Origin of the sequence: uncultured Oscillibacter sp. (genome assembly GCF_910579365.1) — a bacterium.
Taxonomy (GTDB): Bacteria; Bacillota; Clostridia; order Oscillospirales; family Oscillospiraceae; genus Oscillibacter.
The window spans coordinates 1-57,302 of record NZ_CAJTUX010000007.1 but is presented as its reverse complement, the minus strand read 5'-3'; the positions used below and the strand labels follow the sequence as shown (position 1 = coordinate 57,302).

Genomic DNA, 57,302 nt, shown 5'->3' with positions numbered 1-57,302 from the left:
CTCGTCCAGGGTGACGGGCTTTTTCTCCGTGGAGGAGTAGAACAGCAGCAGGTCCTGAAGCAGGTCCTTGTGGCGGCCGTACTCGTTCACCACGCCGTACTTCAGCTGGCGGCCGAAGTTCTTCCAGAAGGTCTGATAACCCTCCCGGTCCTCCGCCAGGAATTTTGTGAGGTCCGCCTTGATCTTCTTCTCCAGATTGGAGGCAATGACCTTCAGCTGCCGGTCATGCTGCAAAAGCTCCCGGGAGATGTTCAGGCTCAGGTCCGGGGAGTCCGCCACGCCCCGGACGAAGCGGAAGTGCTCCGGCAGGAGGTCGGCGCATTTGTCCATGATGAGCACGCCGTTGGAGTAGAGCTGGAGGCCCTTCTCAAACTCCTTGGTGTAATAGTCGAAGGGCGTGGCCCCGGGGACGAAGAGCAGGGCCTTGTAAGTGACGCTGCCCTCCACGGAGACGGGGATGCAGCGCTGGGGGTCGGCGTAGTCGTGGAACTTGTCCCGGTAGAACTTGTGGTACTCCTCCTCCGTCACCTCGGACTTGGCCCGCTGCCAGATGGGGACCATGGAGTTCAGCGTCTCCACCTCGGTATAGGTCTCATACTCCGGCTTGTCCTCCGGGGAGTCCTCCTTCTTCCGGGTCTTGGAGACCTCCATGCGGATGGGGAAGCGGATATAGTCGGAGTACTTCCGCACCAGCTCCTGGAGCTTCCAGCTCTCCAGGAACTCGCCGTACTTCTCGTCATCGGTGTCGGCCTTGATGTGCATGATGATGTCGGTGCCCACGGTCTCCTTTTCGCACGCGGTAATCGTGTACCCGTCGGCCCCGGAGGACTGCCACATAAAGGCGCTCTCCGCCCCGTACTTCCGGGTCACCACCGTGATATGGTCGGAGACCATAAAGGCGGAGTAAAAGCCCACGCCGAACTGGCCGATGACGTCGGTGTCTCCGGCGTCGTCTCCCAGCTCCTGTTTGAACTTATAGGAACCGGAGGAGGCGATGACGCCCAGGTTGTTCTCCAAGTCCTCCTTATCCATGCCAATGCCGTTGTCGGAGACCGTCAGCAGCCGCTGCTCCCGGTCTGCGGAGACTTCGATTTTAAAATCTCCCCGGTCCATGCCCACGCCGCCGTCCGTCAGCGCCTGGTAGCAGAGCTTGTCACAGGCGTCGCTGGCGTTGGAGATTATCTCCCGCAGGAAAATCTCCTTGTGGGTGTAAATGGAGTTGATCATCAGGTCCAGCAGCCGCTTGGACTCCGCCTTGAACTGCCTTTTTGCCATAATCTGTATGCACTTCCTTTTCTTTATTTTATAACAACTTTAAAATATAGCACAGCCTCTATGGAAAATAAATGACCATTTTGTAAATTTCCGCCCAAACCAGTTGTTTGTCCGCCCGGTTGCGAGTAGAATAGAGAAAAACAATACCGGACCGGCAAAGGAGTTCAGACACATGGGCTTTTTTCAGAGAATCGGCGGCGCGATGGCCCGCTTCATGTACGGACGCAACGGATGGGACCAGCTGAATCAGGCGCTCTTCCGGGGGTATCTCGTCTTGTGGGCGGCGGAGCTCGTGCTCTTCTTCCTGAAGCGGGGGATGGCCGTCCGGGTTCTGGAGAGCGTGCTGTTCTTTTTGATGATCGTGATTTTGTTCCGCTCGTTTTCCAAAAACCTCTCCCGCCGGCGGACGGAAAACCAGAAGTGGGTGAACTGGTACTGCGGCCTGAAGAACCGCAGCGCCGGGGCCCGGGCCCGCCACGCCGACAAGGAGCACAAGTATTTTACCTGCAAAGACTGCAAAACCATCTGCCGCGTCCCGGTGGGCAAGGGGAAGATCGTCATCACCTGCCCAAAATGCGGCGCGCAGATTCAGGCAAGGACGTGATTCGAGGCGGCGGAGCTTTGCTCCGCCGCCTTTTCCCGCCTAGCCCAGAGCCACGTCCAGCACCATCATAATCAGGAACCCGCCGACAAAGCCGCAGGTCCCCGCCCGGCTGTGGGCCTGGGGCACCAGCTCCTCCACCACCACATACAGCATCGCTCCGGCGGCGAAGCTCAAAAGCCAGGGCATCACAGGATGGGCCCAGGCGGCGATCAGCACCACCAGAATGCCGAACACCGGCTCCACCGCCCCGGAGAGCATCCCGCCGGTGAAGGCTTTCAGCCGCCCCCGGCCCTCCTGCCGCAGGGGAAGGGCCACCGCCGCCCCCTCGGGGAAATTCTGAATGCCGATGCCCAGGGCCAGCGCCATGGCTCCCGCCGCCCCCTCGCCGCTGGCCGCCAGGGCGAAGGCCAGGCCCACCGCCATGCCCTCCGGCACGTTATGTAGGGTGATGGCCGTCATCAGCAGCGTGTTCTGCCTCCAGGCGGCGTTGGTCTCTCTCTCCCGCCGCAGGCAGGGCAGCAGCGCGTCCAGCGCCGCCAGGAACACCACGCCCAGCAGCATCCCCGCGGCGGCGGGCAGCCAGCCGGGAACGCGGCCCTCCTCCGCCGCCTGGTCGATGGCGGGAAGCAGCAGGCTCCACACGGAAGCCGCCGTCATGACCCCGGCGGCAAAGCCCAGCATCGCCTTTTGAAACCGGGGCTTCGGCTCCCCGGAGAGGAAAAATACCATGGCGGCCCCCAGGGTGGTCATCAGGAAGGTGAAACCCGTGCCCAGGGCGGCCCAGCCAATAGACCGCAGCATATACATCAACGCCTTATTTTTGATTCAGGCAGTCCGGAGACCCGGTCCGCCCGTATGCCAGTATAAGCCGGGAGGACAGAAGTGGTGCTTGATTTTTCCTACAGGCCGTGGTATAGTGTAGCTGACTCGATACAAGCGTTGAAAGGACCTCATATAAGTCCGCTGAAGTGCGCGGGCGTTTCTACGAAGCCGCCGAAGGCTTCTCTATGGGTGTCTGTACGGAGCAGGGATTTCCCTGGCCGCACAGGCGTCCTTTTTCTTTTGTATCGGCAGATTTGAAAAGGGGTTGTTTCTATGGCAGTCACCATCTTGAAAGGCAGCGTTGTCTCCGCCCCGGCCCTGGGGCGGCTGGAGATTACGGAGGGCGGCTATCTGGTCGCTGAGGAGGGAAAAATCGCCGGCGTCTTTCCCGTTCTGCCGGAGCGGTACGCCGGGGCGGCGGTGGAGGATTACGGGGACGCGCTGATCGTGCAGTCCTTCGCGGACCTCCACCTCCACGCCCCCCAGTACCCGATGCTGGGCATGGGCATGGACCTGCCCCTCCTGGACTGGCTGAACGCCTACACCTTCCCCACTGAGGCCCGCTTCGCCGACCCGGACTACGCCCGGGAGGTTTACCGCAGGCTGGCCCGGGAGCTTATGGAGCACGGCACCACCCGGGTCTGCATGTTCTCCTCTCTCCACCGGGAGGCGACGCTGATTTTGATGGAGGAGCTGGAGAGGGCCGGCGTCACAGGATACGTGGGCAAGGTGAACATGGACCGCAACGGCATTCCCGCCCTCCAGGAGGAGACGGAGGATTCCAAGCGGGAAACCCTCCGCTGGCTGGAGGAGTGCCGGGATTTCCGGTACGTGAAGCCCATCCTCACCCCCCGCTTCACCCCCTCCTGCACGGACGGTCTCATGGACTTTCTGGGAAAGCTGGCGGCGGAACGGGGCCTGCCCGTCCAATCCCACCTGTCGGAGAACCGCGGGGAAATACAGTGGGTAAAGGAACTACATCCTGATTGCGAACAGTATTGGGAAACCTACGCGAAATATGGTCTTTGGAACGACCGGACCCTGATGGCCCACTGCGTCTGGTCCGACGCGCGGGAGCGGCAGGCTATGAAGGACGCCGGCGTCACGGTGGTGCACTGTGCGGATTCCAACCAGAATCTCTGCTCCGGCACGGCCCCCGTCCGAGTGATGCTGAACGAGGGGCTGAAGGTGGCCCTGGGCAGCGACATCGCCGGAGGCGACCATCTCAGCATGTTTGAGGTGGTGGCCGCCTCCATCCGGGCCTCCAAGGCCCGGCGGATTCTGGACGGCTGGGAGACGGACTTCCTCACCGTGGCGGAGGGCTGGTATCTGGGGACCTCCGCCGGGGCGGCGTTTTTCGGGGAGAAGCCGGGCTTTGCCCCGGGAAACAGCCTTCACGCCATGGTACTGGACGACGGGGACCTCCCCCAGCCCCATCCCCTGACCGTTCAGGAGCGTCTGGAGCGCTGCGTCTACCGCCGGCAGAAGGACGCCGTCCAGGCCGTCTGGAGCGAGGGCCGCCTTACTTTTTCTCGAGAGAAAAAGTAAACAAAAAGAGCTTTCGCGCCCTTCAAAGACCCGGTGTTGCACCGGGCTGAAGCGGAAACCATCCGCCGGCTTCCGGCTCTCCTTCTGCTCACCACAGGTTAGCAAACCCATAAAAACAGCCCGGTCCCCAAGGGACCAGGCTGTTTTTACTCCTCTTCCGTCTGAAAGGCAGCCCCGCCCAGGCCGAAGTCCTGCTCCGCGCTGCCGGTGTCCCGGCGAAGCATGTGCTCCATGACCCGGATGTCCGAGTCCACATCCATGGCCTCCGCCTGATAGAGCTCGTCCAGCTGGTGCTCGAAGCCCTTGACTATGGAGTCCATGGTGTTCTCAATCCGCTGCTTGGCCTGGCGGAGGTTCTCCCCCTCCACTCCGGCGGCCTCAAACTGGGCGTAGGAGTTCAGCAGCTTCTGGGTGGTGGGCAGGTAGTAGTTCAGGAAGGTGCCGATGCGGTCCGCCTTCTTCGGGTCCTCCTCCACGGCCTTGAAGATTTTCGCCGTGATCTCCTCCAGGCGGGAGATTTGCGCGGAGAGAACGGGGTCCGCGATCTGGTCGTTGGCCCGGCGGATGTTCCGGAGGATGCCGGAATACCCCTCCTCCGCCTCCTTGGGGGCGGCCTGCGGGGGCGTTTTGGGCTCCGCCTCCGCAGCCTCCTGAACCTCCTGGAAGCGCTGGCGGAAGCCCGCCTCCGCCCCGCTGCCCCGGAAGAGGTAGCCCAGCTCCGCGTTCAGATACGCCTTCCCGCCGAAGTACCCCTTGTCGATCATCTTCTCCAGGTCCTTTTCCACCCGCCGCTCAGAGTAGCCCAGGGTCCGGGCCAGCTCGTCAATGGGCATGGCCTCCCGGTCTCCCAGAACCAGGAGGTATTTGGAATAGCGCTTGAGCTGGCGTTCCATAGAGAAGCCGCTGTACAGCATGGCTCCGCCTCCGGCAGCCAGGGCCAGCCCGCTGAACAGATCCTCCAGCCACCAGAGGGAGGTCCAGTCGTTCTGCATGGCCCACAGGGTGCTGCTCACCCCATCTATCGCGGCATTCATGCCGAAGAACAGCACAATCAGGCCGATGATTTTCAGCCACCACGCATTGGCTTTCTTTGCCTTGGGGGACTTGGTGACCTTCTTCACCGCCTTGGCGGCCTTTGTCTGCCGGTGGGGCGCGGAGGTCCCGGTCCCGGAAGCTCCGGCCTGTCCCGGGGAGCCGGTCCCCTGGAGGGGCGGGGCCTTCTGAGCGGGTTTCTTCTCGTCCTCGGCAAAGAGCTTGCCGAACAGCAGCACCAGCCCCACGGGCCAGAAAAACCAGAAGGCCAGGATAATCAGGGGCCAGCTCCAGTCCCCGACGCCGGAGTTCTTTTTCTTGTTCTCCGCCATGATTCAGCCCTCTTTCTGTTTCAGCTTCCGCCTGCGCCCCTGTTCGTCTACAAGATAGGTGTGGTCCAGCTGGCCCTTCAGGTTCCCCAGCACGGAGTCGATATAGGCCCGGCGGAGGACGGCCTGCTCCGCCTGCTCCGCCTCCGTCAGCCCCTCTGGGGTCTTGGCCTTGCGGGCCAGCTCGTTGATGCGGTCAATCTGCTCCTGCTTCACGCTTGTCCCCCCTGTTCCCGCTCGAAGATCAGCTCAACAGATTCAATAAACCCGCCGGCCCTCTGTTTCTTTGGCACAAAGCCGGCGTACCGCCAGCCCTCCGCCGCCCTGCGGAGGATGATTTCCCGGTGTCCGTCTGTCTCCAGTCCGATGCCGCCAAAGAGGCTGTACCCGCTTCCATAATCGCATTGGACGATTTCAAACTCATACTCCAGCATTCCAAACTCCTCCCCTATTTCATACGGCCTTCCGGCCCGCCATTCTTCAAATTGGTACCGGATTTTTTCCCGCCTCAAACGTAGACCTGCAAGACGATGGAGATTCTCCCCTTCCGGGTCAGGCCCCCTACCTCGCTGAGCTCAAATTTTCCAAACCCCCGGGCGGACACCACGTCCCCTGCCTCCAGCGGCTTGTCCGGCTTCACGCACTCCCGCCAGTTCAGCTGGACCTTTCCGCTTTCGATGAGGGCGGCGGCCTTGCCCCGGGCCAGCCGGAAGCCGCTTGCCGCCACGGCGTCCAGCCGCAGGGAGGACACCGTGTCCCGGACCTCTTTCCGCTGTATCGCCGGAATGTGGAGATTTTCCGGCGCAATGGCCGTCACGCGGAGCTTCGTCCTCCCGGCGGAGGTCCAGCTTTGCAGGAGGAAATCCGCCACGCTGTCCAATACCAGCAAATCCGCGCTGTCCGGACCCACCAGGATGTCCCCCACCTTCTCCCGCACGATGCCCAGGCCCATGAGGCTGCCCAGGAAATCCCGGTGATCCGGTTTTTCCTCCTCCCGAAACGAGGCCCGGAGGCAGCGAATGGGGCTTTCAGCGTTCTCCGGCTCCAGCCAGTCCGGCAGGAAGAGGATCATCTGCCGTTCCGCCCCCTCATAGCCGCCCTGAAGGACATAGGCGGTCTCCGGAATTCCCGCCAGACGCAGACAGTCCTGTGCCCAGGCCCGCTGCTGGGGGCTGAGGAAGTCCGTGGCGGCGGGGATGTTCCGGCTCTCCGCCTGCCCCGCCTTGTCCAGGACCTTTGCCAGGGCCAGCCGGTCCTCTCCGGTCAGGCCCAGTCGGTCCAGCAGCGCGCCCTTATCCATGGCGCAGCTCCTGGGTGTGGACCAGGGCGGCGTAGGCTCCGTCCTTGGCCATCAGCTCCTCGTGGCTTCCCAGCTCCACCATTTTCCCGTCCTCAATGACGGCGATGCGGTCGGCGTTGCGGACGGTGGAGAGCCGGTGGGCGATGATGATGGTGGTCCTGCCCTTGGAAAGCTTGTCGAACGCCTCCTGGAGCTTGGCCTCCGTCACGCTGTCCAGGGCGGACGTGGCCTCGTCCAGAATCAGCACCGGCGGGTCTTTCAGAAAGATGCGGGCAATGGAAATCCGCTGCTTCTGCCCGCCGGAGAGCAGCACGCCCCGCTCGCCCACGTAGGTGTTGAACCCGTCGGGCATGGCGACGATGTCGTCGTAAATCTCCGCCAGGCGGGCGGCCCGGGCCACCTCCTCCTCCGTGGCCCCAGGGCGGCCATAGCGGATGTTCTCCAGAATGCTGGCGGCGAAGAGGAACACGTCCTGCTGCACCACGCCCACATTCCGCCGGAGGGACTCCTGGGTCACTTGCCGCACGTCCGTGCCGTCCAGCCGGACGGCTCCCTCGGTCACGTCGTAGAACCGGGGGATAAGCTGGCACAGGGTGGACTTTCCCCCGCCAGAGGGGCCCACCACCGCCAGCGTCTCGCCGGGGCGGATGTGAAGGTCCACGTCCCGCAGCACCGCCAGGTCCTCCTGATAGGCGAAGCTGATGTGATCCACGTCAATCTTTCCCTCCACCCGGTCCAGGACCTTGGCGTCCGGGGCGTCCTTCAGGGCGGGCTCCTCCCGCATAAGCTCGATGAAGCGGCCCAGGCCCGCCGTGCCGTTGGCGAAGAGCTCCGCGAAGTTGGAGAGTTTCCGCACCGGGGTGACGAAGGTGGTGATGTAAAGACTGAAGGTGGTGAGGTCGATGACGTTCAGCTCCCCCCGCATGATGAGCAGTCCTCCGGCGGCGATGACGGCGGCGGAGAGGATGCAGAGGAAGAACTCCATGGTGGCGTTGAACCGTCCCATGGCCTTGTGGAAAGCCCGCTTGGAGGTTTTGAAGGTGGCGTTGGAGCTGTCAAACTTCTGAAGCTCCGCCCCCTCGTTGGCAAAGGCTTTGGCCGTGCGGATACCGGAGAGGCCGGACTCAATGTCGGAATTGATGACGGCGGTCTTCTGCTTCACGGCGGCGGAGGCGGCGCTCATGGACTTCCGGCAGGACCAGACCACGGCGAAGAACACGGGCACGATGCAGGTGATCACCAGGGCCAGCCGCCACTGAATGGTGAACATGATAATCAGGGAGCCCACGATGGTGACGCCGGAGATGAAAATGTCCTCCGGCCCGTGGTGCGCCAGCTCCGTGATGTCGAAGAGGTCCGCCGTCAGGCGGCTCATGAGCTGGCCAGTGCGGTTTTTGTCGTAATAGTTGAAGCTCAGCTCCTGCATGTGGCGAAACAGGTCGTGGCGGATGTCCGCCTCCACCAGGATGCCGAAGGTGTGCCCCCAATAGCAGATCACATAGGTCAGCAGCGCCCGGAGAACGAAAGCGGCAAACACCACTCCCATCACGGCGAAAAAGGTCTTGTAGGCGCTCTGGGGCAGCAATTCATACATGCACCAGCGGGACACGGCAGGGAAGGCCAGGTCGATGAGGGAAATCAGCAGCGCACAGCTGAGGTCCATCAAAAACAGCCGCCGGTGAGGCCGGAAGTAGGAGAGGAAAATCCGCAGGGCGGATTTTTGCTGGAAATCCTGGGTGGTCATGTTTGGTATTCCTCCATTGTCAACACATGATGATACAGTTTAGCATTATAACATGGTTTTCCCGGTCATGCAAGAAAACATCCCCGGACTTAGGTCCGGGGATGTTGGGGGCTTCTCAGGAATTCGACAGGAACTCGCCCTTCATATAGCCGCTGGTGGTCACGCCGCCTACAGCGGTGAAGGTGATCTCGTACCAGTCGTTCCCCGCGCTGGAGACCACCTGGACGGAACCGCCGTTGGGAATGGTGGCCAGAATCTCGTAATTCGTGCCGGGGCCGGAGCGCACCCGGACGCCGTTGCCGCCGTTGATGACCGTGGCCCTCCCCGTCCGCAGGGAGCCGGACGGCGCGGCGGACCCGCCGCCGGAGGAAGTGCCGCCGGAAGAGGTACCGCCGGAGGAAGTGCCGCCGGAGGAAGTACCGCCGGAGGAGGCACTGCCGGAGACCCGGACAATGCAGATCGCCTTCTTGGACCCGTCCGTAACCACCACGTTGGTGGTGCCAGAGGCCACCGGGGTGACGGTGCCGTCGCTGGACACCTTGGCGATGGAGGGGTTCTCGCTGATCCAGGTATAAGTCCCGGTGCCGCCGGAGACCTTCAGCTGCCAGTCTCCCTCGGAGACCTTCCGGCTGAAGTCCGTCCGGCTGAGGGTCAGCCCGCCGGGCAGCGCCGCCGCGGAGGCGTAGCTCATGCCGCTTGTCCCGCTGGTTCCACCGGAATTCGTCCCACCGGAACTCGTCCCACCGGAACTCGTCCCACCGGAACTCGTCCCACCGGAATTCGTTCCGCCGGCATTGCCGCCCTCGGGCATGGAGCCGTCGTCCGGCGTTTCCGTTTCGCCGGGCTCACTGGAGGCATCGGGGTCGGGGTCATCAGGGTCCGTAACGGCGGGGTCCCCGGCGGGAGTATTCCCCGGCGTGGGATTGACGTCAGGCTCCTTGGGCGCGGAAATGCCGGGCTTGCTGTCTCCGCCGTCCTTGCCGGAGAACTTGTCCGCGATCTTGTCGCCATAGAGCAGATAGACCAGCAGCGCAGCCATCAGCACAATCAGCACAATCAAAACAGGCGTCACGACGCTGTACGCGCTCCGCCCGGAGGGGCTTCTGGTTCCCTCCCGAAGAATGGGGCGGCGGCGGGGCTCCTCCTCCTCCCAATACTCCTCCTCTTCACAGAAGGGGCAGTTCTTATAGGTGTCGGAGTATCGCTCTCCGCAGACTGGGCAGCGCTTCATTGCCATGATCGGTCCTCCCGCGTCGTAATATTTTGTCGTTCATCCGTCTTTATTGTTTCACCGTCCGGAGACAGCTTGTAACCGTATTTTATATCATATCCGCTTTCTCCGCCGCCGTCAAGTGCGAGTCCGGCGAAATTTGTGAATTTTCTCGGTTCTCCTTGCTTTTTCGCCGTCAAGCCATATAATGGATGTGGGACTACGAAATGAAACCGTGGGAGGTACGCGTATGAGCGCCATCATCATCGGCATCGCCGGAGGCAGCGGCTCCGGCAAAACCACCCTGACCCGGCACTTGAAAGACCACTTCGGCGGCAACGTCACCGTCATCGGACACGACAGCTACTACCGGCGGCAGGAGGGCAAGACCTACGAGGAGCGGGCCCTTCAGAATTACGACCATCCCGACGCCTTTGAGACGGACCTTCTGATCCGGCACCTGCGGGAGCTGCGGGAGGGCCGGTCCATCCAATGCCCGGTGTACTCCTATGTGGATCACAACCGGACGGACCAGACGGCGGAGGTTTTCCCCACCAAGGTGCTGATTGTGGAGGGCATCCTGATCTTTCAGGACCCGGCCCTCCGGGAGCTGTTCGACATCAAGATTTTCGTAGAGACCGACGCGGACGAGCGCATCCTCCGCCGGGCCCTCCGGGACGTGGAGGAGCGGGGGCGGACCCTGCGGTCCGTGGTGACGCAGTATCTGACCACGGTGAAGCCCATGCACGAGCAGTATGTGGAACCCTCCCGAAAGTACGCGGACATCATCGTTCTGGAGGGCGGACACAATTTGGTGGCTCTGGAGATGATTATGCAGCGGATTCAAAACCATATCGACCGGGAGTGAACCGGAAGCGCCGCAGGCGGGAACCTCTGCCGCGCCCGGTCCGCAGCACAAGAAGCCCCCGGCGGGAAGTCGCAGCGCGCTTCCCGCCGGGGACGTTTTTTCGACTGCCGCGGCCCTCCCGGTCCGGGGAGGCCGCATGCTCCGCCGCGGACCTTCGCCCTTACTTCCGCCGGACCCACTTGCCGAAGAGGGTCTTCTTGTAATGCAGCAGCTCCTCCTTGGCCTTGTCGAAGTTTCCGGCCTTCTGGAGATAGGCCACGCCCTTGGGAATGTCCTCCGTCACGCCCAGGCCCCGGGCGTAGATGGCGCCCCGCATATAGTCCGCCTCCTGATTCTGCCAGGTCACCTCGTCCAAGAGCCGGAGGGTCCGGCCATAGTCCTGAGGCGTGCCCCAGCCGTTGAAGCAGCACTTGGCCAGGTAGAACGCCCCCCACTTGCTGCCCAGCTTGTCGTGGGCGATGGAGAGGTGGTGAACGGCCTTCGCGTAGTCCTGGGGCACGCCCTGGCCCAGGAAATAGGCCCGGCCCAGATGGTTGTTGGCCCCCATGTGCTCGGGGTCCAGGGCCAGCTCCTTTTCATAGCAGGAGACCGCGTAGGCCGGGTCCTTCTCCACGCCCTTGCCGTCGAAATAGAACCAGCCCACGGAGAACCAGCTGTCCGCGTTGTTGGCCTCGGCGGATTTCTTGTACCAGTGAAGAGCCTCCTGGAACCGCTCCTCCTTCCGCAGCTCCTCGGCGTAGATGAACTGGTGTGTGGGATAGCCCAGCTCCGCGCCGGTCTTCCAGAGGTCCTTCGCCTTTTCCGGCCGGGGCGCGATGATGTCCTCGTCCCCCTGGGTGTAATAGCGGTTCAAGTTGTTGGCGGCGAAGTGGACGCCGCCCCGGAAGGCCTTCCAGAACCAGTCCTCGCACTTGGAAATCTGCTCTTTCAAATATGTTTTGAACTCCGCCTGGCTGGGGAAGGAGTCCTTGCCCTTGTTCTGGATGCGGAGGAAATCCCACCAGAAATAGCTGTTGCCCACGACATACTGGCAGAACGCGTCCCCCTCCTTCGCCAGAGCCTCCACCTGGTCAAAGGCCTCCTGGAGATTGGCGAAGGGCATCTTCTTCTGGACGGAGGGCGTCAGCTCTCCGCTCCGCAGAGCCACCAGCACCCCCAGGGCGCTGCCCTGCTCCACGGACTTGTGGAGCAGGGCCGTGGCCTTATCGTCGTCCTCCGGGAAGCCGTGTCCGCCCCAGACATATTGATAGCCGCAGTAGCACCGGGCCAGCACGCAGGTGGCGTCCCCGTCTCCGGCGGCGGAGGCCTTCTCCAGCAGGGCGAACGCCTCCTTGCCCCGGCCCGTCCGCACATTGTAGTAGATGTCCTGGAGGGCCTGCTTTACTTCCTTGCTCAAAACCGCTGCCATGATGATTCTCCTTTTTTACTTTGGTTTTTTAATTTTCTTCCAGTCCCTGCCCTCCGGCAGGAGCCGGGGATAATCCGTCAGCCATGCCGCCGCCTCTCTGGGCGGCATTTTCGTTATGTAAAAACCCAGTTCCGCCCCGTCGGGCCGGGTGGCCTCCACGGTGCAGCGGCCATCCAGCTTGTCTCCGGCGGTGACGCGAATCCACAGATAGCCCACAGGGTGCGTCAAGTCCACCAGCTGGTAGGTTCCGTCCACAATCCCCTCCGCCGCAGCCTGAACGTCCTCCGCCGTAAAGGTGGTGTGGTTCTCGGCGGCGCCGCTGGCGTATACCAGAGACAGCCGGGCCTGGGATTTTTTAGAGGACGGGGCGGTCTTGGGCGCGTCCTCATAGACCCGCCGCAGGTCCCAGCCCGCAAGATTCGGAACCTCCCGCCGCAGCCAGCCCGCCAGAATCTCCCGGGCTTCCCGGCCGTCCGCGGACCGGGAAAGGCCCAGCCTCTCCCCGCCGGAGGCCGCCGCCAGCTCCAGCACCAGCACAACGGCATCCCCCCGAACCGCCGTCCGCAGGGCGCGGAGCGTCCGCTCCCCCGCCTCTACAGGCCGGGTGGGCGTCAGGGTAAAGCCGCCCTCCTCTCCGGCAAGGCAGCGGCGCAGATGTTCCTCCACCAGAGTCTCCGTCACGCGGGAGGTCACCTCCCCGCCGGCCTCCAGAATCATGTCCTGGGGCCCGCCGCCTGTCTGTTTCCGCTGCAACTCCTCCGACGCGCGGAGGCTTTGCCTCTGGCGGAACTCCCGCTCAAACTCCTCCCGCTGGCTCTCGTCCATGTTCCAAAAGCCGCTCCACTGGCTGTTTTCCCCCCGCCGGGCCTCGGGAACCCGAAGCGCCAGACAGTCCGCCGCCGCCCGCAGCTCCTGGGGCTTTTTGAAATCGGTGATATTCGTCTGCCAGCGGTCGTCCACCAGCACCAGCTGTATGACGCGGCTGGTGTTGGTGCGGTTTCCGGCGCGGCGGCGCCGGATCTCGTCCACCGTGAAGATGCCCCGGATGCGGTCGATGCGGCTGGCCTTCTCCCCCAGGACCCACTCCCGGCCGATGCCCACCGCGTCAAACCACTGTCCGTTTTCCTCCAGGTCCTTGTCCACCATGGCAAAGAGCTCTTCCACCGGCGGGGCCTCGTCCGGATAGGGCAGCTGGCTGCGGATAGACTTGGCCAGGGTGCTTTTTGCCGGGAAAAAACTGTCCCGGATGGCCACATACGCCAGATAAAGCCCGCCCAGAAGGAAGAGCAGCCCGCCCACGCCGCAGAAGGCCAAGGTCACGTAATCCATCGTCTCAAAATAGGCCCGATCCTGTTTCAGCCCCACGCTGAGCATCACCAGCATCACCCCGGCCAGGGCCAGCACCAGCAGCGCCCAGATCAGCCAGGCAAGCCGCTTCCGCGTCCGGCTGAGGCAATAGCCCTCCGCCGCGCCGTTGGGGTTGTTCTTTCGCTGGATAGCCATCAAAATCAGAATGATGGGGATGGCGAAGATGCGCAGCACAAGAAACAGCGCCACGTACACCGCCACATTCCAGGGCCAGCGGAGAAAGCCCCCGCCTTTCTTTTCTTTCATCGTTTCCTGGTACCTCCTTGCGCCCCCTGGAGCGGGGGCCGATTCCTACCGTCGATTTTACCAGTTAGTCCCGGCTTTGTCCAGACCCTGCCGCCCTCTTTCTTCGCCGGAACGTCCTTGACTTTTTGCTGGGAGCACGCTATATTTTTCATTGCGAACTTATGTGAAAGGAAGCGTTTTTTGGATGTTCAAACTATTTGGAAAAAAAGAACCCTCCTCTCCGGAGGACCGTCTGGCGGAGTGCCGGAAAAAGCGGGACTGGGCGGGACTTGCCAAAGCGTACTATGATCTGGGCGCGGCCGCCATGGACCGGGGGGAGCTGAACCGGGCCCAGCTGTGGCTCCACCGGGCGGACACGATTTACAGCGCCCGGGACGACGTCTATGAAAAAGTGGGGGAGGCGCTGGCGGACGACTGCTCCGACCGCATCGGCCGGCTGGAGGAGGAGCACCTTTTGTACAACGACGTCCCCGCCCAGGTGGAGGAAAAGGCCGCCGGACTTGGAAACGCCAGAGTCCGGGTCTGGGGCCTGCTCTCTCTCGCCCGTCTGGTCAAACTGGGGGAGCGGCTGTCCGCCCTTCCCGGCTGCGAGGCGCTGGGCCGCCTGGGCTGGGCGGTGGACATGGTGCTGAAAAGCTTTCAGAACCCCCCCGCGGAGGAGGAGCTTAACAGGCTGGAGGCCCTCAGCAGCGCCCTCTACGCCCTGGGGGACGACCCGGCCTTCTGGGGAGCGGGGAGCGAGACCGCCGTCCCCAGCGGCGCGCCCTTCCAGGTCTTTGACCTCAACGGCCTCATGGGAGCCCATCTGGAGGCCGAGGCCTATCTCAGCGGGCACCTGGAGATGATCGCCGCCCTCAGTCAGGGGCAGGAGCCCCCCGAACCGGAGACGGGAATCATCGCCCAGGCGCTGCTGCCGGATTACTATGTCCGCACCGGCGCGGGGCGGCCGGAGGAGGCTCCCCAGGTCCAGGCGGAGCTGGGGCGAATCTGGAGCGATTACGACTTTATTTGCTCCTCCCCCTCCTGGGAGACTGTGGCGGAACGAATCGCCCAATACAAGGAGCTGGACATCCTGGCGTGAACACAGGGCGGAGGACCTGCCCCTCCGCCCTGCGTCCGGCCCCCGCAGGCAGGCGCAGAAGCGGCCCTCCCAGCGCCTTTCGACACGAAAGAGGCATATTCATTGACAGGCAGAATATGGTTGTGGTATCATTTAACAACTACAGCTCCGGGAGGCGCTTCTATGAACATGTTTGAACTGTTTCTCATCGCCGTCGGCCTTTCCATGGACGCCTTTGCCGTTTCCGTCTGCAAGGGCCTGTCCGTTCAGCGCCTGAGCCCCCGGCACTACCTGCTCACCGGCGCGTGGTTCGGCGGGTTCCAGGCCCTGATGCCCACCGCCGGCTTCCTGCTGGGTTCCACCTTCGAGCAGTACATCGTCTCCTTCGATCACTGGGTCGCCTTCCTCCTCCTGGCCTTTATCGGCGGGAACATGGTCAAGGAGAGCTCCTCCCAGGACGAGGAACACCACGACGGCTCCTTCTCCGTCCGGACCATGTTCCTCCTGGCCGTGGCCACCAGCATCGACGCGCTGGCGGTGGGCGTCACCTTCGCCCTGCTGCCGGACGTCCATATCGCCTCCGCCGTGTCCCTGATCGGCGTCACCACCTTCCTGCTCTCCGCCCTGGGGCTGAAGGTGGGCAACGTCTTCGGCCTGCGGTACAAGGCCCGGGCGGAGCTGGCGGGAGGCGTCATTCTGATTCTCATCGGCCTGAAAATCCTGCTGGAGCACCTGGGGATTCTCACGCTCTGACAAAACGCCCGCGCCAGAGACGGCGCGGGCGTCCTGCTGGGGGTCAGCGGTCCATCAGAATCAGGTTCTGGATGTTGTTTCGTCCGCTGCCGCTCTGGAGGAGATAGACGCTGTAAATGGCGTTGCTGGTCACGTCCAGATACAGCGAACCAAAGGTCTCCTGGGGCGGGTAAACACCCAGCCACGCGGAGTCCAGAGTCTCGATGTCCAGCCCCGCGGGCATGGGCGTCAGGTTCGTGTCGGCGTAGAAGAACTGGTAGGTGCCGGGCATGATGCGCTTGAAGGAGGCGACCTCCTTGAACCGCAAATCCGCCCAGACCACCCGGCCGTCGCTCATGATCACGTCCAGGGGCCCGCTGTTATAGGCCAGATTGCCGATGCGGAAGCTGGAGTACCCGTTGGTGGGCGGGCAGCAGCTGTCGGTGATCTGCATCAGGTCCAGGCCGCCGGCGGTGTTGACGATGGCGATGGTGGTAATGCCGTTGGCCTGGAAGGGCATGGTCTTCTGGATGTAGATATAGCCGTTTGTGCCGGTGACGGTCACCGTCTGATAGCCGGCGCTGACCTGACCGTAGGTCGTGGCGGAGGCGTAATTCAAAAGGTTCACAAAGCGGCGGTTCCCGACAAAAATGCGGAAGGCGGCATAGCCATAGCCCGCGTTCAGAAAGCGCACCTTGGCCGCCCCGGGCCACACCCCGCCCACAACGCCGGGCAGAACGATGATGCCGCCGCAGTTCCCGCTGGGGCAGGTCCAGATCTGGTTGCCGCCGCCGCCGACGGTATTGCCGGGGTAGACAGGGCCGCCCTCGCCGGGGTTGGGCAGGGGAATGACGGGCTCCGCCGCGTCGCCGCCGCCGGTGTTGCCGGGATAGACGGGGCCGCCCTCGCCGGGATTGGGCAGAGGAATCACCGGCACCTGGCCGGAATCGGCCGCGCCGTCGTTCATGTTGCCGGGATAGACGGGACCGCCCTCGCCCGGGTTGGGCAGGGGAATAACGGGCTCCGCAGCGGTCCGGGCGGAGCCGACGGCAAATTGCCGCATAACATTCTGTTCCATATAAGCAGCCGGAAGCAAACTTCCGGCGTCCTCCTTTCAGATGGGACTACACCAGCTTATGCCGGAGGGGTCCCCGCCGTTCATGATGCAAGAATGATGGAAGGATGATGCAGACTATAGCCTGCACAGTTGAAAAGAATCCAATGGATTCTTTTCAACGAAGCGCTGCTATGCAGCGCTTCGGGCCGCGCATGCGGCCTTTTGCGCCAGACTTCATAGGAAACGCATACGCGCCTTACGCGCCGGCGGACCTTTGGTCCGCCGGTTGAAAAGGAGCTTTGCTCCTTTTCAACTGCGTTGACTATATAGCCACAGGCATCCTGAGAAAAGGAGGAATCTCCGTGAACAACATTCTCATTGCCGAGGACGAGGCCCCCATCGCCCACCTCATCCAGACCGCCCTGGAGGGGGCGGGCTACCGCTGCGTCTGGGCCCCCGACGGCGCGGACGCGGCGGACAAGCTGGAGTCCCGTCCCTTCGACCTGGCGCTGCTGGACATCATGCTCCCCAAGGCCGACGGCTACGAGGTCCTGGAGTACTGCAAAAGTCTGGAGGTGCCGGTCATTTTCCTCACCGCCAAGGGCCAGCTGGAGGACCGGGTGAAGGGCCTCCGCCTGGGGGCGGAGGATTACATCGTCAAGCCCTTCGAACTGATGGAGCTTCTGGCCCGGGTGGAGACGGTTCTGCGCCGCTGCGGGAAGACGGGACGGGTCCTCTCCCTGCCGCCGGACATCGAGATCGACACCGCCAGCCGCGTGGTGCGGCGGGCCGGGCAGCCCGTGGCGCTGACCGCCAAGGAGTACGACCTGCTGCTTTTGTTCATGCAGAACAAGAACATCGCCCTCTACCGGGACCGCATTTACGAGAAGGTCTGGGGGGAGGAATTTTTAGGAGACAGCCGCACCGTGGACCTCCACATTCAAAGGATGCGGAAGAAGCTGGGGCTGGAAAACCGCCTGGTGGCCGTGTACAAGGTGGGCTACCGGCTGGAGATGTAGGGGCGGCCCCGCGCAGTCTCCGCCCCGCTCCACAGGACATATCCGGACCGAAGGCGGGGGTCGGGACGGAGCCCCGCCCCCGCGCAGGCAAAGGAGGAATGGTCTTGAAATTGTTTTGGAAGCTCTTTTGCAGCATGGTCCTCATCACGGCTCTGGCCTGCTCCGCCGGGGGCTACGCCCTCATTGGCGCGCAGTTCCGCTCCTCCCTGGAGAGGGAAGTGGACGCCCTGTATGAGGAAAACGACCTTCTCCGCTTCGCCCTGGCCCAGGAGCTGGCCTTCAACCCTCTCTACAGCCGCCAGGAGCTGGCCCAGGCCGCCGGCGGCATCACCATCACCACCGGCCGGGGAACCGTCTCCTTCCGCCTCAGCGACGAGACCGGGAAAGCCCTGGGCGGCAGCGGCGCGCTGCCGGTGGAGGCCGCGGCCCTCACCGCCGCCCTGCCCGAGGGACAGCGGGGCTGGGTCATGGCGGCCCTGGGGGACGGCCCGATTTACCTCCACGCCGCCAGTCCCCTGGCCCTGGAGGACGGCATTTTGTACCTGGAGAACTGCCGGGAGGTCAGCGAGCTCTTCCAGACCCGGTCCCAGCAGTACCAGAGCTTTTTTTCCCTGATGCTGGTTCTCACCGGGGCGGTGGGCGTCCTGTCCCTGGCCGTGGCCGCCATGCTGGTCCGGCCTCTGGCCCGCCTCTCCGCCGCCGCCCGCCGGATGGCGGAGGGAGACCTGGACCAGCGGGTCCGGGTGAACGGGGACGACGAGATCGCCCAGCTCTCGGCGGACTTCAACGTCATGGCCCACCGCATTCAGCGGCAGATGGCGGAGCTGCGGGCCGCCTCCCGGCGGCAGGAGGACTTTATCGGCAGCTTTGCCCACGAGATCAAAACGCCCCTGACCTCCATCATCGGCTACGCCGACCTCCTCCGCTCCCGGCCCGTCACGGCGGAACAGGTCCGGGAGAGCGCCGGGTATATTTTCGGCGAGGGCCGCCGGCTGGAGGCCCTGAGCCGGAAGCTGCTGGACCTCATCGTGCTGGAGCGGCAGGACTTTCCCCTCCGCCCGGTCCCTCTGGACGCCTTTTTGCGCCGGGTGGCCGGGGCCATGGAGCCGCCGCTTTCCCAGGCGGGAATCCGCCTGCGTGTCCAGGCGCAGGCGGTTCTGGCGCTGATGGAGCCGGACCTGATGGAGACCGTCTGCGTAAACCTTCTGGACAACGCCCGGAAGGCCATGGAGCACGGCGGCGAGGTCCTGCTGGAGGGCTTCTCCCAGGGGGAGGACTGCTGCATCCAGGTGACGGACCAGGGCAAGGGCATCCCGGCGGAGGAGCTGGGGCGGGTGACGGAGGCGTTCTATATGGTGGACAAGTCCCGGGCCAGGGCCCAGGGGGGCGCGGGTCTGGGGCTGGCCCTGTGCCTCCGGATCGCGGAGCTCCACGGCGGGACGCTGGAAATCGAAAGCGAGCCGGACAGGGGCGCCTGCGTCCGGGTCCGTTTAAAGAAAGGAGACGCGCCGTGCGAAACTGGAAAAACGGACTCTTCCCCGTCCTGACAGCCCTGACGGTGGCGGCCCTGGCCCTGCTGCCCCTGCGCCTTTCCACGCTGGAGGACGTGGAGCTCGCCGGCACCGTCCACGCCGAGCCCCTGACGGCGGACAACAACTTTCCCTTCAAGCCCCCGGAGCTGCCGGGCCGGGTGTGGCTGCTGGTCCAGTATCACTCCATGCCGGAGTTTCTGACCATCGTGCAGCAGGAGCCGGAGGCGGAAAAGCAGAAGGAGCTGTCCGCTCAGGCCCGGACGGAGCTGCAAAAGCTGGCGGAGCTGGGCATCCTGCCGGAAACTTCCGGCGTCTATAACGCGGATTTTTCCGCCAGCCTTCTCTATCTCCGGGACCAGCGGGACCTGTCCAGCGCGTCCTTCGCCATGCTGGATGCCTACGACCAAAAGGCCGGAAAAATCCTCTCTCTGTACCTGGACCAGGAATCCGGGCATATCCTGGCCCTGGAGCTGTTCTCCAAACAGCTCCGGGACTTTCCCGCCGCGGCGGAGACCATCGGCAGGACCTTCCTGGAGGACCTGGGGCTGGAGTACGAACTGCTGGAGGCTCACGAAGACAGCAGCGCCGGCTTCCGCCTGGCGGACAGCCGGGCTCTCTGCTGGGTCCAGCGGTATAGGGACTTTATGGGCATCATCCTGCAAATCGATTTGGAGACGGTGGACAGCGACACCCTGACCGCCATGGGCCTTCCTACTGACTCCGGCTTCTATAATGATGCCGTTTCGATACAAAAACGGTGAGACTTTGATGCAGGAATGTTTCGGTTTCGACGGGGACAGGCTTTAAGATAGAGACAGTTCAAAGGCAAAGGAGCTGTTTTCTATGTCCTTCTCTCATTCCTGCGTAATCCATGAATTTCCGCTCCCGGACCGGGAGTATTACGCCGCCTCGCCTATGCAGTGGGACGAGCCCACGGTCTCCAGGTCCCGCCGTCCGGCGCCCTCCCGGGCCCGGCGGAGAAAACGGTCCCCCTTGCTTTTGCCCGTTCTTCTGGGGCTGGCGCTGTTCGCCGGGGGCTTTCTGCTGGGGAGGGCCGGAGCTGTCGGGGACGTACCCTTTCCCCCGGCGGCCGCCTCCTCCCAGACCTCCGCCCCTCTCCCGGAGGAGCCGGGGACCGGGGACGCCCAGGCCATCCGCATCCGGACCGTCCCCGGCGCGGTGATCTCCAGCGGAGAGACGAAAACCGCCTCCCCTCAGGACGGCTGGAACCTGATCCTGGTCAACGGGGACCATCCCCTGCCGGAGGGCTTCTCCATTCCGGAGTTCACCCAATTGGTCAACGGGCACTCCATCGACAAGCGGGTCTATCCGGACCTCCAGCGGATGATGGATGCCTGCCGGGCGGAGGGGCTGGAGCCGATGATCTGCTCCTCGTACCGGACTCAGGAAAAGCAGGAGGCGCTTTTTGAACAAAAGGTTCGATCCTGCCTCTCTCAGGCCGGGAGCCGGGAGGAGGCGGAGGCCCTGGCCGCCCGGTGGGTGTCCCGCCCCGGAACCAGCGAGCACCAGGCGGGGCTGGCGGTGGACATTGTGGACAAGTCCTACCAGCTTCTGGACGAGGGGCAGGAGAAGACGGAGGTCCAGAAGTGGCTGATGGCGCACTGCGCGGACTACGGCTTCATCCTCCGCTATCCCACGGAGAAAAGCGCCCTCACCGGCGTGGGCTACGAGCCCTGGCACTACCGCTATGTGGGGCGGGAGGCCGCTCGGGAGATCACGGAGCAGGGCCTCTGCCTGGAGGAGTACCTAAGCGTCGGATAACGGAAAACGCGGACCGCAATGCGGTCCGCGTTTCATTTGCCGCAGCGGCGAATCAGCCCCGGAACACATTCATCACGTCCGCACAGGCGCTGATCTGACCGTCAAGGTCCAGCCCTTCCTCTCCCTGCCCGGCTGGCGCTCCGCCCCAGGACCTTCTTTCATAACCGTCAAAATGACGGTTTACACCTCCGATTTTGGGGACTATAATCAAAAGCCGCAGAGAAATTGAAAAGCGAGGTGTCCCCCTATGCGTCAAGATCTGAATCGGGATTTGACTGTGGGAAGACCGGAAACCGTCCTTTGGCGGTTCTGTCTTCCTCTGTTTGGAAGCATTCTCTTCCAGCAGCTCTACAACATCGCCGACAGCTTCGTTGCCGGAAAATTCATCGGTGAAACCGCCCTGGCCTCCGTGGGCAACAGCTACGAGGTGACGCTGATCTTTCTGGCCTTTGCCTTCGGCTGCAACATGGGCTGCTCCGTCGTCGTCTCCCAGCTCTTCGGAGCCAGGGAATACGGGACAATGAAGACGGCGGTCTCCACCGCCAGCATTGCAAGCGCCGTCCTCTGCGCCGCGCTGATGGTAACCGGCGTCCTGGGCTGCGGCGAGCTGCTCCGGCTCATCAACACCCCGGAGGAGGCTTTCTCCGCGTCCAAGCTGTATCTGGATATCTACATCTGGGGGCTCCCCTTCGTCTTTTTCTACAACATCGCCACCGGCGTCTTCTCCGCCCTGGGGGACTCCCGGACGCCCTTTCTCTTCCTGGCGGCCTCCTCCACGTCCAACATCGCGGTGGACATTCTCTTTGTCACCGTTTTCGACATGGGCGTCGCCGGCGTGGCCTGGGCCACCTTCCTCTGCCAGGGCGTCAGCTGCGTGCTGGCGGTGGGGGCGGTTTTTCTGCGCCTGCGAAGCATCGAAACCCAGGAGCCGCACCCGCTCTTCTCCCTCTTCCTCCTGCGGAAAATTGCCCTCATCGCCATCCCCAGCATCCTTCAGCAGAGCTTTATCTCCGTGGGCAACATCTTCATCCAGGGGGTCATCAACGGCTTCGGCACCGGCGTTATGGCGGGTTACTCCGCGGCGGTAAAGCTGAACAATCTGGTCATCACCTCCTTCACCACCCTGGGAAACGGCGTTTCCAATTACACGGCGCAGAACGTCGGCGCGAAAAAGCTCTCCCGGGTTCGGTCCGGCTTCCGGGCCGGGGTAAAGCTGGTGTGGCTGCTGAGCCTGCCGCTGTTTTTGCTGTACTTTTTTGCCGGGCGGCATGTCCTTCGCCTCTTCCTGGACCAGCCCACGGAGACGGCCCTGCAAACCGGCGTGTATTTTCTGCGCATCCTCTCCCCCTTCTACTTCCTGGTCTCCGTCAAGCTGGTGGCCGACGGCATCCTCCGGGGCTCCGGAAGAATGCTGCACTTCATGACCTCCACCTTCACCGATCTGGTTCTGCGGGTGGCGCTGGCGGCGGCGCTGGCGGAAACGGCCCTGGGTTCCACAGGCATCTGGTGCGCCTGGCCCATCGGCTGGACCATCGCCTCCGTCATGTCCATTCTCTTCTACCGCGCCGGGCCCTGGCGAAACGCCGGGGACCCGGAGGAATCCGGCATATAAAGCAGCGGGCGGGACCTTTGGTCCCGCCCGCTTTTTTGTGTTCTCCGCTTATTTTTTCAAATAGTCCGCCAGCCGCTTGAGCATTGTGCACAGCTGCTGCCGGGTCACCGGATCCTTCAATTTCAGGTCCCCCTGCGCGTCTCCGGTGAGAATGCCGTTTTTCACGGCCCACTCCACGCCCTCTTTATGGGCGGGGCTTGCTGTGTTGTCCATGTTGGTCTCCTCCTTCTCATATCTGGGGCGCAGCGCGCCCACGATCTGACGGTTGGGCCGGGTTCTCCGGCACACCTCCCCACCGTTGGACTGGCTGCCGGCCTCGCTGGTGTTGCCCTCGATGGCTACCACGCCGGAGGCTGTCACCCGTTCCACAATTCCCGTGTGGTCGGTGCTGCCGCCGCCGGAAAAGTCGTAAATCACCACGTCTCCCGGGCGGAAGTTCCGCTCCACCCACTGTCCCGCCGTCCTCGCCGCCCGCATCAGCGCCCCGCAGGAGGCCGTCCGCACCGGCAGAAGACGGGACGCCTCCGCCTGGTGGAACACCCACTGCAAGAATACCATGCACCAGGGATACGCGGGGCCGGAGACCTCCCGGCCATAATACCAGGTGTTGTACTTGACCTGGTTGGAGTTCGCCGGACGCTCCTTCGTCCCCAGCTCACCCTGGGCAATGCGCAGAACCTTTTCAGCCGTTGCCATATCCGCTTCCCTCCAGCACATCCTGCACCTTCTGGCTCTGGGTCCCAAAGTAGAAGGCAATGACCACGGCGTACACCGTCATAAAGTCCTGAGAAATCCCCTTTCCCAGAGCCATGACGGAAAACACCGCCGTCAGCGCCAGCGTCACCAGACTCTTCACGCTGAGGAGCGTCCCCAGCCGCTTCCCTATGTTTTTATCCATTCGTTTCCTCCTTCTCTCCGCACCGGTTTCCGGCGGCGACCTTGCTGATCTTGATGCCCGCCAGCAGCAGCGCCTCCACGCCTCCCGCACCCAGGGTGTACTGGATCAGGGTCGCCGGCTCCGAGCCCTTGACGCAGAAAATGACAGTCATCGCCGTGATGAACGCCAGCAGAAACAGCCCCAGCAGCGCCAGAACCCAAGTCGACGTTTTCCTGCTCCTTCCCCCGGCGGCGTTCGCCGCTCCGCCGCAGGACCGGGAACGGTTCTCGTCCATAAGCCTTCTCCTCTCCTTCTTCATTTTAGTATCCGGACGCAGGCCGCAGAACGCCCCGCCTCCGCCTGGGGCGGCTTTTCTTTTCCGGCTCTTGTCCAAACCCACAAGGTGTTTCTCTTCCCGGGCAGTTGCACCTGGCTGTGCAACCGTTTTGCAAAAATTTCCCTCCCATTTGTCAAGCCCCTGTTTTCCAGAAACCTTACTTTCGTTTTTCTACCCCCAGCAGCTCCGCCGGGGAAACTTGATCGCCCTTGGACGCGCGGCATCCCTTGCCGTGCGCTTTTTCTTTTTCCCGGAAATTTCGCAATTCCGGCCCTCAAAGGCCCACCCCAAGGTTGACACCAGGTCTTTCAGCCGTTAAAATGTAGAATAGAGTAAAGTGGCGGGCTGTTTGCCCTTCCGTCCGCCGTTAACGCGCAAACCATATGGAGGAGAACGCATATGTATCATTGCCGCATGCAGCTCTATCTGATGGGTCCCAAGAGAGAGCTGTTTGACCCCATTCGGGAATCCGAACCCCTCGGCCAGTTTACTCACACGTTTTTGGAGAGCGTTCAGCCGGACCCGAACCTCGCCGCCAAGGCCGATGTGATTATCGCCGATCTCCGGGAAACGGACGCTGGCAAAACCGTCCAGACGCTGGCAGCCGCCGGGGCGGAGCTCATTCTTTTGGCGGAGCGGGAACAGCTGTCCGCCCTCGCCGGGCGGCTCTCCGCCGTTTCCGACGTCTGGACCCTCCCCATGTCCGGCGAAGAACTGCGCTTCCATTTTCAGCGCTGGCAGCAGTCCTGCAAGCTCCGCAGGGACTTCTGGGAGACCAGCCAATACCTGGAGGCCGCCATCAACAGCGTCCCCAATCTGGTCTGGTACAAAACCAAGGACGGCGTTCACGAGAAGGTGAACGACAGTTTCTGCACAACCGTTGGAAAAACCAAAGAACAGGTTGAGGGCCAGCGGCACGCTTACATATGGGATGTGGAAGAGGACGATCCCGCCTGCATCGAGTCGGAGCGCGTCGTCATGGAGACGGAGAAGACCTGCGTTTCAGAGGAGTCTATCCAAACCGGAGGAGGCGCCCGTCTTCTGACCACCTACAAGTCCCCGCTGTACGACTTGGACGGCAGCGTTATGGGCACGGTGGGCGTGGCCATTGATGTGACGAAGGAGCGCGCCTACGAGGAAGAGCTGCGCCGGGAAAACAAGGCGCTGGAGACGCTGTTCACCACCATGGACTGCGGCGTGCTGTGCCACAGTCTGGACGGGGTCCGGATTCTCAGCGTCAACCGCGCCGCCCTGGAAATTCTGGGCTATCAAACCGAGGAGGACTTGACCCGGGCCGGCTTCGACACCATCGCCACCTCTGTCGTTGAGGAGGACCGGGAGAAGCTTCTGGGCTGCATCAAGTCCCTGAAAAACCCGGGGGACAGCGTCAGTGTGGAGTACCGCGTTCTTCACAGCAACGGAGAGGTCATTCACGTAATGGGCAACGTGAAGCTGATGGAGGAAAACGGCGAGCTGTTCTACCAGCGCTTCCTTCTGGACTGCACCGCGCAAAAGCTGCGGGAACAGGAAGAGCTGCTGCAAAAGGAGCGCCGCCAGCAGGCGCTGATTCAGGCCCTGAGCATCGACTACAATCTGGTCTGCTTCTTCGACCTGGACACCCGCAAAGGGAACGCTCTGCGGACCCACCACTGTGCTTATGGCATTTTGGACCAGCTCTTTTCCGGGGAGCTGGAAATGCAGGAGAGTATGGAGCGTTATATTCAAACCTGCGTATACGTGGACGACCAGGACCTTCTGCGCGACATCTTCGCCGGGGACCATCTGGAGCAGGAGCTGCAGATCAGGAGGGTCTATTATCTCAATTACCGGGCCGTCTGCGGCGGAGAAATCCGCTATTTCCAGATGAAGGCCGTACCCATCGGGGACTGGGACAACAGCCGGGGCGTGGTCATCGGCTTTCGCAGTGTGGATGAGGAAACCCGGGAGGAGATGGAGAAGAAGACCCTGCTGGAGGACGCCCTCTCCCAGGCCAACCGGGCCAGCAAGGCCAAGAGCGTGTTCCTCTCCAACATGTCTCACGACATCCGAACGCCCATGAACGCTATCATCGGTTTCACCGCTCTGGCCACCACCCATATCGACAACCGGGAACAGGTGGAGAGCTATCTGAAGAAGATCATGACCTCCGGCAATCATCTCCTCAGCCTGATCAACGACGTGCTGGATATGAGCCGCATTGAAAGCGGCAAAATGTACCTGGATGAGAAGCCCTGCTCCCTGCCGGATATCCTCCACGGCCTTCGAAGCATCGTCCAGGCGGATGTCCACGCCAAACAGCTGGAGCTGTACATGGACGCCGTGGATGTGATCCACGAGGACATCTTCTGCGACCGGCTGCGGCTGAATCAGATTCTTTTAAACCTCTTGAGCAACTCCGTGAAATACACTCCTGCCGGCGGCATCGTCAGCATCCGGGTGACGGAGAAGCCGGCCGCCCCGGCCGGCCACGCCTCCTATGAATTCAGCGTCCGGGACACCGGCGTTGGCATGAGCGAGGAATTTGTCGCCCACATCTTCGAGCCCTTCGAGCGGGAACGGAACTCCACCACCAGCGGCATCCAGGGCACCGGCCTGGGCATGGCCATCACCCGGAATATCGTGGAGATGATGAACGGCTCCATCTCGGTTAAGAGCCGCCAGGGCGCGGGGACGGAATTCACCGTCTCGCTCACCTTCCGGCTCTGCTCCGAGGGCAAGGAGCCCACCACCATCCCGGAGCTGGCCGGTTGCCGGGCCCTGGTAGTGGATGATGATTTCAACACCTGCGACAGCGTCAGCTGCATGCTTCAGCAGATTGGCTTGCGGGCGGAGTGGACCCTCTCCGGCAAGGAGGCGGTGCTCCGCACCCGTCAGGCCATGATGCGCCAGGACCACTATTCCATCTACATCATCGACTGGCTGCTGCCGGACATGAATGGCATCGAGGTGGCGCGGAGAATCCGCAAGGAGTGCGGCGAGAACGTGCCCATCATCGTTCTCACCGCGTACGACTGGGCCGATATCGAGGACGAGGCCCTGGAGGCCGGCGTCACCGCCTTCTGCGGCAAACCCCTGTTCCTCTCCGAGCTGCGGGACTGCCTGCTTTCCATTGTCAGCACGGAGGAAGAGCCGGAGGAGGACGAACCGGAGAAAGCGTTCTCCCACAATCTGGGCCGCATCCTGCTGGCGGAGGACAACGAGCTGAACCAGGAGATCGCCCAAGTCATCCTGGAGGAGGCGGGCTTCACCGTGGAAATCGCGGAGAACGGGCAGATCGCCCTGGACCTGCTGCGCCAGTCTCAGCCGGGGCATTACCAGCTGGTGCTGATGGACGTGCAGATGCCCGTCATGAACGGCTATGAGGCCACCCGGGCCATCCGGTCGCTGGAGAACCCGAAACTGGCCTCCATTCCCATTCTGGCCATGACGGCCAACGCTTTTGAGGAGGACAAACAGGCCGCCCTCAAAAGCGGAATGGACGGCCACATTTCCAAGCCCATCGACATCGAGAAGCTGTTGAAGACGCTGGAGAATCTGCTGAAACACAGCCGCTCCTCCTCCAGGCACTGAGCCATAAGAAAACCGGGAGAGAGACGAATCCGTCTCCCTCCCGGTTTTTATCCGCGCTTCAGTCCGCAGTCAGCACGCCGCCAAGGTCCAGGGGCTTCCCGTCGGACCACAGGCGCTCCAGGTCATAGAACTCCCGGGCCTCCTGAGAGAAGACATGGACCGCCAGGCATCCGTAGTCCAGCAGCACCCAGGTGCCGTCCCGGTGCCCCTCCCGGTGGAGGGGCGCTTCGCCCGCCTGCTCCTTCAGGGCCTTTTCCACCGCGTCGCACAGGGCGTTGATCTGGGTGTTGGAGCCGCCGGTGGCGATGACAAAATAGTCCGCCAGGGTGGTCAGGTCCGTGATTTCAATGGCGCTGATCTCCTTGCCCTTCTTTTCGTCCAGGGCCTTGGCGGCAATGATGGCCAGCTCTTTCGGTGTCATAGACATTCCTCTCTTTCCTGATCGTATGTGAATGGTATGGTTACGCGGCGGGGTCCGGTTCGATGAGGGTGAAGCCCGGGTCCGCCGGGGGCTGGGGATCTGCGGAAACCTCCGGCGCGGGGGCGGGCTCTGCGGAGTCCGCCGGGGGTGTCTGGGGAACCGGGTCCGTTGGAACGGGGTCCACAGCGTCCGGAGGCGCGGGTTCCGGCGTCTCCGGAGCGGGCGCCGTGCCGGCGTCCGGCTGCTGGCCGGGCTCCGCCGGGCCGCCGGAGGCCGGGGCTCCGTTGGCGTCCGCCCCGCCGCTTCCGCTCTCCCCCGCTCCCGGGTCCGCGGCAATGGGCCCGCCGGTCTCCGGGTCCAGGGGCAGGCCTGTCTCCGGGTCGATGGGATTGCCGTTTTCGTCCACAGCGGGCGGGTCCTCTTCCTCCTCCGGTTCCGGTCTGGGAGGCGGCAGGGCCGCCCGTTTGTCTTCCACATAGCCGGTGGAGGAGCTGAGGCTGCCGTCGGCGTTGACGGACATGATGTCCAGGTCCGACAGGGTGAAAACCTCCTTGAAGGGGCTGAGCTCGTTGTTCACCAGGTCCAGCAGCTTCCTGGCGTTGGGCATCACATATCCCTGCGTCCCATAGGTCCGGCTGTAAACGTCATCCTTGAGGTAGTGCGGCATGGTGACGAAGTTCACATTTTCCATCTTCAATCCCCCAAGCACCGCAGACTTGCCGAACCAGAGGATGTTCTGGAAACTCATGTCCGTCTCCACGTTGTTGTTGAATGCCTCCATCAGCGGCCCGACCTTGGTCATGTTCTTCGGCTGCAAAACCTGCTCCGCCATGGCCTTCAAAAACGCCTGCTGGGTCTTGATGCGGCCCACGTCGCCTTCGGTATATCCCAGCGTGACGCCGTTTTTCCGGTTGTCGTGGCGGTAGCGGAGGACCTGCATGGCGTCATCCCCGCTTAGAAGGCGGTAGCCTTTTTCCTGGTGGATGTGGAGGTCCTGATAGGGGTCGTCGTAGTTCATGTCCCGGGGCACGTCGAAGTACACGCCGCCGATGGCGTCCACAATCTCGCCCACGGCCTCCCACTCCACCACGACCTGAAAGTCCGGCTCAAAGCCCACCAGCTGGGCGATCTCCTTATAGAGGTGCTGCATGCCCTTCTCGCCGCCGCCGTAGCCGTTGTAGACGCTGTTGAGCTTTTTCACGTCCCAAGGGACGTTGACCATGGTGTCCCGGGGGATGGACATGACGGTGGCCTTCTGGTTGGTGACATCATAGCTGGCCAGCAGCATGGTGTCCGTCAGCCCGCCGCCGCCGGTGTCCCGGCCCAGGATCAAAACGGTCCAATAGTCCTCGCTTTTCCGCTCGCCGTCGCCGCCCCGGGGACGGATGCCGTCGCCGTAGTCGATCTCCTCCGGCCCGTCCGGCTGGCCGTCCCCGTCCAGGTCCTGGGTCTTCTGGGGGTCGTTCCGCACCGGCAGCTCCGGCCGGATGAAGAGGCTCCGGACCGCCAGCGCCGCCGCCAGCGCCACGGCCAGCACGGCAACCACCACAATCAGCAGAATCTGCCGGCGGGTCAGCTTCCCCTTCCTTGGGGGCTTGGGTCCCTGCCCGCCCGCCACTCGCTTTCCAACATTGCTCATGCTTCTATCTCTGTCCTTTCAGCGCGTCCCTGGCCTCCAGGGTCTTGGGATGAATGGGGGCGTCCCCCATCTCCCGGATGGTCATCTCCAGCCCCAGCAGCAGCCCGGCGTCCAGGTCCTCGTAACAGGTCCGCCGCAGCTCCTCCACGCCGGGGAAATCCCGGTTGGGCTCGATGTAGTCCGCGAGATAAATGACCTTCTCCAAAAGCGTCATGCCGCCCCGTCCGGTGGTGTGCCAGCGGATGGCGCCGGTGATCTCCCCGTCCGTGCCGAAGACGGTTTCGGCAATGGCCGCGCCGGTCTTGGCGTGAAGCAGTTTGATCTCCCGCCGCTCCAGCTCGTCCAGGGGAACGCGGAACCGCTCCGCCAGGGCCAGCTGCTCGGGAAGGTTCAGCTTTTTCGTGCAGTCGTGGAGAAGGGCGGCCCGCCGGGCCTTTTCCGCGTCCGCCCCCCAGCGCTCCGCCAGGCGGACGGCTTCCTCCTCCGTGCCCAGGACGTGGGGAATGCGCCGGTGGGCAAGGCAGCTCAGGGCCACGGGCCGGAGCTGCTCCAACGGGAGGTTTTTCAGGTCCGCCGCCGTGCCGTAGAGCTTCTCCCGCAGGATATAGCCGTACACCGCCGGGGCCAGGAGCCCGCCGTCCGTCCCCTTCGCCAGCCGCTCCCGCAGTCCGGTGGAGCTGACGTCCACCACGCCGGGAATGACCAGCGTGAAAATCCGCGCCTGGGGATACGTCCGGCAGAGGAACTCCCGCTGGACGGAGAACAGCTCCTCCGTATCCGCCTCGCTGCGGCCGAAGGCGGCGATGCCCGCCAGGGAGAGGATGCGCTCCGGGTCCCGCCAGTTTTGAAGCGTCAGGAACATGTCCGTCCCCATCAGCAGCCACAGCTCGTCCTGGGGATACTGTTCCCGCAGCCGCTCCAACGTGTCGGCGGTATAACTGTTCCCCTCCCGCCAAAGCTCCATGTCCAGCACCTCGGCCCTCTGGCCCAGGCCGGTCTGCTCCGCCGCCAGGCGGGTCATTTCCAGCCGCTGCTTCGGGGCGGGACTGCCGGGAGGCAGCCGCTTGTGGGGCGGGTGTCCGGTGGGGATTATCAGCAGTTTGTCCAGCTTCAAAAGCCCGAATACCGCCTTGGCGGCGGTAATATGTCCCAAGTGCGGCGGGTTGAAGGCCCCGCCATATACGCCGATTTTCAAAATGGAAGCCTCCTCACAAACGGGATTACCGGTTCCTTGTCCGCTCTCTCACCAGCTGGATGCGCTTCTCCCGGGGCTTGGAGTGGCTCTCCCGGTAGAGGACGAACTTCGTCCCGATGACCTGGACCACCTCGCTCCGGGTGGCCTTGGCCAGCTCCTCCGCCGCCCTCCGGGCGTCGTAGTCCAGGTTGTTGTCCAGCACCCTGCCCTTGATGAGCTCCCGGGCCTCCAGGGCGTCGCCGGCCTGCTTGATGAGGTTTTCCCCGATGCCGTCCTTGCCGATCTGGAGGATGGTGTCGATGCCGTTAGCCAGGCCCCGCAGCTGGGCCCGCTGTTTACTTGTCAAATCCATATTGTCCTCACAAACTCCATTCCGCTTCATCCGCTCCTCAAAAAACCGGCGGATTCTGCGGGTCCTCTTTCAGGCCTTGTTTGAAAATTGGCGGAATGCCGGATTGGGGCAGATTTTTTTGCCAGGCGAGGCGATTGGACGCAGGAATCCTGACGGATTTCAAGTCCAATCAACGCCGTCCTGGCGGAAAAAGATGCCCTAAGACGGTGTTTTATCATTTTTCAAACAGGGCCTAGACGCTCATTTTTTCAAATAGGTTCCCAGCTTCTCCGTAAAGGCCGCCAGAGCCCTGCCGCGATGAGAAATCGCGCTCTTCTCCTCCGCCGTCAGCTGGCCGAAGGTCTTTCCCTTCTCCGGGACCAGGAACACCGGGTCGTATCCAAAGCCGCCCTCCCCCATAGGGGCGAAGGCGATGGCCCCGTCGCAGCGGCCCTCCGCCGCCAGCGTGTCCCCGTTGGGGAAGGCGCAGGCCACGGCGCAGCTGAAATGGGCCGCCCGGCTGGTCTGGCCCCGCATGCTGTTCAGCAGCAGCCGGTACCTTCCCCGGTCGTCCAGGTCCTCTCCTCCGTAACGGGCGGAGTACACGCCGGGTCCGCCGTTCAGCGCGTCCACGCAGAGGCCGGAGTCGTCGGCAATGGCGGGCAGGCCCGCCGCGGCGCAGACCGCTTTCGCCTTCAGCATGGCGTTCTCGGCGAAGGTGGTTCCGGTCTCCTCCACGTCCACCTCCACTCCCGCCTCGGCGGGGGTGACGACTTCCACGCCCAGACCGGACAAAATTGCCCGCATCTCCGCCAGCTTCTTCAGGTTATGGGTGGCCAGCACGAATTTCTCAGCCATTAGAATTTACCTCCCAGCGCTTCTTTCTGTATTGCCAGCAACTCCTTGCAGCCCTTGGAGCAAAGGCGCACCAGCTCCTGCTGCTCCGCGGGGCTGAAGGCCCGGCCCTCGCCGGTGCCCTGGATTTCAATGAGCTCTCCCAGCTCGTTCATCACGCAGTTCAGGTCCACCTGGGCCCGGCTGTCCTCGCTGTAGCGAAGGTCCAGCAGCGGCGTGTCCTCCACAATGCCGGCGGAGACGCCGGTGACGCAGTGCCGGATGGGGCTGGCCCCCAGGTCCCCGTTCTCCACCAGCCTCCGGCAGGCCAGGGCCAGGGCCACGAAGCCCCCGGTGACGGAGGCCGTCCGGGTCCCGCCGTCCCCCTGGAGCACGTCGCAGTCCACGGTGATGGTCCGCTCCCCCAGCCGCCTCATATCCACAGCGGAGCGGAGGGACCGGCCCACCAGCCGCTGAATCTCCGCGCTCCGGGGGGACAATTTCAGCTTGGCCACGTCCCGGCGGCTCCGCTCCCGGTTGGCCCGGGGCAGCATGGAGTACTCGGCGGTAACCCAGCCCTCCCCGTAGGGGACGTGGGGCGGCGTCTTCTCCTCCACGCTGGCGCAGCAGAGAACCATGGTGTCTCCGCATTGGATGAGGCAGCTTCCCTCGGCGAATCTGACGAAATCCGTCGTGATCTTCACAGGCCGCAGCTCATGGAAGGCCCGGCCGTCTTCTCTGGTCAAGTCGATTCCTCCTTTGTTTCAATCAAAATCAGGCCGCAGTGTTCGCAGCGCTGCGCGGGGAGCTTCACGCCGCTTCCCAGCCTCTTTTCCTGGAGCGAACGCTCCCCTTCCCATATAGGATGATAGGAAATCCTCCATCCGTCAAAGGGGGACCAAAGGATGTTGCGGCTGCCGCTTCGCAAAAACCCCGCCCTCAGGGTCTCCCCGTAGCGGGGACAACGATCGAACATGACGCCCGCCCCCTTTTAATTAGATAATTGCCTCCGCGTATGCCTCAGAATCGAAGGGCTGCAAATCGTCGATGCCCTCGCCCACTCCCGCGAACTTCACGGGGACGTTCAGCTCCTTGGCGATGGCCACGGCGATGCCGCCCTTGGCGGTGCCGTCCAGCTTGGTGAGGATGATGCCCGTAAGGCCCGCCGCCTCCTTGAAGGTCTTGGCCTGCACCAGGCCGTTCTGACCCGTGGTGGCGTCCAGTACCAGCAGCGTCTCCCGGGCCGCGCCGGGGCACTCCCGGTCGATGATCTTGGAGAGCTTGGCAAGCTCCGCCATCAAATTGGCTTTATTGTGGAGCCGCCCCGCCGTGTCGCAGAGGACCACGTCCACCCCCCGGGCCTTGGCGGCCTGGAGCGCGTCGAAGAGCACCGCGCCGGGGTCCGCGCCCTCGTGCTGGCGAACCAGCTCCGCCTTGGCCCGATCCGCCCAGATTTCCAGCTGGTCCGCCGCCGCCGCCCGGAAGGTATCCGCCGCGCAGAGGAGGCATTTCTTCCCGCCGTAGCGGAGGAGGTTCGCCATCTTCCCGATGGAGGTGGTCTTCCCCACGCCGTTGACACCGATGAAGAGGAACACGCAGGGAGAGGTGGAGACGTTGACCTCCGTGGTACCCACGTCCAGCTCCTCCACAATGATCTCCCGGAGGGCGGTCCGAACCTCCTCCTGGCTTTTGAGCTTTTCCTTCCGGACCTTCTCCCGGAGCTTCTCCACGGTATCCACCGCGATCTCCATGCCGAAGTCGGAGAGGATCAAAGTCTCCTCCAGCTCCTCGAAGAAGGCCTCGTCGGCCTCGGTGTAGGTGGTGAACAGGTTGGTTGTGATTTTTTTTAGTTTGTCAAAAAAGCCCATAGGTCCTCCTTGTTGATTCAGCCATGAAGATGGCTGGTGCTTTTGCGCCCCCCATTCTCTCTTTTTCTGTCCGCAGGAAAAGAGAGAATGCGCCGCGCCCGATGGAAGAGAGAAAAAGAAGTATGGGCCCTTTGGGCCGTCTTTTTCCCTCTATTGATAGAATCCCTTGTTAAGGAGCGCCAGCCCGGCGGCCTATCCCCTCTCCCTTGCCGCTCCGCCGCGACTCCCGCGCCGCCACGAAGAGTCCACAAATCATTACCGGCAGAAATACAAGAAGCAGGATATAAAGACGCGTGTCTTCCAAGCCGCTGTACTTGCAACTATTTTGCACTCCGCAAACCAGGCAGGCCATCGTTCCCAGAAATCCCAAAAGCGGCAGCCACAAGCAAAATACAGACCGCTTCACCCTCACACTCCCTATTTTCATTATTGAATATCCAATTCCTTCGCCATGTCGTTCAAATTGATGGTCAGCATCTTGGAGACACCCTTTTCCTGCATGGTCACGCCGTAAAGCACGTCGGCTTCCTCCATGGTGCCCCGGCGGTGGGTGATGACAATGAACTGCGTCTTTCCCGCCAGCTGGCGCATATACCGGGCATAACGGGCGACGTTCACGTCGTCCAGCGCCGCCTCAATCTCATCCATGACGCAAAATGGCGTAGGGTGAACCTTCAAAATGGAGAAGTACAGGGCGATGGCCACAAACGCCTTCTCGCCGCCGGAGAGCAGGGAGATGGTTTTCAGCGTCTTCCCCGGCGGCTGGGCCTTGATCTCAATGCCGCAGTTCAGTATATCGGCGGGGTCCTCCAGCTCCAGCTGGGCCTGCCCGCCGTCGAACATCTCCAGGAACGTGGCCTGGAAGCTCTCGTTCAAAAGCTGGAACTGCTCGGCGAAAATCCGGGTCATCTCCCCGGTGATGCCGCCGATGATGGCCGTCAGCTCTCCCTTGGCCTTCTCCACGTCGTCCCGCTGGTCCGTCAGGTAGGTATAGCGGGTATTGACCCGGTCGTACTCCTCAATGGCGCCGATGTTGGGCGTGCCCAGGGCGGCGATGTCTTTTTTCAGCTCCCCAATCCGCCGGGCGGCTTTGGGGATGCTCTCCAGCTCCATGCGCTGGGCCTGCGCGTCGGAGTGGCTCAGCTCGTAGTGTTCCCAGAGACGGTCGAGAATCTGCTTTTCCTCCATGCCGGAGGTGGCCAGCTTCTGCTCCAGCCGGGAGGCGGAGCGCTCCAGGTTCAAAAGGTTCTCGTTCATCTCCTGGCTGGCCTTGTTCTGGGCGGTGCGCCGGGTCTCCAGGTCCAGCTTCTCCTCGTTCAGGGTGCTCAGGCGCTCCTGGCAGCTCTCCCGCCGCCGGTTCAATGCGCTCATGTCTTCCCGGCGAGCGGCGATCTCCGCCTGGGCCTTGCCGATGGCCCTCTGATAGGTTTCCAGCGTCTCCTCCTTCTGCCGCCGGTCTCCCGTCAGCTCCGCCGCCAGACGGCGGAGGTCCCCGGCGCGGCGGAGGGCAGCGTCCCGCTGGGCGGCCAGGGACGCCAGCTCCTCTTTTTTCGCCGTGACTTCCTCCGACAGGGCGTTGGACTGGGCCAGCAGCTCCGACTGGCCGGACAGCGCCGCCGCCGCCTGCTCCCGATATTGGGCGGCCTGGGCCTCCTGGGCGGCAAAGGCCGCCTCCGCCTGTTCCTTTCGCCGGGCGTTGTCCTCCAAATGGCCCGTCAGGCTCTCCAGCTCGCCCGTCAGATTTTCCAAATTTTCCTCAATTGATTTGAGCAAAATGTCAAAATGATTCTTCTCGCCCTCCAGCCGGAGGACCGCATCCTCCGCCTGACGGCGCTGGCCCTCGGCAGTCTCCAGATCGTAGCGGGCCGCGGAGAGGTCCCGCTGAACGGCCTCCTCCTCCCGCCTGGCGGCCTCCAGCTGCTGCCGCATGTCCGCGGCGCGGCCGTGGAGCTTTTCCAGCTCCGCCGCCCGGCTCAGCACGCCGCTGTTCCGGGAGACGGAACCGCCGGTCATGGACCCGCCCCGGTTGATGACCTGCCCGTCCAGGGTGACAATCCGGAAGGCGTTGCGGTACTTCCGGGCCATGGCGATGCCGCAGTCCAGGTCCTCCGCGATGACCGTCCGGCCCAGGAGGTTGTAAAAGATGTTCTGATACCTGGGGTCAAAGCTCACCAGACGGGATGCGACGCCCACAAAGCCGTACTCCCGCTCCACGCCGTTTAGGCGCAGCTCCTCGCCCCGGATAGCGGTGAGGGGCAGGAAGGTGGCCCGGCCCCCGTCCCGCTGCTTCAAAAAGCCGATGGCGGCTTTGGCGTCCTCCTCCCGGTCCACCACGATGTTCTGGAGTCCCGCCCCCAGGGCGATTTCAATGGCGACGGTATAGCGCTGCTCCGTCTTCATCAATCCCGCCACAGGGCCGTGGACTCCCCGCAGACCGTTCTGGCACACCAGCTTCACGGCCTTGGAGAAGCCCTCGTAGTCCTTCTCCATCTCCGTCAGAAGCCGGATGCGGTTCTCCAGGGCCCCGGCGTCCATGGTCAGCTTCATCCGCCTGTCCGCGGCGGCAGCGGCCTTCTTCTCCCGCTCCTCCATCCGCAGGCTGTGGCCCGCGATGATGTTGGCGGCGGCGGCAGCGTCGTCCCGGGCCTCCTCCAGGCGGCGGCGGTTGGCCTTGGCCTCTCTTCGGGTCTCGTCCAGCTGCTCTGCGGCGGCGGCCCGCTCCGTCTCCAGGGCGGCCCGCCGTTCCTCCATCTGGCCGCTCTCGGCGGCGATGGCGGCGGCCTTCGCCCGGGCGTCGGCGGCGGCGGCCACGGCTATGGCCTCCCGGCCCCGCAGGGCCTCCGCCTGGGACTGCTGCCCCCCCGCCTGGGCGGCGGCGGTCCTGGCCCGCTCCAGCAGGGCCTCCAGCCCCATTCCCAGCTCATCCAGGCGTTTGGACAGCTCCTCCGCCCGCTCCGCCTCCTGGGCGGACTGAGCCGCCAGACCCCCGGCCCGGCTGTCGGACTCCACCAGCTCCGTCCGGGCCCGGCAGATGTTCTCCTGGTTGTGGGCGATGCCGCTTTCCAGCACGGCAATGGCGGCGGACTGGTCCTTCGCCTGGGCGTCCAGCTCCCCGGCCTCCGTCCGGAGCCGCTCAGCCTCCATGTCCTTCCGGCGCATCTCCTCGCCGAAGCGCTCCGCCTCGGCATAGAGGGCGTCCAAGGCGGCCCGGGCCTCGGCCCGCTCTCTCTCCGCCGCCCGGAAGTCCAGCTCCAGCTTCCGGGCGTTGATCTTCAGCGCATCCAGATTCTCCAGCCAGACCGAGATTTCCAAAATCCGCAGCTCGTCCCGGAGGACGAGGTACTTTTTCGCCTTCTCCGCCTGCTCCCGCAAGGGTCCCACCTGGAGCTCCAGCTCGGAAATCTTGTCGTTGATCCGGACCAGGTTTTCCTCCGTCCGCTCCAGCTTCCGCTCGGCCTCCTCCTTCCGGTGGCGGAAGCGGGAAATGCCGGCGGCCTCCTCAAAAATCTCCCGGCGTTCGCTGCTCCGGGTGGACAAAATCTCGTCAATCTTGCCCTGGCCGATGATGGAGTAGCCCTCCCGGCCCAGGCCCGTGTCCAAAAAGAGCTCCGTCACGTCCTTGAGCCGGACGGACTGGCGGTTGATGTAGTATTCGCTCTCTCCGCTGCGGTAATACCGCCGGGTGACGGCCACTTCCGCCTCCTCCATCGAGGGGAAAATCCGCTCCGTATTGTCCAGCACCAGCGTCACCTGGGCAAAACCCACCTGATTGCGCTGCTCCGTGCCGCCAAAGATCACATCCTCCATTTTCGCGCCCCGGAGGCCCTTGGCGCTCTGCTCGCCCAGGACCCAGCGGATGGCGTCGGAAATATTGGACTTGCCGGAGCCGTTGGGCCCCACGATGGCGGTGATATCCTCGCCGAAATTTAAAATAGTCTTGTCCGGAAAGGATTTGAACCCTTGAATTTCCAATGCTTTTAAGTACACGTTTCCACCTCTGCCAAAGCCCCGGCCCGGGCGCTTCAATAATCAATTTACTATATCAGAGAACGCGCCGCATTTCAAGACAAAATCTGTAAAGGCCCCGCCTCCCCAGGGCGGAAAAATCCCCGCCCGGCCGGGAAACCCGCGGGCGGGTCCCCTGCCGGACAGGGAATGTCTGCTTGCCATATTCCCGCGCCCGTCTCCGGAGGGGGACGCCTCAGCGTCCGTCCTCCGCGTCCTTCACCAGGGGCGGAATCTGGGAGATCATGTTGTCCATATCCTCAAACATGGCGCTCTTGGTGGTGCCCAGGCGGCTGGCGCTGTCGATGTGCCGGACCACCTCCTGATACTGGTCCTTGATCTGGTCAAAGAACTGGCAGAGCACCTGCAGCTCTCCCTGCGCGGCGTCGATCACGCCGGAGATCTCCGACTGCACGGCCGAGGACCCCTCGGCGGCGTCGGTGATACGGCGGAAGCTCTCGTCCGCCTGGCTCACGATGCCCGCGCTCTGCCCCAGCGTCTGCTGGGAGCCCTGGATGCTCTCGCTGAGCTCTCCGGCGCGGCTTTCCACGTCTCCCACGCCGGTATTCACCTCTCCGGCCAGCACCTTGATCTCCTTCGCCAGCTCCTTGACCTGGGCGGCCACCACCGCGAAGCCCCGGCCCTCGGTACCAGCCCGGGCCGCCTCGATGGAGGCGTTGATGGCCAGAATGTTCGTCTGGTCGGCGATGGACACGATCTTTCCCATGCACTGCTGAATCTCCCGAATGGCGGACTGAAGCTGGGCGAAAATATCCGCCATCTGCTCATAGGACTCCCGTACCCGCGCGGAGGACTGCCCCAGCTCCTTCATCTGGCTCTGCGCCTCCCGCACCGCCAGGGCGATCTCGCCCCGTACCTGGGCGAACTCCCCCGCCGTCTGGTTGATGTTGGAAAAGGACTGTCCCATCTCCTGCAATTTCGCCTGGAACTGATCCGCCTCTTTCAGCACGCCGGAAAAGGACTTGCCCACCATGCTCAGTTCCCAAAGGGAGGCGACTTCCTTTTTCACCATTTCCTTCTGGTACTCTTTCAGGCTGTCCGCCACATGCAGCACCGGATAGAGCCCCGTTTCCTCCCGGACCTGCTCCGGCGTCCGCCGGTCTTTTCCCTTAAACAGCATCGCCGATTCCTCCTTCACTCAAACACCACGCAGGTCATGGACTGGTTGACAAAGCGGTTGTTGTAATGCTCTCCATAGCCCACAAAACCCGTATGGCTTCCCAGAGACGCCATCTCCTGCAGATAGGTCTGCATATAGCCCCGCTCCGAGAACAGCTTGTAGCGGAACAGGCAGTTCACCGAGAAGACGGCCGAGCGGCGGGGGAACTCCCGGCAGATTTTCTGAATGGTATCCCTCGTAATGGCCTGGTAATCCCCCAGCTCCAGCAGAATCAGCACGTCGGAGTCGTTGACCTGGCGGAAGCAGGCCAGCGCGTTGCCGTTGACCTCTTTAATCGAGATGATGCAGGTGTCGTCCCCGTTGAGCTTGCCGAAGGGGTTCTGGAAGGTCCGGGTCAGAATCTCCTCGTCCGTCACGTGGAGAAGGCTCTTGTAAACCTGCTTGGCCGGCTTACCGTTCAGGGAACCCAGTATGTAATTGGCCCGGTCCGTGTCGGAGGCGATGAAGCGGTAGTCCCCCAGCTGATGATAGATATTCTCCTTATAAGTCTTGACCCGGCCGTTCTGATTCCGGACCAGACCATAGGCCACCGCATCCTGATACACCCGTCCGTTGGCGGAGACCTTTCCCTTGTCGCCGGTCCCCCCCACCAGAGAGATGCCCCGTTTCCGCAGAGCGGTGTAAATCGTGGTCAGCACGCAGGCGTCGTTTCCGGCGCAGAAATCGATGCAGACCGTATCGCCGTTGGAGCCGCCCACCTTCTGCATGTCCCGCTCCAGACGCTGGATGTACTTCACCGGCATGGAGGATACCTCCTCCAGCACGTTGGCGGCGGCGGTCACGCCGTCAAAAAACGCGATCACGCCCACGCCCTGCTCCACAATCCTGGTTTGATAGCTCATGCCAATGCAGCCGATGCTGGGCACACCAGGATACCGCTTTTCAAGGGCCTTCACGTGATCTTCAAACTGGGCATCGTTTGATAACAGCATAATAAACTGAGGACTGTGAAGGCCCTGAAGCGCCTCCTCCAGATTTCCCCTTTGACTCATACCGAAAAACTGTTTCACGCTGTTGTCTCCCTCCTACAAGATTTACACGGAACATCATAAGCTCTTATTATACCGGAAACCGCCAAATGTGTCAATATCAACCGACGGGCATTCAGGGTAATTGAATGCGTAAAAAGATTATGAACAGCCCGCGGCGGCAGTGGCCTTTCAAGGAAAGCCGGCACGAGGAACGAACACCGTGAAGCAGAGCCGGCAGGCGGAAGCCCGAACATCCAAAGCGGTGTACGCCACCCGCTGCCAAGCGGGTGAAACCCGCAGAGAAAAACCCGCAAACCGTTGAAGTCCAACGGCTTGCAGGTCTTGCGCTTTGCGTTGATGAACAAGATGTACGTTTCTTAGTCCTGCCAGGGCAAATGAATCGCCGCGCCCTTCGGCATACACGCGTCTTCTCTTCCGGTCCTCATCTCAAACGGAAGGCCGCTACCAAACTTTTGAGGAGGTTGGCCTGGGAGGAAAGCTCCTGACTGGCGGCGGCGCTCTCCTCGCTGGTGGCGGAGTTGGTCTGCACCACACTGGCAATCTGGTCAATGCCCTCGGTAACCTGGTTGATGGCGGCGGTCTGCTTTTCCACCGCTTCCACCACGATGGACATCTGAGACGTCACGCCCCCGGCGCTGACGCTGGTGCGCTCCAAGGCTTGGGTTACCTCATCCACAACGGTGCTGCCCTCGGTCACGGCGGCAATGGAACTTTCAATCAGGTCCTTGGTGGCCTTGGCGGCCTCGTCGGACCGGTTGGCCAGGTTGCGGACCTCGTCGGCAACCACGGCGAAGCCCTTTCCGGCCGTTCCAGCCCGAGCCGCCTCCACAGCGGCGTTCAATGCCAAAATATTTGTCTGGAAAGCAATGTTCTCAATGGTGGCAATGATCTTACTGATTTCCTCGGAAGAGCTGGAAATCTTTCTCATCGCCGTGTTGAGCTGTTTGACGTATTCCACGCTGACGCCCAGCTGACCGCCTGCCTGCTCCACAAACTGGCCGGCTTCCTCAGTGGCCTGGGCGGTCCGCTTGGCGTTTTCGGAAATATTGCTGATCGTGGCGGAGAGCTCCTCCACAGAACTGGCCTGCTCGGTGGCGCCCTGGGCCAAAGCTTGGGCGCCATTCGACACCTGCTCAGCCCCGGCGGACACCTGCTCGGCGCTCTCACGGATCTGGCTCATGGTATCATGGAGCTTCGACTGAATGCTGTCCAGGGAAGCCTTGATAGACATAAAATCTCCCACGTATTCCTGCTGGGCGGAAGCCGTCAAGTCCCCGGCGGCGACGGAATCCAGTATGGAAGAAATCTCTCCGATGTAAGCGCGAAGACGCTGGATCGTTTTCTCGAAAATAAGGGCTAACTGACCAATCTCGTCATTGGAGCGGACGGCGATGCCGCTCTCCCCGCCGCCGGTCAGGCCCAGGTTTCCCTGTTCCAGGCGGCCGGCCACCCGGGTAATCTCAGCCAGAGGAGAGGAGACGGTTTTTTTCAGATACGCCGACAGGAAAAAGATGCTTACAACGATGACGCCAAGGCTCACCAAGGAGGACCAGATGATCGTCATAAAAATCTGATGGTTGGCTTCCGCAGAGGAAATCCCGGCAAATATAAGGCCGTTGACTGCTCCGGCGGCGTCCCTGGTGGGAACATAGGAACACAGGTATTCCTCATCCAGGATGGTGGCCCTGCCCACATAGCTTCGTCCCTGCTGCAACACAATCTCGGACAACTCGGGGGACAGCGTAGTGCCCACGGCCCGCTCTCCGTTTTGGACCACGGTGGTGTAGGCCCGCGTATTCCCCTCAAAAACGGTAAACTCACAACCCATGCGGCTTTTCAGCCCATCCAGCAGCTGGTTGATTTCGTCTGTACCGTCTGTTTGGCTCAGAACATAATCGAGCATGTTCGTGCCGTTGGTACAGCGCTGTTCCAGCATACTCGTTGCCAAAGAGCGAAACATAATCACGCACATGCCCACCGCGAACACAACGGATATCATCTGCATGATGACGACCACATTGCCTACCTTCTTGCCGATACGGGTCTGTTTTTCTTCCGGACCTCTTCTTGAGAACTCGTTCTTTTTCATAGCTGTCTAACTCCATCTGTTTGTTAGAATTCAAAAATGGCATGCAGCCACCCTCCCAATTATACTGAGGAAAGGCAATTTTTGCAAGCCCTTTTTCTGCATGAATCCCTTGGTACGTATTGGAAACACCGCCCTTTTGAGCATATGTCCAGAGCAAAATTTACATTCCTGCCCCGCATAGAACGTGTTTTTAAACCTGAAGTCATAGAAAATAATTGGTATGTTATGGGGAACCGCCATTCGGACCGGTTGAAACTCCGCCGCTCCAGCGGCTCCAAAATTATATGGACGGTATGAGCAAAAACGGAGGAGGCCGGGAAATCCCGGCCCCCTCGCGCATTTTTATCCCAGCAGATAGGCGTACTTGTTCAGCACCGTGAGGATGAACACCTCAATCCCGGCGGGCAGATCGTTTTTGGCGTTCAAATCCGCCTCGAAAACCTTTCCGTCCAGCCGGACCAGCACCTTGCCGCCGCCCAGGGGCAGGAAGCCCTGGTTGTTCACACTCTCGTCAAAGCCCTCCCGGGTCTTGAAGAGCGTGAATTTATCCCGGTAGGGAGCGGAGTCATAGGGGCAAAAGATGGCGCAGTTGCCGCACTCGTTGCACATCCGGTCCACGTGGAGAATCTCATGCCGTCCGTCGGGCAGCTCGATCACCACATTGGCCCGGTTGGGGCACACGTCGGCGCAGACCTGGCACACCACGTTGCAGGTGAGGCACCGGTCCCCCTCGCACTTGGCGGACGCGCAGAGGACGCCCTTCTTGGCGATGGCGTCCGCCCGGGAGGCCACGGCCTTGGCGGGGATGACAAACTTATGGGCCTCCCCGATCACCGCGTTGGCAAAGGCCTGGGCGTCGGCAATGCCCTCCACCACCGTGGCGGGGCCCCGCATGGCGTCGCCGCCGGCGTAAACGCCCTCCACATTGGTCTTGAAGTCCGGCAGACCCTTGGCGTCAACCTCAATGCCGTTGGCGGTGAAAAGCTCGCTCTCCACCTTTTCGCCCACGGCGGAGACGACGGTGTCGCAGTCAATCTCCACAAACTCGCCGGTGGGCTCCGGCTTCCGGCGGCCCTTCTCATCGGGCTCGCCCAGCTTCATTTTCTCGCAGCGGAGCTTGCCGTCCTTCTGCTCCACGGGAGCCACCAGCTCCAGGAAGTTCACACCGTCGGCGATGGCCAGCTCCAGCTCCTCGGCGTCAGCGGGCATATACTTCTTCGTCCGGCGGTACACCAGGGTGCTGGACCGCGCCCCGGCCCGGAGAGCCGCCCGGGCGGCGTCCATGGCGGTGTTGCCGCCGCCCACCACGGCCACGTTGCCCAGGGGGATGTCCTTCCCGGCCTTCATGTCCTTCAGCCAGCCGATGACGGGGACCACGTTGCCGGGGATGTCCAGCCGCCCCGCCTTCCAGGCGCCCACGGCAAAGAAGATGTGGGTATAGCCCTGGGCCTTCAGTTCGGCCACGGAGGGAGCGGGGGTGTTCAGCCGGATTTCCGCGCCCATCCTGGCCACCAGCGCCGCGTCCTTGTCGATGGCCTCGTCTGAGATGCGGAAGCCGGGAATGACCTGGCGGACGACGCCGCCCAGCTTACCGGTCTTTTCAAAGATGGTGGCGGGGATGCCCGCCCGGCCCACGAAATAGGCCGCCGCCATGCCCGCGGGGCCGCCGCCGACGACGGCAACCTTCCTGCCGCCGTCCGCCGGGACGGGGGCATCCAGCTTGGACATATATTCGTCATAGCCCCGCTGGGCGGCCACCAGCTTGGTGGCCCGAATCTGGACGGAGTCCTCATAATAGTTCCGGGTGCACTTGGTCTGGCAGTTGTGGGCGCAGATGGTGCCGGTGATGAAGGGCAGGGGGTTCTTCTCGGCGATGAGCCGCAGGGCGGAGGCGTACTCCCCCTTCCGGCAGAGCTCGATATACTCCGGGATGTCCTGGCCGATGGGGCAGCCGCCCTTGCAGGGGGCGGTGAAGCAGTCCAGCAGCGGCACCTTTTCATAGAGCTTCCGCCGGGGGGCGGGCTTCACGGCCTTGACGTGGTACTTGTCGGACCGGGCCGCCAGGGCCAGAGCCTCGATGCCCTCCACATCCACGCCGGCAAAGGGCCGGAACTCCAGGGTGTCCAGCTTGCCGCCGATCTGGACGAAGCGCTGGTAGCCGCCGGGCTTCAGCTCCGTCGTCGCCATGGTGATGGGCCAGATGCCCAGGGAGAAGAGCTTGTCGATGTTCAGCGCGTCGGCGCCGCCGGCGTAGCTGATGCGCATGCGGCCGCCGAACTCCCGGGAAATTCGGGCCGCCATAGTGGTGGTCAGGGGGAAGAGGGACTTGCCCGCCATATACATCTCTTCGCTGGGCAGCTCCCCGGCCTTCACGTCCACGGGGAAGGTGTTGGAGAGCTTCAGGCCGAACTCCACGCCGGTCTTGTCCGCCAGGGCCTGGAGGCGGCGGAACATGGGCACGGCGTCCTCGTACTGGAGGTCCTCCTTGAAATGATGGTCGTCGAAGGCGATATAGTCATAGCCCATGCCGTCCAGAATGGACCGGGCGGTCTCATAGCCCAGGATAGTGGGGTTGCACTTGACGAAGGTGTGGAGCTTCTTCTTCTCGATGAGATAGCTGGCAATCCGCTCGATCTCGTCCGGCGGGCAGCCGTGGAGGGTGGAGAGGGTGACGCTGCCGGAGATATGGGGTGTAATGGCGTCGATGAAGGACTCCTCGGCGGGGAAGAACTCCTTGAGGACGCGGATGCACTCCTGGAAAATGGGGGTCTGGGAGGCGTCCGTCATGCCGCTGAGGAAGCCGTCCACCTTCTCGCCCTGGATGCCCGCCAGGTCATAGCCCACGGACATGTTGAAGACAAAGGCGTTGGGATCGCCCAGGCCATAGACCTTGGCCATGATCTTGCAGGCGCACCAGGCTTTCACATACTCCTCAAAAGCCTGCCGGACGTAGAGCTCCGTGGACCACTCGCAGTTGTAGCACTCGTCCTCCGCCAGAATGCAGGGGCGGTTGATGCAGGCGGCCAGGTCCGCGCCGTCCATCTTCTGGACGGTTTTCAGCTCGAAAAAGCGGGCGCCGGCGAAGTAGCTGGCGATGATGTTCTGGGCCAGCTGGGTGTTGGGACCGGCGGCGGGACCGAAGGGGGTCTCGATCTTCTCGCCGAAGATGGGCAGGGTCTTCACGCCCGCCTGATAGGGTTTATGAACGCCGAAGACGGTGCCCTCCTTCTGGTACTCGGCGGTCACCCAGGTCATCAGTTCCCGGAATGGAATGGGGGTCATCAATTCGGACATTTGGTTTTCCTCCTTAGAATATATGAAATCATGTTTGCGGCGACATGCGCGTCACAAAAATCCCTCGACCTGCGCGCCTTGGGCGCGCCCACCGGTCCGCAGACTGGCGGGGAAATCTAAAGGGGGGCGAAGTCCCCTCTTTAATATTCGCAGTGGTTCAGCGTCCCCCACAGCTTCTTGGAGACCTCCAGAATCCGGGCGTTGACAGCCTCCTCATCCATCTCCGTGAGAACCCGGTCCTTCATCAGAATCTTGCCGTTGATCATGGTGGTCTGGCACTGGCGGCCCGTCATGCCGAAGAGCATGTGCCCGTCAATGTTGGCGTCGGAGAACGGCGTGAAGGGCTTGTAGTCCATGACGATCACATCCGCCGCAGCCCCGGCCTTCAAAACGCCCATCTCCGGGAACCCGGCCCGCATTGCCATCTTGGCGTTGTTCTTGAAGAGCATGTCCGTCACCTCGCACCAGGCCACGCCGGGGAGGCAGGCGTTGTGCCGCTGGATGGTCAGGGCCGCCTTGATGCTCTCCAGCATGTCGTTGGTGTAGGCGTCGGTGCCCAGGCCCACCAGGATGCCCTTTTTATAGAGCTGAAGCACCGGGGAGCAGCCCACGGCATTTCCCATGTTGCTCTCGGGGTTGTTGACGCACATGGTGTCCGTGGCCTTGATGATGTCCATCTCCGCGGTGTTCACGTGGATGCAGTGGCCCAGAATGGTCTTGGGGCCGAGAATCCCGTGGTCCTGGAGCCGCTGGACCGGACGGCGGCCGTAGTTCTGGAGGGAATCATAGACGTCGTTCATGCCCTCGGACACATGGATGTGATAGCCCACCCGGCCGGCGTTTGCGGCGTTCATGCGGTCAAAGGTCTTGTCGGAGATGGTGAAGAGGGCGTGCCCGCCGAACATGGCCTTGAGCATGTCGCTGGGGTGGCTATCGCAGTAGTCGATGAAATCCTGGTTCTCCTGGACAGACTGGATGGACTTCTCCTCCCCGTCCCGGTCGCTGACCTCATAGCACAGGCAGGCCCGCATGCCCATCTCCTGCGTGACCTCGGCAATCTTCATCAGGGAGCCGGGAATCTCGCAGAAGGAGGCGTGATGGTCGAAGATGGTGGTGACGCCCTGCTTGATGGAGTCGATGACCAGGGCCTGGGCGCTGGCCCGGGTGGCCGCCAGGTCCAGGTGGCGGTCAATGTACCACCACTGGCCGTCCAGCACCTCAAAGAAATTGGTGGGCGCGTAGCCGTTGATGGAGAGCCCCCTCGCCAGGGCGGAATAGATGTGGGTGTGGGCGTTGATGAGACCGGGCATAATGACGCCGCCTCTGGCGTCCACGAACTCGGCCTGGGGGTACTTCGCCTTCAGCGCGGCGGTCTCGCCGACCTCCACGATTTTGCCTCCGTCGGTGACAACGCCGCCGTCGGGCAGGAAACCCGCGCCCTCGGGGTTCCGTGTGATGAGCTTGCCGTTTGCCAGCAGGATCATGGTGAAATTCCTCCTTAATATAGAATTTTTGGATAAAAAGAAAGGCGCCCCAAATCCACTTGGATTTGAAACACCCATCGGCCCCGCATGGAAAGACAGGTGCGGGCCCGTGCGCGCGGCACTCCGTTGCAGCCATCCATCCTTGCTTAGTATGTATCATTGTATCGAAAACTTCTCGGGAATACAAGCCCCATGGCATAGAAGTTTTCCGGCATTTTTTGGACAAAATGCCGGAAATCTCCCATCCGCCTGGGCCGCTGGCCGGACCTGGATTACTGGGGCCGGTCCTCCACATAGGCGCAGATGCGCGCGAAGGTCTCTTCGCTGAGGTCATGCTCCACCTTGCAGGCGTCCAGCGCGGCCTGTTCCGGGGAGACGCCCATCAGCTCAAAGAGCCGGGTGATGGTCCTGTGACGGCGATAGATGCGGCTGGCAATTTCCATGCCACTTTCGGTCAAGCTGATGTTCCCGTCCCCGGCCATGGTGATATAGCCGCTCTCCCGCAGCTTTTTCATGGCGATGCTGACGCTGGGCTTGGAATACCCCAGCTTGTTCACCACGTCGATGGAGCGGACCTGCCCGGACTGCTCCTGGATGATGAGTATGGATTCCAGATAGTCTTCTGCGGATTCGTGAATGACCAAAACAACGTGCCCCCCTTCCGCTTAATTTTACTATGATAACAAACCCTTCCAGAAAATACAAGTAGCTTTTGTCACAGCTTTCGACTTTTTTTGAAATATTTTCCTGTTTTGGCTAAAACGGGCGGAACCGGAAGAATCAGACCTTGTCAAAAAGTCAAGGGCAAGGCAAACCGCGTGGTTTGCCTTGCCCTTTTCTCCTGTGTAACCCCGCTATGACACGTTCGAAGAACATGCCCATGGGAGAGACCGGTCTATATGGCAATGCTCCCGCCGCACAGGGCGAATGCAGGAAGGAAATTGTTGTATTTCGGCATTTCGAGGGCCTGAAATTTGTCCTCTGGCAGCAGAAGCCGGGCAAGGCAGTAAAGACCGTGGGCATAGGTGCGGAAGGGCCGCACCCCCCAGCACGTATTTCTTGTCTTTGGGATAGCCCTTGCACACCGCCAGCAGATCCGCGCCATGATCTTCCGGTATTTCTCCTGCAAGACCGCAAGGTCCGTATACATCGCCATTGGCCCACCTCTTCGCAAGCCTTTTCTTTAAAAAGGATGCTCTGCCCTTTGCGGCCGTATCCTCAGATTTTCCCCGCCAGCACCAGCACCAGCAGGGCGAAGGTGACCAGCAGCGCCAGGGAGAACAGCAGGAAGCCCGCGTCAAAGCGGTCCCCGCCGGAGGCCATTCCCTCCCGCTCGGGGGCCAGCCGGGCCTTTCGCAGGGCGGTGACCACGGGCTTGTAGAGAATCAGGGTCAGGGCCATGTTCAGCCCGCCCTTCACCAGGTTGAAGGGGAGGAAGACCGTGGGCAGCATGGCGGCCACGACGGAACGGTCCATGTGCATGTAAATGGGGGTAATGAGGTAGTTCCACAGGAGCATCACCACCGTCAACGTGACGATGCCCACGCTGAGGCCGATAACCGCGCCCTTCCGGGAGCGCATCTTCTGGTAAAGAAACGCGGCGGGGCAGGCGAAGGCGCAGGCCGCCAGCAGGTTCATGACGCAGCCGATGATGCCCGTGTCGCTGACGGTGAACATCTCGATAAACGCCACCACGATGGAAATGACGGCGGCGGACAGGGGGCCGAAGAGGAAGCCGCCGATGGCAATGACGGTGCCCTTGATCTCCATTTGCAGGAAGCCCGCCACCTTGGGCAGCAGGTTGCTGATGAGCATGGCCAGGTAGGTCAGCGCGGTGAGCATGGCAAGGGACGTGACGGTCTTGACAGTGACCCGGGGACGGGCGGCGGAGACGGCGTTGGATTCGAAGTTGGACATGAAAAAACACTCCTTTACATACTTGAAAACACCCTGGATCCTTTGACTTCTCCAAGGTGAACAAGCAGCAAAGAAGCGCGCAGACTGCGCGCGGCCAAGCCGCACTCATCTTCTTCCATCCAGACTGTAACTGTTGGTCCCGGAGTTTCACCGGGTCAGCGGGGGCCGAAAAACGGCCTCCGGTCGCGGACTGTACCGCCAGTGGGGAATTGCGCCCCGCCCTGAAGACAAAGTATTCAGTTTCGTTTCCTGAGGCTAGTATACGACGGCGGCGGGGAAAATGCAAGCCCTAATTTTTTCTTTTCAAAGCCGAACGGATGTGCTATGATAAAGCCACTCAAACCGGAAGGAGGCCGCCCCATGGACCGCGTCGTGCTCCACTGCGACCTGAACAGCTTCTACGCCTCGGTGGAGCTTTTGCGCCGCCCGGAGCTCCGCAAGCTCCCCGTGGCCGTCTGCGGGGACCCCTCCTCCCGCCACGGGATCATTCTGGCCAAGAACGACCCCGCCAAGCGCTTCGGCGTTCAGACGGCGGAGACCATCTGGCAGGCGAGGAAGAAGTGTCCGGAGCTGATTCTCCTGCCGCCTCACCACCAGCTCTACCGGGAGTACTCCCAGAAGGTCAACGCCATTTACGACGAATACACCGACCTGGCGGAGCCCTTCGGCATCGACGAGAGCTGGCTGGACGTGACCCACACCCTCCATCTCTTCGGCATGGACGGCGCGGCTTTGGCGGACACCCTCCGCGAGCGGGTGCGGCGGGAGCTGGGGCTGACACTCTCCGTGGGGGTCTCCTTCAACAAGGTCTTCGCCAAGCTGGGCAGCGACTATAAAAAACCCGACGCCACCACCGTCATCTCCCGGGAGAGCTGGAAAGAGATGGTCTGGCCCCTTCCGGCGGGGGACATGCTCTACGTGGGGGACGCGGCGCGGAAGCTCCTGGGGCAGTATGGCGTCCGGACCATCGGCCAGCTGGCGGCCTGCCCCCGGTCCATGCTGGAGGACCTGATGGGCAAGCTGGGGGGCCAGCTCCACGACTACGCCAACGGCCTGGACCGGGAGCCGGTGCGCTCCCGCCACGAGCCGGAGACGGTGAAGTCCGTTGGAAACGGCTCCACCTTCCCCAAAAACCTCACCACCCGGGCCCAGGTGACGGCGGGAATCGCCCTGCTGGCGGACAGCGTGGCCAGCCGCCTCCGCCGGGCGGGGCTCTACGCCGGAGGGGTCCACGTCACCGTCCGGGACCCGGCCTTTCGCGACCGCTCCCGCCAGCGCCAGCTGTCCGCCCCCACCCATCTGATTCGGGACATCTCCGCCGCCGCCCTGGCGCTGACGGAGGAGCTGTGGCAGCCGCCAAGCCCCATCCGGGCCCTGACGGTGACGGCCATTTACCTGACGCCGGAGAGCGAGACCTATGAGCAGACAAACCTCTTCGCCGCCGGAGAAGGCCGGGAGCGGCAGGAACGGCTGGAGGCCGCCATGGACGGCATCCGGCGGAAGTACGGCGGCGGGGCCATCGCCTTCGGCACGGCGAAGCCGGAGGACAGCGGCGGCGGCAGCTTTCAAAAATGAGCGGACGAGGTCCCCTATTCGGGGACCTCGCCTGTTTCCTCCGGCTTCCGGTATTCCAGCAGGTCGTCGATCCGGCAGTCCAGCACATAGCAGACCTTCGCCAGAAAGTCCAGGTCCACCATTTCAATTCGCTTTCCTTTATAATAGCGGTCAATAATGGAATATTGGACGCCTGTCAAAGTTGCCAGACGATTACGTGTAATTCCCCGGCTGTCGACAACCTTTGCCAGCTTCACAATCACCTTACCATATTCTCCAATGCGGTATCTAACGATGCTTTTGATCTCATCCATGCGCCTCTCCCCTTTGAGAGTTATTGTAACAAGAATATACCTTCTTGACATTTCGCATATTTAGATTCATTATTTATATATTATGTAGATATCTGTAAAACTATAACAATGTGTATGAAGGAGAGAATAAGACATATGGAAAACTATCAAAAGCTCTACACCATGCTGTTTAACTCCATCACCGACGCGCTCCAACAGCTGGAGAGGCAGAATTTCGGAAACGCCAAACGAATCTTGAAGCTGGCCCAGCGGGAGACCGAGGACCTGTTCCTCACCGAGGCGCCTGACGACGCCTTCCTCCAGGAGGAAGCGGAGGCATGAGCGCCGAAGAGGCGCTCCCCGTCTTCCGCCGGCAGGGGCCCGCGAGCTGTTGAAATTCAATGGTTTGCGGACCCTTTTTTCGTTCCTTCCGCGCCCCGCCGCCGGGGAAAAACCAGCCCTCCCGCTTTTCCGCTTTCTGGAAAAATATTGCGGTATTTTCAAATCCATGGTATAATTTCCACACTTTTTCGCCCGGAGAGCGTCATCCGCTCCAGGCAGACGCCGCCCCCGGCGGCGCTTTCCGGCGCGCTTCCGATATGGAAATACAGCCAAGGAGGGTTTGGTCTTGTTGGCAAAGAAGGATTCGTTTTTCGAGGACTTATTTTCCCGCAACTTCAACAAGCTGCAAATTTACGCCGTCGCCCAAGTACACGACCGCTTCGTGGCGGAAGAAGTCGTGCAGGACACCTTTCTCACCGCGCTGCTGCGGGCCGACCTGCTCCGGGAGCATGAGGCCCCGGACGCCTGCCTGATGGAAATTCTGAAGAACAAAATCCGCCAGTACAAGCGGGACAGCGGCAGGCGGCTCCGCCTCTTCACATCCCTGGAGAGCCTCCCGCCCAACCTGGCCGCCGCCAATTTCTTCCCCTTGACCATGGACATGATTTTGCAGCGGGTGCAGGACATTCTCTCCCCCAGCGATTGGAAACTGTTTCAGCTCCGCGCGCTGGAGGGATACACCCATTACCAGGTCGCCAAGGAGCTGGACATCACCGTCTGGACCAGCCAGAAACGCATGCAGCGCATCCGGGAAACGCTGGACGAGCAGTTCCCGGAATACAGGATGTAGACGGCGGGGCCGCCGTCTCCCAGCCGGGGAGTTTGGCCCCATGGAGGGCCCCAAAAAATTTTTTCAAAATTTTATGTCAGATTTTTCATTCTGCGGCCATATATAAGTAAGGAGGTGCGGGGATGCCAACCGATGGCAACACTCAAGCGTACGAATTTTTGGACAGGCTGAGCACGGAGCAGCTGCTCAACCTGCTGCGGGCGGACTTCGATTCCCCGGAAGAGGGGAACGCCGGTCTGACCTTTCGTATTCTGGAGGTAATCGAAGAGAGAGAGAAACGGAATCCCACTGGACTCCTTTCCGACGCCGGTCAGGCGTGGGAGGACTTCCAGCGGTATTTCAACACCCCGGACGGCGAGGGCCGTTCACTATATCCAACGAGAGATTCCGAAATTGGAGACACTCCGGTCAAACCAGCCGGGCGCGGGCGGCCGCTGAAGCGAATGCTGGCCCTGGCCGCCGTAGTGGCGGTGGCCGTCTTCGGCATGATCGCCGCCCAGGCTCTGGGCGTCGACGTCTTCGGCGCGCTGGCACGGTGGACCGACGAGACCTTCCACTTCACTTCCGCCTCCGCGGCGGACCTGGGAGGTACGGACTCGGAAGTCCTCCGCCTGGCGGTGCAGGATGCCTTTGACAGCTGCGGCGTCACCATCCCGGCCCCGGCCTGGTATCCGGAGGGGACGGAGCTGGTGCAAGATATTGATGTGGTTACAGATAAAACCAGTTCCATGGTTCAATGCAGCTTTTCTTGCGGCAAAAACATTTTCAATATAGTCGTCCAGCAACAATTTGATGTCGATAATGTTCTTGCGAATTCCTTTGAGAAAAGCTCATTAAAAGTTGAAGAGTACTTATCTAATGGCAGATTGTTCTACATTATGTCAAACCTGGATGGTCAGCGCGCAATTTACTCCAATCTTCAAACCATTATAACAATTTCTGGAGACCTCTCGTCAGAAGACTTAAAGCATATCATCAATTCAATAGGAGGATAGGCTTCCATGCGCCACATAAAGAGAATCCCTAGTCTTTTTGTATGTCTCATCCTTTTATTAGCATTCTGCTGTCAGGGAGTGGCCGCAGATGAAATTGACCCCCGCGCAAGTCTTTATTTAAGCAGTTATGGCGCTACTATGGGTAGAACCTCTTCAAGCAGTTCGCCAGGCTTTGATATAGACTATAATGTTGTAGCTACACGGATTTCTGAATATGTGGGTGTTAAAAGGATAGAGATTTACAAAACCAGCGGCACCCATGTGGCTACGGTCCGGGGATCTACAAGCAACGGCCTGCTGAGAGAGGACGCTTTGGGCCACTTGAGTCACTTCACCTTCAACGCGACAGTCGGCGAAACCTATTACGCCGTGCTGACCATGTACGCGGAGCGGGACGGCGGTTCGGATTCCAAGACCTACACCACCAACGAGTACACCGTACCGGAACTCTAAGCCGCGTTCTTCCCGCTGCTCCGGATTCCCCTGCATCCGCGTAAACCCAGCTTACAACCGCATATCCTCCGCGCTTCCTGCGAGCCTGTGTCGGCAGGCTCGCCTCTTTTTTCGACAAAATTTTCCATTTTTCATCCCAAACGGAACTCCGCTTCCTGGAAATCGCGCCCCTCGCCTCCTATGATAAACACAAGGAGGTAAAGCATATGCCTGCGTTATTGGATCATGAAAAGCTATGCAAGGAGATGAAAGGCCAGGCGCTGAAGCAGGAGCCCCTGGCGGAACAGCTGGACATCAGCGTCCGCCATCTGAGGAACCTGTGTTCCAGGGACACAAATGTCTCGTCGGCCCTCCTGTACAAACTCAGCGAGGTGCTCCAGGTGCCCATGCGCGAACTGCTGACCACCCAGGAGGAATCGGAATGACGCGGGCGCGGCAGTCTATGCGGCGGCTCGCGCGGCTGCCGCTTTTTGAGCAGCTGCTTTACCGCCTTCCGATAGCCGTAACGGAAATTCACGTTTTCCCTTATTGCAGCGGCGGACCGTCCTACCCCGTCTGCCCCCGGTGCGGGGCCACCATGGAGCGGGAGTACATGGCCTTTTGCAGCCGCTGCGGACAAAAGCTGGACTGGCGGCGTTATTCGTACGCCAGAGTTGTTTTTATGGAGCCGGGTGATCATACTGTATTTTTACAAAATTCAATACGTTCTTGTTGAAGAACACCGCGACGTCCCCGACCTCGGCCGCTACCGCTCCTTTGGGATCATGGCCCTCCGGCACACCTCCCGCGGGAGAGAGCGGCTGGCCTACGTGCCGGACGTCACCACGGACCGGGCCTTTGCCGCCGCCCTGGCGCGGCGCTGCAACCGCGCGGAGCTCTCCCCCATCCATCTGCGTGATTTCATCGCGGACACGCTGGGCGTCTGACGCCTGAGGCCGCCATCGGAAACCGGGCGCGTCTTGGCCGGCGCGCCCGGTTTCTCCTCTCCCGAGGGCGGCGGATTGGGGACCGGAGACCCCTGTAACCCCCCGCTGCCGTCCAGGGCCAAATGCGGAAATGATTTCCCTCTCCCGCCGTTTTCTCCTTTTGAGAACATCCGGGAGGCAAATCCGCCTCAAAAGCCGTAATTGTGCCTATTGCACAAATCTTGCACCAGCGTTTTGTGCGTGTCAACAAAAATTCCTCTCCCACCTCCGGAGAAACCGTCACTTTACCGCTGGACTTCTGTTCAAAATGTGCTATTCTTTAGAGCACAATCACGAGTGAAAAGGAGGCGATTCGTATGTTTGGATGGTTCCAGAGCCTTGTCAGCATCCGGTTTCAGGAGTTGAGCCAGCTCCGCCGCGAATTGCGCAATGAGGCGAACAAGTAAGTGCGGATCCGCACATCCGATATGAACCATGAAGCACATGGACGCGAAGGCCGGGACCGGATTTGGTCCCGGCCTTTTTCCGTTTCTAAAAAAATTGGAAATTTGTAAAGATATCTGTTGCATTTTGCTTTACGAATGATATAATATATTTGTGCTGAAAGGAGTTGGCTCTCATGGCACAAGTTATGGTAAACTTTCGCATAGACGAAGGCATCAAGAGAAGCATGGAACAGGCTTGCAGGGAGATGGGACTGAGCATGACCACCGCCTTTACCATTTTTGCCACTAAGGTCGGACGGGAGAAGCGGATTCCTTTCGAGATCACCGCCGCCCCCTGCGGCGCTGAGAACAGCTGGAAACCGCCGCCGCCCGAGGAGGAACCGCTGGCACAGACGCGGGAACGGCTGGAGGCTCTGTGCGGCGAAATCCGGCGGTCGCTGACCGCCGTCCACACCGCGATTCCCGCCTCCATCACGGGACTCCCCATGGAGCGCATCCGGCTGCTCTGCGGCGACAAGCTCAAGGACCAGGCGGCGGAGGTTTCCGGCGCCGTCCGGTCCCTGTTTTCCGCCCGGAACGCCGAAACCCTGAAGGATCGGGATTTGAGCGTGCTGGACGAGTATCTGGAGGGCCTCGCCTCCGCCGCGGAGGAGGTCCGGGACATCGCCCGCACCCTGATTCCCACAATGAAGTCCTGGTCCGGCGGGGACATCGCCGCTCTGGAGCCCTACGAACAGCGGCTTGACGCCGTGTCCCGGGCGCTGGAGGCGCTTTCGCCTGTGATGCAGCGCTTTTTGTGCTCCTCCGCCCCCAGGCACGGAAGCGCCCAGGCCATTCAGGCCCGGCTCCGGCAGGCCGCGGCCTCCATCGAGACTCCCTATGTACGGACGGCTCTGGACAGCCTGGAGGCGCAGGTCCTCCGGCATTACGGCGCTCTGGACAGCCGGACGAAGACCCGCCTGGAGCTTCACTACCTCCAGACGCTGGAACTCACCCTGCGGGAGCTGCGGCAGGCGGAGCAGGACGGCGGGGACCCCGGCGCAAAGGCCGCCCTCTGCCTGCGGACGGTCAACGTGCTGTCCCAGGTGATCGCCGGAGGCGCCCAGGCCCGGCGGGAACTCAGCCAGCGGAGCCTGGAGGCGGAGGTCGCCGCTCTGGAGCGCCTCGCCGCCATGCGGGGAGACCTGACGGACGGCATGCGGCCGGAGGCGTAAGGGCATATCCCAACTCGCCGGGAAAGCAGCTCAGCCATGAGGCGGCGCCACCGCAGCTTGCCGGAGGCTGTTGTTTCGGCCTGTTTTTATATAAAGACGGTTTGTCAAATTTGAAAGGAGGAGTTCTTATGCTGGATACCATTTTGTCCCTGCTTCCCGTGATCGTGATCGTTTTGGCGGTGCTTGTCATCATACTGACAGGCTATGTGAAGGCCCCGCCCGATCAGGCCTACATCATCTCCGGTCTCAAGAAGGAGAGCAAGGTGCTCATTGGCCGCGCCGGAATCCGCGTCCCCTTCTTGGAGCGTATGGACCGGCTGTATTTGGGCCAGATGACCGTGGACATCAAAACGGAACAGTCCGTCCCCACCAGCGACTTTATCAACGTCAATGTGGACGCCGTGGCCAAGGTCCGCATTTCCCCCCACGCCGACGGCATCAAGCTGGCGGCCAAGAACTTCCTGAACAAGAAGCCGGACGAGATCACCCGGGACCTGCAGGACTCCCTCCAGGGCAATATGCGGGAGATCATCGGCACGCTGTCCCTCAAGGAGATCAACACGGACCGGGACTCCTTCTCCGACCAGGTGATGCAGAAGGCCAGCAAGGACATGGACAAGCTGGGCATTGAGATTCTCTCCTGCAACATCCAGAACGTCACCGACGAGAACGGCCTCATCAAGGACCTGGGCGCGGACAACACCAGCCTGATCAAGAAGAACGCCGCCATCGCCAAGGCCCAGGCCGACCGGGACATTGCCATCGCCCAGGCCCAGGCGGAGCGGGAGTCCAACGAGGCCCGGGTGCAGGCGGACACCCAGATCGCACAGAAGCAGACCGAGCTGGAGATCCGCCGGGCGGAGCTGAAGATCCTGGCGGACGGCAAGAAGGCGGAGGCGGACGCCGCCTACGAGATCCAGAGCCAGGAGCAGCGCAAGAGCATCGAGACGGCCACCGTCAACGCCGAGATCGCCAAGACCCAGCGGGAGGCGGAGCTGCGGCAGGCCGAGGTTGAGGTGCAGAAGCAGCGGCTGGAGGCGGACATACGGGCCAAGGCGGACGCGGAACGCTACCGCCAGCAGCAGGAGGCGGAGGCCGACCTGTTCAAGCGTCAGAAGGACGCGGAGGCCGCCCGCTACGAGCAGGAGCAGAAGGCCGAGGCGGAGATGAAGATCGCCCAGGCCCAGAAGTACGCCCGGGAGCAGGAGGCAGAGGGTATCGCCGCCGTGGGCAAGGCGGAGGCCGAGTCCATCCGGGCCAAGGCGTTGGCGGAGGCCGAGGGCATCGACAAGAAGGCGGAGGCCATGAAGAAGTACGGCGAGGCCGCCGTCATCGAGATGGTGATGCAGGCCCTGCCCGAGATCGCCAAGCACGTGGCGGAGCCGCTGTCCAAGGTGGACAAGATCACCATGTACGGCGAGGGGAACAGCGCGAAGCTGCTGGCGGACATCATCACCGGCACCACCCAGGTCACCGAGGGCATCACCCAGGGCATGGGCATCGACGTGAAGTCCCTGGTGGCGGGTATGCTGGGCGGCAGGCTGGCGGGCGGCGCGGATAAGACCATCGTGCTCCAAGGCCCCGCCCCGGCGGAGCGGCCCCAGGAGGCGGCCCCCGCCCCGGCCCAGCCGGAGGACGGCCAGTAAGGAACGATACGCTGAAAGGTGCGCCGATAAAAATGACGGAG

General features: G+C 62.1%; 51 protein-coding genes and 2 riboswitches (1 of these 53 running past the window's edge). Of the genes, 20 read left to right on the top strand and 31 right to left on the bottom strand.

The annotated features are described in order from the left end of the window. Positions 1-1,275, bottom strand: the 5' portion of a protein-coding gene (gene htpG / locus QZ329_RS03635; protein ID WP_295748412.1) for a molecular chaperone HtpG. It extends 609 nt beyond the left edge of the window; only the first 1,275 of its 1,884 coding nucleotides appear in the window; its start codon is at positions 1,273-1,275; its stop codon lies beyond the left edge, outside the window. A gap of 172 nt (positions 1,276-1,447) precedes the next feature. On the opposite strand from htpG, the gene QZ329_RS03630 reads away from it, so the two are divergent. Beyond that, on the top strand, positions 1,448-1,879 hold the full coding sequence (locus QZ329_RS03630) for a hypothetical protein (protein ID WP_295748410.1): 432 nt from the start codon (positions 1,448-1,450) through the stop codon (positions 1,877-1,879). A gap of 39 nt (positions 1,880-1,918) precedes the next feature. On the opposite strand, the gene QZ329_RS03625 is transcribed toward QZ329_RS03630, so the two are convergent. Then, complete coding sequence (locus tag QZ329_RS03625; RefSeq protein WP_295748408.1) at positions 1,919-2,680, bottom strand: ZIP family metal transporter; 762 nt, start codon at positions 2,678-2,680, stop codon at positions 1,919-1,921. A 129-nt stretch (positions 2,681-2,809) separates the two neighbouring features. Further along, positions 2,810-2,907, top strand: a riboswitch (purine riboswitch). 67 nt (positions 2,908-2,974) lie between these two features. Here QZ329_RS03625 and QZ329_RS03620 point away from each other — a divergent pair. Then, entirely contained in the window at positions 2,975-4,249 is a 1,275-nt protein-coding gene (locus QZ329_RS03620) for an amidohydrolase family protein (protein WP_295748406.1), read from the top strand. A gap of 146 nt (positions 4,250-4,395) precedes the next feature. Here QZ329_RS03620 and QZ329_RS03615 read toward each other — a convergent pair whose 3' ends face one another. From QZ329_RS03615 to QZ329_RS03590, 6 genes are all read right to left on the bottom strand, one after another. Next, positions 4,396-5,613 (bottom strand): 5-bromo-4-chloroindolyl phosphate hydrolysis family protein, encoded by a 1,218-nt coding sequence (locus QZ329_RS03615; RefSeq protein WP_295748404.1) that lies wholly within the window; start codon positions 5,611-5,613, stop codon positions 4,396-4,398. Between the two features lie 3 nt (positions 5,614-5,616). Next, a complete protein-coding gene (locus tag QZ329_RS03610; RefSeq protein WP_295748402.1) occupies positions 5,617-5,826 on the bottom strand; it encodes a DUF896 domain-containing protein in 210 nt (69 codons plus the stop codon). Continuing rightward, the gene (locus tag QZ329_RS03605; protein WP_295748400.1) at positions 5,823-6,044 is read right to left on the bottom strand and encodes a DUF4177 domain-containing protein; all 222 of its coding nucleotides are present in this window, start codon (positions 6,042-6,044) and stop codon (positions 5,823-5,825) included. The genes QZ329_RS03610 and QZ329_RS03605 overlap by 4 nt, the downstream gene beginning before the upstream one ends. Before the next feature lie 74 nt (positions 6,045-6,118). Beyond that, the gene (locus QZ329_RS03600; protein WP_295748398.1) at positions 6,119-6,910 is read right to left on the bottom strand and encodes a YlmH/Sll1252 family protein; all 792 of its coding nucleotides are present in this window, start codon (positions 6,908-6,910) and stop codon (positions 6,119-6,121) included. Next, the gene (locus QZ329_RS03595) at positions 6,903-8,654 is read right to left on the bottom strand and encodes an ABC transporter ATP-binding protein (RefSeq protein WP_295748396.1); all 1,752 of its coding nucleotides are present in this window, start codon (positions 8,652-8,654) and stop codon (positions 6,903-6,905) included. Before QZ329_RS03595 ends, QZ329_RS03600 begins: the two co-directional genes overlap by 8 nt. Positions 8,655-8,769: 115 nt before the next feature. Further along, positions 8,770-9,891: an SH3 domain-containing protein gene (locus tag QZ329_RS03590; RefSeq protein ID WP_295748394.1), complete on the bottom strand. Its 1,122-nt coding sequence runs from the start codon at positions 9,889-9,891 to the stop codon at positions 8,770-8,772. A 223-nt stretch (positions 9,892-10,114) separates the two neighbouring features. Here QZ329_RS03590 and udk point away from each other — a divergent pair, with 223 nt between their 5' ends. Beyond that, entirely contained in the window at positions 10,115-10,732 is a 618-nt protein-coding gene (gene udk, locus QZ329_RS03585) for a uridine kinase (RefSeq protein WP_295748392.1), read from the top strand. 160 nt (positions 10,733-10,892) lie between these two features. On the opposite strand, the gene QZ329_RS03580 is transcribed toward udk, so the two are convergent. Then, the gene (locus QZ329_RS03580; RefSeq protein WP_295748390.1) at positions 10,893-12,140 is read right to left on the bottom strand and encodes a tetratricopeptide repeat protein; all 1,248 of its coding nucleotides are present in this window, start codon (positions 12,138-12,140) and stop codon (positions 10,893-10,895) included. Between the two features lie 15 nt (positions 12,141-12,155). Continuing rightward, a complete protein-coding gene (locus QZ329_RS03575; RefSeq protein WP_295748389.1) occupies positions 12,156-13,754 on the bottom strand; it encodes a hypothetical protein in 1,599 nt (532 codons plus the stop codon). Between the two features lie 184 nt (positions 13,755-13,938). On the opposite strand from QZ329_RS03575, the gene QZ329_RS03570 reads away from it, so the two are divergent. Next, positions 13,939-14,835, top strand: a complete 897-nt coding sequence (locus tag QZ329_RS03570; protein ID WP_295748387.1) for a hypothetical protein — start codon at positions 13,939-13,941, stop codon at positions 14,833-14,835. 162 nt (positions 14,836-14,997) lie between these two features. Then, the gene (locus tag QZ329_RS03565; protein ID WP_295748385.1) at positions 14,998-15,567 is read left to right on the top strand and encodes a manganese efflux pump MntP family protein; all 570 of its coding nucleotides are present in this window, start codon (positions 14,998-15,000) and stop codon (positions 15,565-15,567) included. A gap of 43 nt (positions 15,568-15,610) precedes the next feature. Here QZ329_RS03565 and QZ329_RS03560 read toward each other — a convergent pair whose 3' ends face one another. Then, complete coding sequence (locus tag QZ329_RS03560) at positions 15,611-16,609, bottom strand: DUF4397 domain-containing protein (protein WP_295748383.1); 999 nt, start codon at positions 16,607-16,609, stop codon at positions 15,611-15,613. Between the two features lie 356 nt (positions 16,610-16,965). Between QZ329_RS03560 and QZ329_RS03555 the strand changes: the two genes are divergently transcribed. From QZ329_RS03555 to QZ329_RS03535, 5 genes are all read left to right on the top strand, one after another. Then, complete coding sequence (locus tag QZ329_RS03555) at positions 16,966-17,622, top strand: response regulator transcription factor (RefSeq protein WP_295748382.1); 657 nt, start codon at positions 16,966-16,968, stop codon at positions 17,620-17,622. Positions 17,623-17,726: 104 nt separating this feature from the next. After that, positions 17,727-19,169 carry a HAMP domain-containing sensor histidine kinase gene (locus tag QZ329_RS03550; protein WP_295748380.1) on the top strand — a complete coding sequence of 481 codons (1,443 nt, stop codon included), beginning with the start codon at positions 17,727-17,729 and terminating at the stop codon, positions 19,167-19,169. After that, positions 19,133-19,915, top strand: coding sequence for a hypothetical protein (locus QZ329_RS03545; RefSeq protein ID WP_295748378.1), 783 nt, complete (start codon positions 19,133-19,135; stop codon positions 19,913-19,915). The genes QZ329_RS03550 and QZ329_RS03545 overlap by 37 nt, the downstream gene beginning before the upstream one ends. An 82-nt stretch (positions 19,916-19,997) precedes the next feature. Further along, on the top strand, positions 19,998-20,936 hold the full coding sequence (locus QZ329_RS03540) for a M15 family metallopeptidase (RefSeq protein ID WP_295748376.1): 939 nt from the start codon (positions 19,998-20,000) through the stop codon (positions 20,934-20,936). Positions 20,937-21,195: 259 nt separating this feature from the next. Next, positions 21,196-22,548: an MATE family efflux transporter gene (locus tag QZ329_RS03535; RefSeq protein ID WP_295748430.1), complete on the top strand. Its 1,353-nt coding sequence runs from the start codon at positions 21,196-21,198 to the stop codon at positions 22,546-22,548. A 48-nt stretch (positions 22,549-22,596) separates the two neighbouring features. Here the strand turns inward: QZ329_RS03535 and QZ329_RS03530 are convergent, their stop codons facing one another. Genes QZ329_RS03530 through QZ329_RS03520 form a run of 3 tightly spaced genes read right to left on the bottom strand, consistent with a single transcriptional unit; the run spans position 22,597 to position 23,720 of the window. Then, complete coding sequence (locus tag QZ329_RS03530; protein WP_295748374.1) at positions 22,597-23,244, bottom strand: CHAP domain-containing protein; 648 nt, start codon at positions 23,242-23,244, stop codon at positions 22,597-22,599. Beyond that, on the bottom strand, positions 23,231-23,446 hold the full coding sequence (locus QZ329_RS03525; RefSeq protein ID WP_295748372.1) for a hypothetical protein: 216 nt from the start codon (positions 23,444-23,446) through the stop codon (positions 23,231-23,233). The genes QZ329_RS03530 and QZ329_RS03525 overlap by 14 nt, the downstream gene beginning before the upstream one ends. Then, entirely contained in the window at positions 23,439-23,720 is a 282-nt protein-coding gene (locus QZ329_RS03520) for a hypothetical protein (protein ID WP_295748370.1), read from the bottom strand. Before QZ329_RS03520 ends, QZ329_RS03525 begins: the two co-directional genes overlap by 8 nt. Positions 23,721-24,161: 441 nt before the next feature. Between QZ329_RS03520 and QZ329_RS03515 the strand changes: the two genes are divergently transcribed. Beyond that, on the top strand, positions 24,162-27,332 hold the full coding sequence (locus tag QZ329_RS03515) for a response regulator (protein WP_295748368.1): 3,171 nt from the start codon (positions 24,162-24,164) through the stop codon (positions 27,330-27,332). 58 nt (positions 27,333-27,390) lie between these two features. Here the strand turns inward: QZ329_RS03515 and rsfS are convergent, their stop codons facing one another. The 16 genes from rsfS to QZ329_RS03435 all read right to left on the bottom strand — a co-directional run bounded on the left by rsfS (position 27,391) and on the right by QZ329_RS03435 (position 48,602). Next, the gene (gene rsfS / locus QZ329_RS03510; RefSeq protein ID WP_295748428.1) at positions 27,391-27,753 is read right to left on the bottom strand and encodes a ribosome silencing factor; all 363 of its coding nucleotides are present in this window, start codon (positions 27,751-27,753) and stop codon (positions 27,391-27,393) included. Positions 27,754-27,793: 40 nt separating this feature from the next. Further along, entirely contained in the window at positions 27,794-29,392 is a 1,599-nt protein-coding gene (locus QZ329_RS03505; RefSeq protein WP_295748366.1) for an LCP family protein, read from the bottom strand. Between the two features lie 4 nt (positions 29,393-29,396). Beyond that, positions 29,397-30,587: a nicotinate (nicotinamide) nucleotide adenylyltransferase gene (gene nadD, locus QZ329_RS03500; RefSeq protein ID WP_295748363.1), complete on the bottom strand. Its 1,191-nt coding sequence runs from the start codon at positions 30,585-30,587 to the stop codon at positions 29,397-29,399. 25 nt (positions 30,588-30,612) lie between these two features. Continuing rightward, on the bottom strand, positions 30,613-30,939 hold the full coding sequence (yhbY, locus tag QZ329_RS03495) for a ribosome assembly RNA-binding protein YhbY (protein WP_295748361.1): 327 nt from the start codon (positions 30,937-30,939) through the stop codon (positions 30,613-30,615). Positions 30,940-31,179: 240 nt separating this feature from the next. Then, a complete protein-coding gene (locus QZ329_RS03490; RefSeq protein ID WP_295748359.1) occupies positions 31,180-31,776 on the bottom strand; it encodes an XTP/dITP diphosphatase in 597 nt (198 codons plus the stop codon). Further along, positions 31,776-32,498 carry a ribonuclease PH gene (gene rph / locus QZ329_RS03485; protein WP_295748357.1) on the bottom strand — a complete coding sequence of 241 codons (723 nt, stop codon included), beginning with the start codon at positions 32,496-32,498 and terminating at the stop codon, positions 31,776-31,778. Before rph ends, QZ329_RS03490 begins: the two co-directional genes overlap by 1 nt. After that, positions 32,495-32,728: a PF20097 family protein gene (locus QZ329_RS03480; protein WP_295748356.1), complete on the bottom strand. Its 234-nt coding sequence runs from the start codon at positions 32,726-32,728 to the stop codon at positions 32,495-32,497. The genes rph and QZ329_RS03480 overlap by 4 nt, the downstream gene beginning before the upstream one ends. Before the next feature lie 19 nt (positions 32,729-32,747). Beyond that, entirely contained in the window at positions 32,748-33,620 is an 873-nt protein-coding gene (ftsY, locus tag QZ329_RS03475; protein ID WP_295748354.1) for a signal recognition particle-docking protein FtsY, read from the bottom strand. Between the two features lie 426 nt (positions 33,621-34,046). Further along, entirely contained in the window at positions 34,047-37,607 is a 3,561-nt protein-coding gene (gene smc, locus QZ329_RS03470; protein ID WP_295748352.1) for a chromosome segregation protein SMC, read from the bottom strand. 214 nt (positions 37,608-37,821) lie between these two features. Next, complete coding sequence (locus tag QZ329_RS03465; protein ID WP_295748350.1) at positions 37,822-38,766, bottom strand: methyl-accepting chemotaxis protein; 945 nt, start codon at positions 38,764-38,766, stop codon at positions 37,822-37,824. A gap of 14 nt (positions 38,767-38,780) precedes the next feature. Continuing rightward, positions 38,781-39,836, bottom strand: coding sequence for an FIST N-terminal domain-containing protein (locus tag QZ329_RS03460; RefSeq protein WP_295748348.1), 1,056 nt, complete (start codon positions 39,834-39,836; stop codon positions 38,781-38,783). 403 nt (positions 39,837-40,239) lie between these two features. Further along, complete coding sequence (locus tag QZ329_RS03455) at positions 40,240-41,907, bottom strand: methyl-accepting chemotaxis protein (protein WP_295748346.1); 1,668 nt, start codon at positions 41,905-41,907, stop codon at positions 40,240-40,242. A gap of 342 nt (positions 41,908-42,249) precedes the next feature. After that, entirely contained in the window at positions 42,250-45,201 is a 2,952-nt protein-coding gene (gene ygfK, locus QZ329_RS03450; protein ID WP_295748344.1) for a putative selenate reductase subunit YgfK, read from the bottom strand. A gap of 140 nt (positions 45,202-45,341) precedes the next feature. Continuing rightward, the gene (gene ssnA / locus QZ329_RS03445) at positions 45,342-46,685 is read right to left on the bottom strand and encodes a putative aminohydrolase SsnA (RefSeq protein WP_295748343.1); all 1,344 of its coding nucleotides are present in this window, start codon (positions 46,683-46,685) and stop codon (positions 45,342-45,344) included. Between the two features lie 272 nt (positions 46,686-46,957). Continuing rightward, positions 46,958-47,329 (bottom strand): metal-dependent transcriptional regulator, encoded by a 372-nt coding sequence (locus QZ329_RS03440; protein WP_295748341.1) that lies wholly within the window; start codon positions 47,327-47,329, stop codon positions 46,958-46,960. A 574-nt stretch (positions 47,330-47,903) separates the two neighbouring features. Next, on the bottom strand, positions 47,904-48,602 hold the full coding sequence (locus tag QZ329_RS03435; protein WP_295748339.1) for an ECF transporter S component: 699 nt from the start codon (positions 48,600-48,602) through the stop codon (positions 47,904-47,906). A gap of 103 nt (positions 48,603-48,705) precedes the next feature. Continuing rightward, positions 48,706-48,835, bottom strand: a riboswitch (FMN riboswitch). Between the two features lie 127 nt (positions 48,836-48,962). Between QZ329_RS03435 and QZ329_RS03430 the strand changes: the two genes are divergently transcribed. Then, a complete protein-coding gene (locus tag QZ329_RS03430) occupies positions 48,963-50,177 on the top strand; it encodes a DNA polymerase IV (protein WP_295748337.1) in 1,215 nt (404 codons plus the stop codon). A gap of 14 nt (positions 50,178-50,191) precedes the next feature. Here QZ329_RS03430 and QZ329_RS03425 read toward each other — a convergent pair whose 3' ends face one another. Next, positions 50,192-50,470, bottom strand: coding sequence for a helix-turn-helix transcriptional regulator (locus tag QZ329_RS03425; protein ID WP_295748335.1), 279 nt, complete (start codon positions 50,468-50,470; stop codon positions 50,192-50,194). 135 nt (positions 50,471-50,605) lie between these two features. Between QZ329_RS03425 and QZ329_RS03420 the strand changes: the two genes are divergently transcribed. The 8 genes from QZ329_RS03420 (at position 50,606) to QZ329_RS03385 (ending at position 57,261) form a co-directional block, all read left to right on the top strand. Next, positions 50,606-50,791, top strand: a complete 186-nt coding sequence (locus tag QZ329_RS03420) for a hypothetical protein (protein WP_295748333.1) — start codon at positions 50,606-50,608, stop codon at positions 50,789-50,791. A 286-nt stretch (positions 50,792-51,077) separates the two neighbouring features. Continuing rightward, positions 51,078-51,581: an RNA polymerase sigma factor gene (locus QZ329_RS03415; protein WP_295748331.1), complete on the top strand. Its 504-nt coding sequence runs from the start codon at positions 51,078-51,080 to the stop codon at positions 51,579-51,581. A 122-nt stretch (positions 51,582-51,703) separates the two neighbouring features. Further along, entirely contained in the window at positions 51,704-52,576 is an 873-nt protein-coding gene (locus QZ329_RS03410) for a DUF4367 domain-containing protein (RefSeq protein ID WP_295748329.1), read from the top strand. A 216-nt stretch (positions 52,577-52,792) separates the two neighbouring features. Continuing rightward, a complete protein-coding gene (locus tag QZ329_RS03405; protein ID WP_295748327.1) occupies positions 52,793-53,029 on the top strand; it encodes a hypothetical protein in 237 nt (78 codons plus the stop codon). Between the two features lie 206 nt (positions 53,030-53,235). Further along, positions 53,236-53,454 carry a helix-turn-helix domain-containing protein gene (locus QZ329_RS03400; protein WP_295748325.1) on the top strand — a complete coding sequence of 73 codons (219 nt, stop codon included), beginning with the start codon at positions 53,236-53,238 and terminating at the stop codon, positions 53,452-53,454. Positions 53,455-53,700: 246 nt separating this feature from the next. Next, positions 53,701-53,955, top strand: a complete 255-nt coding sequence (locus QZ329_RS03395; protein WP_295748323.1) for a DUF6514 family protein — start codon at positions 53,701-53,703, stop codon at positions 53,953-53,955. A 619-nt stretch (positions 53,956-54,574) separates the two neighbouring features. Continuing rightward, the gene (locus tag QZ329_RS15565; protein ID WP_365351352.1) at positions 54,575-55,615 is read left to right on the top strand and encodes a type II toxin-antitoxin system RelB/DinJ family antitoxin; all 1,041 of its coding nucleotides are present in this window, start codon (positions 54,575-54,577) and stop codon (positions 55,613-55,615) included. Positions 55,616-55,743: 128 nt separating this feature from the next. Continuing rightward, complete coding sequence (locus QZ329_RS03385; protein WP_295748321.1) at positions 55,744-57,261, top strand: flotillin family protein; 1,518 nt, start codon at positions 55,744-55,746, stop codon at positions 57,259-57,261. The last annotated feature ends 41 nt before the right edge of the window (positions 57,262-57,302 follow it).

What these genes read in the sequence shown, in the direction of transcription:
- QZ329_RS03560 (WP_295748383.1), bottom strand. Translation starts at nt 16,609, where the DNA reads ATGCGGCAATTTGCCGTCGGCTCCGCCCGGACCGCTGCGGAGCCCGTT.
- ftsY (WP_295748354.1), bottom strand. Translation starts at nt 33,620, where the DNA reads ATGGGCTTTTTTGACAAACTAAAAAAAATCACAACCAACCTGTTCACC.
- QZ329_RS03455 (WP_295748346.1), bottom strand. Translation starts at nt 41,907, where the DNA reads ATGAAAAAGAACGAGTTCTCAAGAAGAGGTCCGGAAGAAAAACAGACC.
- QZ329_RS03630 (WP_295748410.1), top strand. Translation starts at nt 1,448, where the DNA reads ATGGGCTTTTTTCAGAGAATCGGCGGCGCGATGGCCCGCTTCATGTAC.
- QZ329_RS03590 (WP_295748394.1), bottom strand. Translation starts at nt 9,891, where the DNA reads ATGGCAATGAAGCGCTGCCCAGTCTGCGGAGAGCGATACTCCGACACC.
- QZ329_RS03570 (WP_295748387.1), top strand. Translation starts at nt 13,939, where the DNA reads ATGTTCAAACTATTTGGAAAAAAAGAACCCTCCTCTCCGGAGGACCGT.
- QZ329_RS03520 (WP_295748370.1), bottom strand. Translation starts at nt 23,720, where the DNA reads ATGGACGAGAACCGTTCCCGGTCCTGCGGCGGAGCGGCGAACGCCGCC.
- QZ329_RS03525 (WP_295748372.1), bottom strand. Translation starts at nt 23,446, where the DNA reads ATGGATAAAAACATAGGGAAGCGGCTGGGGACGCTCCTCAGCGTGAAG.
- QZ329_RS03595 (WP_295748396.1), bottom strand. Translation starts at nt 8,654, where the DNA reads ATGACCACCCAGGATTTCCAGCAAAAATCCGCCCTGCGGATTTTCCTC.
- QZ329_RS03565 (WP_295748385.1), top strand. Translation starts at nt 14,998, where the DNA reads ATGAACATGTTTGAACTGTTTCTCATCGCCGTCGGCCTTTCCATGGAC.
- QZ329_RS03400 (WP_295748325.1), top strand. Translation starts at nt 53,236, where the DNA reads ATGCCTGCGTTATTGGATCATGAAAAGCTATGCAAGGAGATGAAAGGC.
- QZ329_RS15565 (WP_365351352.1), top strand. Translation starts at nt 54,575, where the DNA reads ATGGCACAAGTTATGGTAAACTTTCGCATAGACGAAGGCATCAAGAGA.
- QZ329_RS03430 (WP_295748337.1), top strand. Translation starts at nt 48,963, where the DNA reads ATGGACCGCGTCGTGCTCCACTGCGACCTGAACAGCTTCTACGCCTCG.
- QZ329_RS03600 (WP_295748398.1), bottom strand. Translation starts at nt 6,910, where the DNA reads ATGGATAAGGGCGCGCTGCTGGACCGACTGGGCCTGACCGGAGAGGAC.
- yhbY (WP_295748361.1), bottom strand. Translation starts at nt 30,939, where the DNA reads ATGGATTTGACAAGTAAACAGCGGGCCCAGCTGCGGGGCCTGGCTAAC.
- QZ329_RS03410 (WP_295748329.1), top strand. Translation starts at nt 51,704, where the DNA reads ATGCCAACCGATGGCAACACTCAAGCGTACGAATTTTTGGACAGGCTG.
- QZ329_RS03490 (WP_295748359.1), bottom strand. Translation starts at nt 31,776, where the DNA reads ATGGCTGAGAAATTCGTGCTGGCCACCCATAACCTGAAGAAGCTGGCG.
- ygfK (WP_295748344.1), bottom strand. Translation starts at nt 45,201, where the DNA reads ATGTCCGAATTGATGACCCCCATTCCATTCCGGGAACTGATGACCTGG.
- QZ329_RS03435 (WP_295748339.1), bottom strand. Translation starts at nt 48,602, where the DNA reads ATGTCCAACTTCGAATCCAACGCCGTCTCCGCCGCCCGTCCCCGGGTC.
- QZ329_RS03465 (WP_295748350.1), bottom strand. Translation starts at nt 38,766, where the DNA reads ATGCTGTTTAAGGGAAAAGACCGGCGGACGCCGGAGCAGGTCCGGGAG.
- QZ329_RS03480 (WP_295748356.1), bottom strand. Translation starts at nt 32,728, where the DNA reads ATGTTCGATCGTTGTCCCCGCTACGGGGAGACCCTGAGGGCGGGGTTT.
- QZ329_RS03515 (WP_295748368.1), top strand. Translation starts at nt 24,162, where the DNA reads ATGTATCATTGCCGCATGCAGCTCTATCTGATGGGTCCCAAGAGAGAG.
- QZ329_RS03425 (WP_295748335.1), bottom strand. Translation starts at nt 50,470, where the DNA reads ATGGATGAGATCAAAAGCATCGTTAGATACCGCATTGGAGAATATGGT.
- QZ329_RS03620 (WP_295748406.1), top strand. Translation starts at nt 2,975, where the DNA reads ATGGCAGTCACCATCTTGAAAGGCAGCGTTGTCTCCGCCCCGGCCCTG.
- QZ329_RS03575 (WP_295748389.1), bottom strand. Translation starts at nt 13,754, where the DNA reads ATGAAAGAAAAGAAAGGCGGGGGCTTTCTCCGCTGGCCCTGGAATGTG.
- QZ329_RS03615 (WP_295748404.1), bottom strand. Translation starts at nt 5,613, where the DNA reads ATGGCGGAGAACAAGAAAAAGAACTCCGGCGTCGGGGACTGGAGCTGG.
- QZ329_RS03540 (WP_295748376.1), top strand. Translation starts at nt 19,998, where the DNA reads ATGTCCTTCTCTCATTCCTGCGTAATCCATGAATTTCCGCTCCCGGAC.
- rsfS (WP_295748428.1), bottom strand. Translation starts at nt 27,753, where the DNA reads ATGACACCGAAAGAGCTGGCCATCATTGCCGCCAAGGCCCTGGACGAA.
- QZ329_RS03605 (WP_295748400.1), bottom strand. Translation starts at nt 6,044, where the DNA reads ATGCTGGAGTATGAGTTTGAAATCGTCCAATGCGATTATGGAAGCGGG.
- QZ329_RS03625 (WP_295748408.1), bottom strand. Translation starts at nt 2,680, where the DNA reads ATGCTGCGGTCTATTGGCTGGGCCGCCCTGGGCACGGGTTTCACCTTC.
- QZ329_RS03580 (WP_295748390.1), bottom strand. Translation starts at nt 12,140, where the DNA reads ATGGCAGCGGTTTTGAGCAAGGAAGTAAAGCAGGCCCTCCAGGACATC.
- QZ329_RS03420 (WP_295748333.1), top strand. Translation starts at nt 50,606, where the DNA reads ATGGAAAACTATCAAAAGCTCTACACCATGCTGTTTAACTCCATCACC.
- ssnA (WP_295748343.1), bottom strand. Translation starts at nt 46,685, where the DNA reads ATGATCCTGCTGGCAAACGGCAAGCTCATCACACGGAACCCCGAGGGC.
- QZ329_RS03530 (WP_295748374.1), bottom strand. Translation starts at nt 23,244, where the DNA reads ATGGCAACGGCTGAAAAGGTTCTGCGCATTGCCCAGGGTGAGCTGGGG.
- QZ329_RS03505 (WP_295748366.1), bottom strand. Translation starts at nt 29,392, where the DNA reads ATGAGCAATGTTGGAAAGCGAGTGGCGGGCGGGCAGGGACCCAAGCCC.
- udk (WP_295748392.1), top strand. Translation starts at nt 10,115, where the DNA reads ATGAGCGCCATCATCATCGGCATCGCCGGAGGCAGCGGCTCCGGCAAA.
- QZ329_RS03385 (WP_295748321.1), top strand. Translation starts at nt 55,744, where the DNA reads ATGCTGGATACCATTTTGTCCCTGCTTCCCGTGATCGTGATCGTTTTG.